The following is a 57,671-nucleotide window of genomic DNA, read 5'->3' as shown; positions in this document are numbered from 1 at the left end:
ATAATAGTATCGCATTTAACGGTGCATCTGAGGATAATAAACTTACTTATTACCTTTCCTATTCAAATACCAAGGACGATGGAATAATGCCAACAGATGCGGATTCTTACAAACGAAATACATTAGCATACCGAAGCACATATCAAGGTACTGATTGGTTAAAAGTATCTTCCAACCTTAATTTTACAACTAATAAAACGAATGTAGTTGGTACGTATCAAGGAACGTCTGTAATAGACGGGCTATTGGAATTACCAAGAGATATTTCGATTATAGATAAAAAAGATTTATCTAGTCCATTTAATACGCCTGAGGCTTACTTTACTCCTTACGGTATAACAAATCCGTATTGGGCACTGGCAAACAATTACAATCAGTTGAATTCAAAGCAATTTAATGGAAAAATTCAAGCGGATATTAATCCTATAAAGGAGTTGACTTTGACATATCGTTTCGGATTTGATCATTTGAATTATGATCAAAAAATTGGCGTGCCAGAGATAAAGTTAGATGATAAATTAATCACTGATAATAAAGGTTATCCGCCATCCGCAATGAATCAAGCAGGGAATGTCTTTTCGCGTTATGGAAGTTCATACGAACTTAACCATGATTTTTTGGCTACATATGATAATAAATTTGATAAGTTATCGCTTACGGCGCTTTTAGGTATGAATATTAATGAAAGATATTCTACTTATATGCAAGGTCAAACAGATGGGTTATCAGTATATACCGGTTTTTGGGATTTAAGTAATGGTTCTGTAAGATCTGAATTGAGTGAAGTGCAAACAAAACGAAGATTGGTTGGTCTTTTTGGAGATGTAACCTTGGGCTATGATGAAACTGTGTTTTTGAATTTAACTGCCCGTAACGATTGGTCTTCGACGTTACCAATTAATAAAAATAATTATTTCTATCCGGGAGCAACATTGAGCTGGTTATTTACGAATAACTTGCCTAAAAATAATATATTATCATTCGGTAAAGCAAGATTAGCTTACGGGCGCACAGGTAATGATGCTGGAGTTTATCAAACGACGGCGCGCTATATTCAGGGATTTGCCAACGGTTACTACGGATCAGATATTGCCAAATTTCCATTAAATGGCACTAACTCATTCCTTTTAAGTACCCAAAAAGGCAGTGATCAATTGTCTCCAGAAATGACAACGGAGTTCGAAGCCGGTCTTGATTTAAAATTCTTAAACAATCGTATTGGTCTAGATGCTGTATTTTATAATAGAAGAACTACAGATCAAATATTTCCTCTATCAGTAGATCCAGCAAGTGGCTTTGCAACAATGGTCACAAATGTTGGAGAGGTAAGAAATAGAGGTATAGAACTCTTGCTTTCAACAACGCCAATCAAAACCGAAAAATTTAGATGGGATTTAAACTTAAATCTTACAATTAATAGGAATAAAGTTATCTCTTTGGATGAGCGCATCGGAGATAAATTTCAGATCTATAATTTTTCAGCAGGAAATGACAATGTGAGCATGTATGCGGAAGTGGGTAAGCCGTTAGGGACTTTCTACACATATTTACCCACGTATGTTGAAGATGCTAGTAGCCCATATTATGGTAAGTTAATTGTAGATGATGAGTATGGCCAACCTGTATTAACAAAAGATATTATGAGCACGGGATTAAATATTCAGCCAAAGTGGACAGGCGGAGCGACAACTTCTTTTAGTGCATACGGCTTTACATTAGGTGCTACTTTGGATATACGTCAAGGGGGGTATATGTTTTCTCGGACAAAAAATTTGATGCAATTCACGGGGAATGGTATTGAAACCATGTACAATGATCGTAATCCTTTTATCATTCCTAATTCTGCACAACGCGTGCTGGACAAAAACGGAAATTTTGTGAGATATCAAGATAACACGACACCTATTTATCTTTCAAATAGTAGTTACCAAAATTACTTTAACAACTACGGTGCGAAAGAAGGGGGACAATATTATTTATTAGATCGATCGTTTAGAAAAATAAGGAATATTTCTTTATCATATGTATTGCCAAAATCTTGGGTAAGTTCAGCAAAATTAAGTGATGTTGCTTTAACAGCATTTGTAAATAACCCATTCGTATGGACACCAAAGAGCAATAAGTTCATCGATCCTGAAGGATCATCAATAGGTAGCGATCTGTCTGGACAGTTTGGAGAATTGTACATTAATCCGGCAACTCGAATTTACGGATTTAACGTAAGTCTTAAATTTTAATGATTAATATGAATATGAAAAGGATAATATTGCCTTTATTGGCATTAAGCATAGGGGTTACTTCATGTAAGAAGTTTTTGGATATTAATGAAAGTCCAAATTCGCCCACGGAAGAGAATGTTTCCAACACACTAATTGTCCCAGGAATTGAGATGAATCTTGCTGCTAGTTATGGGAATTATTTTAGGATCATTGGCGGATATTATGCCGAGCATTACAGCCAAACATTTGGGACAAGTAATTACGTTGATTATTCCCAATTCATCGCGTCTCAAACGAGGTCCGCTGGTACTTACACTCAGTTAAATACACGGGTATTAAAAAATGCTAATACAGTACTTGAAAAGGCTAAAGCAGATGGTGATTGGAATACCTATTTAATTGCAACTACCCTACGCGTGTTTGCAATCCAAGCCTTAGTAGACGCTTATGGAGAAACTCCATATTCGGAAGCACTTAAGGATGATATCCTATCACCTAAATATGATGATGGAAAAGATATATATGCTGGTATTTTAACTGAGCTAGATGAGGCTTTGTCTAAGGTAGAACTTGATAAACCTGTCATCCCGACTTTCTTATATCCGAAAGTTGGGAATCAAGATCCAGATCCAGCTGATTGGGTTAGATTTGCTAATGCGTTGAAGTTAAAGCTTTTGATGCGCATCAGTAAGGTTCAAGATGTTAAAAATGAGCTTACGGCACTTATAACTGAAAATATGTTTCCATTATCAGACGTCTCTTATGCAAATATGTGGGCTGATGAAACTGGTAAAGCAAATCCCTTTTACCAAGAAGAATTTGCGGCTTACTTCGGATCGAATCAACAAAATGTCATATTAAATTTGGCATTGTCAGGTACAATGGAAGATGTTGAAGATGCTCGATTGTCTAAATTTTTTGTGAAAAATGGCAGTGGACTTTATAATGGAGGTGTTTCTGGTACTAATTTTTCGCTTTCCAATGTATATACTGCAAGTTATTTTAGTAGACCAAATATGAGTTATAATTCACCAGTCTATTTAATTACTAAATCCGAAATAGAGTTTTTCTTAGCAGAATATTACGCGAGATATGGCTCCGCTGGACAAGCAAAAACGCATTATGAAAATGCTATAACGCAATCATTCCTATCTGTAGGCCTTAGTGCTGCAGATGCAGCAGATATTTATGAAGGAGATTATGCCTATGATAATGCAAAATTTGAGAAACTCATCGGGATTCAAAAATGGATTGCGCTCAGTGGGACAAATAACTTTGAGGCTTGGTGTGAATTACGCCGACTAAAGTACCCAGCTTTTGGATCCGTTACAGGGGAAAATATATATAATGAAGAAACAGATGTGTTTAAACCTGAATTATATGTTCCTGGCACTTTATATACCCCAATAAAATATAATACTGAATTGGGTGCGGGAAAGGTTTTGCAACGTTTACGTTATGCTCAAAGTTCGACGAATTCAAACGCTAATGCACCTGCTGTGAAATCAGATTCTGAGCCCGTATTTTGGGCGAAATAAGGTTTAGTAATAAATTTTTAAATAAAAAGTAATGAAAAGATTTATATATAATATTATACCTTTTATGTTGGCCTTGTGCTTATTGCAAGCTTGTAAAAAGGAAACAACAGAAGGTTATACCCATGTGACAAGCTTTCCTTTGTTGAGCATTGAGGGGGCAAGTCGTGTAACTTTACCATTAGGAGGCACATTTAGTGAACCTGGGTATATCGCTACAATTGATGGAAATGATGTCTCAGAAAAGGTGGTGGTTAAATCAACAATTAATCCTAGTAAAATTGGGCCTTACGAGGTTAATTACTCCATTGCAAATGCCGAAGGTTATAAGGCAGAAGTAACTAGAGATGTATATGTTTATGATCCAACATCTAGTGTTATGCCCTCAAAAGGATATATTGTTCAAGCCGGTAGCAATAGAAATGGATCTGTTGCATTTAGTGGTTACACGATTGCTGTTTATCAAACCGCGCCTGGGATTTTTACGATAACAGACTTTTTAGGAGGATATTATGATAAAAGAGCTGGATATGGTATAAAGTACGCTGCACTCGGTAAGTTAAAGTTAAATAGTGACAATACACTAACCCTCATAGAAAGCTTTGTTGCAGGATGGGGGGATAGCTTATCAGCATTGGAAAATGCTAAATTTGATCCAGCTACGAAAACCATCAGTTTTACAGCTGTTTATGCTGGATTTAACTTTAACATAATTTTGAAATAATAGTATGAAAAAGATATTTTATATAATAGGATTTTGTTTTCTCACATTTCAATCATGTAAGAAAGATGAAGTTGAAGGTACAGCCACACAGAAGCTTGCTGGTGAATGGTATGTAACTGCTGATGCATTGAAAGCCGATGGTTCTTTATTTGAAAAAGATGTTTACGGTTTAGGGCATTTTATGTTAGCAACTTATAATACTGAAAGTAATGATGTATCCAAAATTTGGATAGAAGATAGAGGCAATTTTTGGGATTTCAAAGGGATAATAAATGGAGATGTAAATGCTTTAACTTTTTCAGGAGAAGATGTCCAAAACGTAAGCTATGATTCCAAATTTACAGTTACAAACGGTAAAATTTTAAAGGCTGCTGCTACAACGCCTAGTGGCATGAAAGCCGATAGTGTAGTTTTTGAGATTAAATTTGATGATGATGATCCTGTTGGCAATGGTTTCGATCGTTATCGAATTACTGGATATCGCTATACTGGATTGGCAAATGATGATTAAAAATCAATTGCATATAAAAAACAATTAACTGATCATCTTATTGAATAGAGTCCAAAATATTGCACAAATTTATTTACAGATCAATAATAATGAGTCCGGAATTTCTTCGGACTCATTCTATTTAGATTCAATTTTAACCGTTCATTATTGTAATAACGAATATTCTCTTTTATATTTTTTGATCAGTCTAAGGACTTAAATTCTGTCAGATAGAAAAGTACAGGCTTTAATACTCCAGAGAAGTTTTCAATTCTGGCAATAACTAGATAACTACTTTTTCTGAACATATTTGGGGTAATTTCGCGTGCTTTTAGAAATTGCTGATACCCGCATTGGGTACTGCCAGTCATGCTCAGAATGTAAAATTAGTTGTGAAGCTCCCTTTCCTTAAGGTAGTGCTTTTTTGTGCATATGTATTGTGAAAACTGGTCTATCAGCGAGTTTAAACTTGATCATTTCCTGATTGAATAGATCAATAGTTGGATAAAGATATAATTTATCTCCTTTAATGGTTTGATTGAGAGTGAAATACCAAAATTAGATGCTTAAAAAGATAAATATAAAAGCTATTGATAATAATTTAGGTGACATTATTTCCGATCTCAGTGTGACCAGACAAAAATACTATTAGCGTAATGAAGATGAAATATATGAAGCTTCTAAAAGAATTGACTTTTTGAGAGCTTTTTTATTTTTATATATTTTAACGCGTTTTTTTGTTTTTGACATTTTTCTTGATTTTTTAGACATAAAAAGGTATCTCGAAAAAACTTGGGAAAGGTACGCTAATTTTTCTGTTAAATTTACTCTTTTACAAGAAAGCTCGGGGTGTTGTGAAATAATTATATTTTGTTACGTTGTAATTTTGAGAATATAGTGTTTATTATCAATACTTTAAGTTTTTTGGGTTATATAAATGTTACTACAAAGTTATCTGCGCATTGCAAAAGTTAAAAAAAGTTATAAATTTGCATTTAACATTTTTTTAACAGCTAGCATAGCTCAATTGAAAATGCATGACTAACTATTAGCTAAAAGGAATTATTGAAAAGTAAATTGGCTAGCCGATATTTTTATTGCCAGGAATTTTAAATAAACATACTTAATTAAACATAAACATATGAAACACAAACTACTCAGTTTTTTATTGGGGGGTGCTATTCTAACTTCGGTAGCATTCGCTCAAGAAAAGAAAATTACAGGTAAGGTAGTTTCTTCCAACGGAGAAAATGTTGCCGATGCAACAGTAGCCGTGCAAGGGTCGAACGTTGCTACTAAAACTGATTCACAAGGGAACTACACAATAACCGTGCCAGTGGGGGGGAAATTGATTTTTCGTTCGATAGGTTATGATGATAAAGTAATTACCATAGGAAATCAAACCAATTATAGTATCACATTAACTTCGTCGAACGCTAATTTGGAAGAGGTTGTTGTTGTTGGATACGGAACTGGAAGGACAATTGGGTCAACAGTTGGCTCTATGACACGGGTCAGTAGTGAAGAAATAAAAGGAAAACCTACAGCAAACGCACTAGAGGCTTTGTCTGGTAAAGTTCCGGGATTACAGGTGTTTACATCTTCGGGTGAACCTTCTGCTACGCAGTCTATTCGGTTGGATGGAGTAGGTTCATTGGGAGCAAGTTCAACCCCGCTCATGGTATTAGATGGTATCCCCGTCGGAGCTGGCTCAATTGTATCTATGAACCCTGAAGATTTTGAAAGTATAACCGTGTTAAAAGATGCAGCTGCTACATCTATTTATGGATCTCGCGCAGCCAACGGTGTAATTTATTTTACATCGAAAAAGGGAAGAATTGGAGAGCGTGCGACCATTACAGCACGGGCTCAATATGGATGGAATGATCTTGCATCTAGAAAAGCAGCCGACAACTTTATGACTACAGATGAGTTATTAAATTTTTGGTTAGAAACAGGATATAGAACACAGGCACAAATTGATAAAATTAGACAGGATTGGCCTAATGATACTCGCTGGGATGAATATTATTATAAAAAGAATGTGCCATTAAAGCAATATGATCTGAATGTTTCTGGGGGATCTGAAAAAACACAATACTATATCTCAACTGGTTATATGGACCAAACAGGTTTAATGTACCGCTCTGGTTTCGATCGTATTACGCTGAGAAGTAATATAACTTCTAAAGTGAATAAATGGACAACAGTAGGATTGAATTTGGCTGGTGGTTATGATAGAAGAGAAACCAACGGATGGGGATCTAACAGTACAAATGGCGGTTTATCTTTACTTGCTCCGCCTTTTTATACACCAATCGACGAAAATGGGAATGAGTATTATGATCAAACAATTCCTGGACTAGGTAGATATTCACCGAGATATTTAGCAGACAAAAACCCTTCCAAAGGAAAAAATCAGCAATTTAACCCTAATGCCTTTATCCAGGTGCAACCTTTTACGGGGTTGACTTTGCGTTCTCAAGCAGGGATGGATTATTATAACTATAATATTTCAACTCAACGCCTGCCGTCATACCTAGGTAATTTGGGTAAGGGTACTACTGCTGAAGAACATCAACAAGGGGTGTCGAGAACAATTACCAATACGATTGAATATAAATGGAATCTCCAAAATCTGCATAATTTTACTGTATTAGGAGGTCAAGAATTTACAGATTTTAACTATGAATCCTTCAATGCTTCTGGTGGCGGGTTAACTGACGATCGTTTAATATTGTTGTCTGCAACTACTATTGATAAAGCAGTTGGTCAAACTAAATACGCTTACGCCTACAACTCGTATTTTGGTAGAGTTTCCTATAATTTTAATAACCAGTATTTCTTTGATGGTACTGTTCGCCAAGATGAATCATCGCGATTTGGTAAAAATAATAAAAAGGCAACATTTTGGTCTTTAGGTGGAAAATGGGATGCAAAAAAAGAAGCTTTTTTAAAAGATATAAATTGGCTTAATACACTGCAAGTACGCGCAAGTACAGGTACTCAAGGTAATTCGGATATAGGAAATTATGAATCTTTATCCATCGTCGGTACAAATATTTATGATGGTGCGACTGGATGGTCAGTTTCTAGTCCGGGGAACCCGAATTTATCTTGGGAAAAACAGACAAAAACCACAGTTGGTGTATCTACTAGATTGTTTGACCGTATTAACTTAGATGTTGAATATTTTCATCGGGTTACTAAAAACATGTTAATGGATGTTCCTTATGCTTACACGAGCGGTTTCAGTGAAATTACTTCAAATGTAGGTGGCCTTGTCAACAATGGTTTTAACGTTGACTTTAGTATTGATGTACTCAGAGGAAGAGACTTCTACTTCACACCATATGCTAAATTTGGCGTGGTAAATCAAAAAGTGACTGAATTATTCCAAAATAAGAATTGGTGGGTGGTTCCTAATACGGGAGTAAGCTATGTGGTTGGGCGTCCAGTAGAGTTTTTCTATCCTATCCAAGCCGGTGTTAATCCTGATAATGGTTTAATGCAGTGGTATGTTCCTGGGGATGATATTTCACAAACAAATAAGGATCCTAATAACGTGACATCTGTATTTAGTGCTACAGCATTGCAGCAAAGTACTGGAATCAAACGTTATCCTCCTTTCAATGGCGGATTTGGTTTTGCGTCTGGGTATAAAGGTTTCTTTTTGAATGTTGACTTTACGTTTTCTAACGGAAAATATTTAATAAATAATGACAGGTATTTCTTTGCCAATTCGTATAATTTTGCGGGATATAATCAACTGAAGGAAGTCACTGATTATTGGAAACAACCAGGAGATGTTACAAAATATCCTAAATATGGACAGGTAAACCAATTTGATTCTGGATTATTAGAAAATGCCTCTTTCCTCAGACTTAAAGGGTTAAGTTTTGGATATAACTTACCTAAGTCATTTTTAGCTGGTCAAAAATTCTTTACTGGTGCTAAGATTTACTACACAGGAAGGAATCTGTTTACAGCAACGAAATATTTGGGCCCTGATCCAGAGGTAGACTCGAATTTAACTTATGGACGTAATCCGAATACGAAACAATCTGTGATCGGATTAGAATTATTATTTTAATCATATTTAAAGAATAACAATGAATAAACTAAAATATATACTAGGAGCTCTTTTTATCGGTACATTGATTCAATCGTGTAATATAGATAAATATCCAGAAGATAGCATTGAACTTTCCCAATCGTTCAAAACAGTTAGCGATGCAAAATATTGGGATAATGGATTTTACTCATATTTTAGGGGCAGAGTATATGGAATCTATACCTATGTCACCGATATCCAGGCAGATCAGCTTAATGCTACCGTAGACTATGGAAATAGACTGGGATCTGAACATCGTTGGACTGACTTTTTATCAGGCAATTATGAATTGAGAGATATCTATAGTGGGTATTATTCAGGCATTAATAACATTAATACAGCGTTAGAAGGATTTGCAACAATCCCACTAAATAGTGATGCTGAAAAAAGTCAAATGAGTCAGTATATTGGTGATGCACATTTTGCTCGAGCATATTATTACTTTAATTTAGCGCTTCGTTTTGGAAAGGCCTATAATTCGACTACAGCTTCTTCTGACCTAGCGGTTCCCTTAGTGTTAACACCAGATCTAGAAGGTAAACCTGCTCGTGCTACAATGGAAGCTGTTTACAAACAAATTTTGGCAGACTTATCTGTTGCTAAGACTAATCTTGCCTCTATTCCTGGGAAAGTTGCTTCTACACGATTTACTATCGATGCGGTAACTGCATTGGAGACACGTGTCAAATTCTATATGGGGGATTGGGCTGGAGCGAGAAGCGGAGCAGAGAGTTTAATTAACGGTGGCTTATATCCATTGGTTAAAACTCAAGACGATCTTAAAAAGCTTTGGTTTGAAGATAGTGGTGCTGAAGTGATCTATCAACCTAAAGTAAGCAGACCTGATGAGTTGCCTAATACAATATCTCCTACTTATGGTTATAGCACTGCTAATAGTGATTATAGACCTGATTTTTTGCCGTCAAAGTGGGTTGTTGATAAGTTCTCAGATAACGATTTTAGAAAATCTATTTATTTTCTCGAAGCTAAAGTGACAATGATGGGCAAGAGTATGAATGGTATTGTTGTGAATAAATTTGCCGGGTCTACTGCAACAGGATTAAACATTAATAAAGGAACAAACTATGTAGCCCCTAAAGTCTTCAGAATTGCAGAGTATTATTTAATTGCTGCTGAATCAGCCTATAAATCAGGGAATGAAGCTTTAGCTCTGAAATATTTGAATCTGCTCCGTGTTTCAAGAGGATTAAGTGCCGTTGCTACGTCGGGAAATGTACTTTTCAATGATATCAAAGACGAACGTTTTAGGGAATTAGCTTTTGAAGGATTTAGATTAGATGACTTAAAACGTTGGGGAGAAGGATTCCAAAGAAGAGATCCTCAATCTTTTGATCTAGTGAGAGACGGAAGTGAGTTTTCAAGCAAAAAAGTTGATGCAAATGATCCTAAATTTATTTGGGGATTGCCGGAAAATGATGTGACAATTAACCCTAATTTAATTCAAAATAATGGTTGGTAAGATCAAATAGCAAGTAAAATTTTTTTTATGGGCCTCAGACTTGAGGCCCTATCGTTTGTCGGAAAGGACTAGTTATATATTATTCAAGAAATAATAATTTTCCTTTTTGGAGAAGTTCCTAGATTATGCTGAACAACTTCCTGATTTTGAGAGATCTTCTATTACAAGAAACTGTTTTAAATGGAAATTATAAAAGGTTTAATATTATTTTTAATTTATTTGTGCAAAAGCTATTTCTCCGTTAAGCTTAAAGTATATTTACTATCATTAAATCGATTACAATTACAATTACAATTATTATGAAAAGCAAGAGTTCTCTACCTCTTTTAATTTCCGTATTGTGTCTTTCAAGTTGCCAGAAAGACAATGTTTTAGTTCAGTCAGATGATATTAAATTATCAAAAAAGGCAACAGTAAATGGTACTGGAAATGTTTATACACCTTTTTTCGACTGGGAGGTGAATACCAATATAACCTTGCCTGGTGGGAGCACTAGAATCTTACCTTGGTATAGTAGTGCCATTACCGCAATACCCAATTATATTTTGAATGACTATAAAAAAGCTGATGGTTGGGAACTTGTTTATAACCTATGTCAAACGCCCGGGCAAGTGGGGCAGAATTATTTTATCCTATATAATAAGTTTACAGGTGTTTTGCGAACATTTTATTTTTTAAATGATAATGTTACGTCGGGCTCAAATGGAATGTGGGGGATATCTTTAACGGGAAATAATGCATTGTTAAATAACGCAGGATATTTTGCTTCCCCAATGGATGCAAAAGTTACTAATCCGACCTTTATTTCGTCTAATATTACTAATGAGAGTATTGCTAAGACTATAAATCGTGGGTGGAATGCTTTCGACACGGAGTTTACTTATGACAGTGGAGTAACCCAACCAGTTTATTTCTATATATCTACATATAATAAAAATATTCAGGATGTAGCGTTAACTGGAGATTTAGATTTAAATTCGAATGGATCTATAGTCACATCCTCCTCAAAAAATTCATGGGCCGATGCACGCAGTTCCGCTGCTAAATCAGCTGGATCTGAAGCTAAAAAGTATGTCAACGATAAGCTTTCAGCATCTACATCTTCGGTAATAAAACTCGCAGCTTCTGCGATAAGTAGCGTTGTTTCTGGAGGAGTTAGCGAGTTGGTAACTGCTGGAATTAACTTATTATTCGGATCTTTCATAGGTAAAAAGTCAGTTGATACTTCAACAACACAAAAACTTGAATTTAAGACCCAAGGAACAGTAACACTAAATGGTACGATTACCGGGAGCGAGGCAACTAATGTTTCTCCGGTAGCAAATTTGTTGTTGCCGGGAACTGATTATACGACAATCAATAATACTCTCTATCCATATTTTAACAAACGTTTTGGAGTTTGGAATTTAAAGAAAACACCAAAAGTTTTAATGCCTAAGACAGCCCAGTTTTTAGAAGGTACAACAGATCAATATATTCGATCAGTTGATATTGATCCATCATCAATCCAGGTCGAGATAAATCCTGATTTATTATCTGAAATAACTAATTATACGGTTTCCACAGATTTATTTTATTATGAAAAATTTAATAATAGTCTACAATGGAATGGGCCGTCATCTATAGGTGTGATTCATAATTATAACCAGAATCTAGCCTATGATGATGGTAAAAATGTCATTCTTAAAAATGCTTATGCTCAGGTTTTTTCAGGTCCGACGCCGCCGGCACAGACTGATCCAACTCAGGATTATGAAACTCCTTTAATGAATACAAACTTTACATCAAATAAGTTTGTCGTGAAAGTAACAGTCACACTATATCCGAAGAATGGTTATAATCAAGATCCTATCGTTATAACAAGATCTTATTTGCCGACTTACGAGCTTTATGATTAGGTAATAATTATCTTTAAATAAGAGCTATATCTATTTTAGATATGGCTCTTTTTGTTCTGGGGAGCTTATATCTACTAACATAGCAAACATCTATGATGTTTAAGTTTCGGTTATGACTAATGGGCCAAAAAATCTTCTAGATATATGGGAAACTATATTAGCTGTAATATAGTTGATAATATTGTGCCGAAGTCGTTATAAATGGGGGAGTTCCTACAAGGCGAATCTTAAACTGGCTAACATTACTTATTGTTTTTGGAAAAGTAAGTGTTTAAAACGACAAATATCGCAGGTATTAATGAAGGGTTTAATTCTTGAAAGGATTAAACATGAAAACTGGATTTTAAGAATTAATCGGCAAAAATAAGAATTCATTCGATTGCAGGTGAATTTGACATCCTAAAATACTATTATATGCGGTTATTTGAACGTGGGAATTATTTCCAGATTGTTTATAGCATCTCTTATGGATAGAAATTTTAAAAGAAATCAATATTAAAGATATATAATATACAGCCATGTTACATATAATTTTTTTTAATGGACTAAATGGAAATAAATGTTATTATCAGAGAGTGGCTTTTTAACATGTTTTTTACATCGCTATGTATTACCAAATCGTTAATTTTATGTATATAAATTAATAGACTAACAATTTATTAATATTAACTTAATATTGAGAATCTATTTTTACGCCGTTGAAAGATGATGGAATAGAAGATGGAAAAATGATTCTACTCGTATCATATCATCACAAGCGAAAAAGATAATTTATTTAAAATTCTCATGAAAAAAGCACTTTTACTCTTAGCCCTGATAGGTCCTGTCGTAGCGCTTGCGCAAAATAATAATGCGCCCTCCAGCTATGATCCACATGATATCAAGATTACGGGGTACCTTCAGACACAGTTTCAGAAAGCGCAATCTCCCGGAATTACTTCCTTTTCGGGTGGTGATTTTTCAAAGAATTCGGATAACAGATTTATGATCCGCAGAGGGCGTCTTAAAATTGACCGCGTGGATACGTACTCCAGTATTGTCTTTCAATTGGACGCTACTCAAGACGGTGTACAACTGATGGACGCTTTTATTCAATTGCGTCACCCAAGCCAAAAAGGCCTAAGTTTAACGGCGGGTCTTTTCAATAGACCTTTTGGATACTCTATTGTCTACTCATCCGGCTATCGTGATTTTCCGGAACGGGCACGTGTATTCCAGACTCTGATGCCGAGGGAGCGTGATCTTGGAGGGATGGTAAGCTATCACCCTGGCGGTAAAGCTAAATTCTTAAACTTAGATTTAGCCTTGGTTAATGGTAGTGGCCATTCGGCTAAAGATTATGATTCCAAAAAAGATCTGATCGGTAATCTTGCTTTTAAATTTGATAGCCTAGCGGATAAAAAACTTCATTTGGGATTTGGTGGCTCATTCTATAAAGGTTCGGTTCGTAATGATACGAAAACTTATTATACGCCCAATAGCAATGGTTATACAGCACATACCAGCGACGAGAATGAAGGCCGGGCGATCGGTCGGAATTATTATGGCGCCAATTTACAGTTGGAATTTGATAGTAGCTTGGGAAAGTCCAGCTTTAAAACAGAATATGTTGCTGGTGATCAGCCAGGGGTAGCGGGTGGTGCCGATATCAAAGGGCCTTACGCAAGCAGAAGTTTTACGACCCAACCGACAACAGACCTTTATCAACGAAAATTTAACGGATATTATCTTTGGTTTACGCAAGAGATTGCTAAGACCGGTATAACTGCGCTGTTAGCGTATGACGTCTATGATCCAAATACTAAAGCAAGTGGCATGACAATCGGCATGCCCGATAATTTTACAGCCGACGGAGATGTTAAGTTTAGTACGCTGGGCTATGGTCTTGCATATCAGATTAACAATAGGATAAAATTGACCGTATATAATGAGCATGTAACAAACGAAACCACAAGTTTACCAAACTTTTCGGCTGATCTGAAAGATAATGTCTTCACTACAAGGCTGCTTTATCGTTGGTAAAACGGCTCAGGCTACAATTTTATCGCAATGATCGAAGTTGATCGAAAGGATTCGTATTCGTGTGACTAATGCATTAGGGGGTGCGATTTGATTTAGATGCTGCGAGGGGACTAGATATTTTTCCGAATCCGGCTCAGGGATGATGCGGTAATCCCTAAATAGGATGCTAACATGGCTAATGGAACACGATTTGCCAAACCAGGGTAAAGCTTCAAGAATAGTAGATAGCGTTCTTTGGCATCGAGATTCATCATGGTATTTGCCGTTTTTAGCTTACTTTCCACTACAAAACCATAAAGTTTGGCCATTAACAATGGCCAAACTTTAATTTCCTTTTCAAGGAGCGTAAAATTGTCAAAATCAAGGCTCCAGATCTCGGTATCTGTGAGGGATTCTATATAGTCATTGGAAGGTGTTCGATCCAAGAAGCTCTGAAGATCCCCAATAAAACGACCTTCATAGATAAAATAACGCGTAAAATCGTCACCTTTACTATTGTAATAGAGCGAACGGAATACCCCCGATTCCACAAAAGCAATGCTATTGTTTACTTTACCGCAAGCGACAAAATAGCTTGACTTTGGAATACTTTTTTTTTCGAATGCCTGTCGAATTAAGTTCTCTTCTCGCAAATCGAGCTGTCCAAATTTTCGGATGTATTCCAGTAATTGCTCCATGTTACCTTTATATTACTTTGCTAAGTTAATCAATTCTTCACGTTGAGGTCCTGTTGAAAGATACTTTATGGGAACTTGTAACTCTTCTTCTAAAAATGAGATAAATGCACCCAAGGTTTCTGGAAGTAAGTTTGCCTGCTTGATATTAGAGAAATCGGTATTCCAACCTTTTAAAGATTTCCAGATCGGTTTAATTTCTTGTTCAGCGGATTGGGGAAATGCTAAGGAAATTTTTTGTTCATCTATTTCATAATGTGTACAGACGGGAATCTCAGCCATTTCGTTTAAGATGTCGGCTTTCGTAAGAACAAGCTGAGTGACTCCATTTAACATGATGGCATATTTTAATGCTGGAAGATCCAGCCAGCCGACACGACGGGGACGCTTGGTATTGGAACCGAATTCAGCTCCTTTTTCCCGTAAATCATTGGCAGCTTGTCCTGTGATCTCGGTTGGGAAAATGCCATTACCCACACGGGTGCAATAGGCTTTTGTAACGCCATAAATTTTGTCCACCAGTTTAGGCGACACGCCCAAGCTTACACAGGCTGCGGAGGCAATCGTATTTGATGAGGTCACATAGGGATAACTTCCATGGTCGATGTCAAGTAGGGTTGCCTGCGCACCTTCCGCCAATACCTTCTTGCCATCTTGGATAGCCTTGTTAAGAAAGATTTCAGTATCTATAATTGATACTTGCTTTAACGAAGTGCATCCTTGAATAAAATCGTGATAGAGCTCTTCGAATGCAGGCATTTCTTGCCCGAGAAGCTGTAGTTCATTGTATTGACGATTTAAAATTTGATATACGTCCGTATTAAAACTATCCGAGTGAATATCACCAACACGAAGGTTCTGTCTTAGTATTTTATTGGAATAGCTTGGCGCAATTCCATTTTTGGTCGTTCCTATCGTGCGATACAATGGAGACTGTTCCATATAGATATCCCAATAGCGATGGGTAGGTAAAACGAGATGCGCTTTTTGGGATATCAAAATCCTATTGAAGAGATCTTGATCTGGCATAATGTGCGCTAGTTCTTCAATTTCCGCTTTGAATGCTAATGGGTCAACCACCACACCGGTGCCAATAATGTTTTTGACATGCGACGAAAAAATTCCCGATGGGAGTAGTTTAAGCGTAATTTTGTTACCTTGATAATAAATACTATGTCCGGCATTCGCACCTCCATTAAATCGAGCGATAATGTCATAGTCGCTTCCGATCAGATCAATGAATTTTCCTTTACCTTCGTCTCCCCATTGGAGCCCAATTAGAATGTCCATATTGCGTTTGTCTTGAATTTATGGTCAAAGCTAGGGCTTGCAAAGCGGAGGACAATTGCCATTTGGCAAAAAGTGCTCCTCATTATCATTTGACAAGCAGTCTTAATGCGTTTAGATTGCGCTTAAGCTTGTTTGTGTCCCAACTGTTGTACTTTTTGTAGCCATTTATTCCGTTTAATAGGATCGGAAGTTTTGATAATTCCGATATAGGTGACTTTAACGGGCGATATTCCACAAAATTGAAGGGTAGATCTTTTTAGTTGATTAACACTTGGTCTGCCGTAAACTAATGCATAATACCAACTTGGTTGATCGAGTGTTGTAATAATCCGGGCAGATTTTCCTTTTAGCAATTTGTCCCAAAAAAGAGAATTTTCGCGGTATTGAAAGGCCCGTCCAGGTAAAAATAATCTATCGATAAAGCCCTTCATCAAGGCAGGAAGACCGCCCCACCAAACGGGATGTATCCAGACCAAATGATCGGCCCATAAGATGTCCTCCCAGGCAAGAAGTAGGTCCTGCTCAAGTTCTGTCCGTTTACGATAACCAAATTCAAGGTTTGGATTGAAGTCCAGGTCAATAATATGGATTGTTCGTACTGTAGCTCCGGACGCTACCGCAGCTTCTTGATAAGCATTTGCAATGCCAAAATTGAAGGATTCCCGATTCGGGTGACCATTGATAATCAGTATTTTTTTCTGCATGATGTCGTATTACATCACAAAAGTAGCGATAGAACCACCGTCTTTATAGGACAAATGTCTAAAAAGAAATTTCGCTGCGAATACGACTTAAATGACGTTGTGTAATGCCCAAATAGGATGCAAGATATTGTAAAGGAAGTTGTTGGATAAACTCAGGATGATCTTTGAGTAAATTGGCATAACGTTGTGATGCGGTTTCTTTTTGCAATTGAAAGACGCGCTTTTCAAGCTCAAGATATTGTTCCTCGGCAATCATTTTAAGGTACTTTGTCCATTTTAGGCTATTTATAGCGAGTGTATCAATGGTGTTTTTTTTGATCGTCCATAGTTCGGCAGGGGTGATGGCCTGCATGGTCTCCGTACTCGGCCCGCCTGTAATAAAGGAGGAGTAGGCCGCTATCCAAGTATTGGGAAAGCGGAAACAATAGGTAATATCTTCCTTGTTTGCACTGCTATAATAAGAACGGAAGATCCCTGATTGTATAAAAGCAACCTCATGACAAGGTTGATTCTCTTTAACAAAAAAGTCGTTTTTGTTCAGCTTTCTGTATTCAAAAAGCTGAACAATTTGATTGATCTCTTCTTCCTCGAACAGATGCAAAGACCGAAAATATGCTGCTATCATGAAGTCCAAACTTAGAAAAATTGCGGTGTTCATGCAAAATAAATTCGATGTGATTCAATCGACGCTATGTTTAGTTTGCCGATTGAGCAATAGGTAGATTTTTAATTCGCGTTTTAATTCGCATCGATTAGAATTGCCAATTGCAGGCACATTTGATCGGAACGATTGCTCCATGCATGATTCGTGCCACGCTGGATGACAATATCGCCGGCCTGTAAAAGCGTTTCTTCTGTGTCTGTAATCAAGTAAATCTCCCCTGAAAGAATAACGATGTAATCTAAACTTGCTGTCTGATGCATGAGGGGATGAGGGATGCCAATCGCTGTTTCTATACCAAGGTCCCGATCAGGTGGGATCTGTACATAGCGGAAGTACGTGCCATTTTTGATGACTTGGGGTATAGCAGTGTTTTCTATGGGATGCTCTTTCTCAAACTTGGCCGGCATTTGACTGGTTTGCCAGATATCGGAAATAACGAGATTGGGATAGTGCTCCGATACATTATCGACCAATGCATCCGCTTCGATAAAGGATTTGCCGGCACGTATGCCTGTCACGATTCGTCTAGGTATAGTTCTCATTGATTTTGTATAATTAATTTATTGCCTTGAGTCTGGTTGTTTTTCAACATTAGATGCCCTTTTTCTATTGTTTCGGGGCTCAGTTTACCAATAAGATAAATAGGGGCGGATTGAATAATTTCTTGCTCAATATTGTGTCTGATCCGATCCAGCCCATTTTTGAAATAGGTATAATTTAGTTTTTGCGCGTGGATAAAGTTGGATATATTGATGATCTGTGCGGCCGAACTAAATAGTTGGCCTCTTGCTGTCGCGGTCGTAAAATGTGTGATGTCGATATAAGTTCCATAGGGTTTTAGTACTGCGGCGGCAACTTCCGAGAGATGCTGACCCACCGCATCGATAGCGACATCAATACCCTGCTGATTACTTCTACGCTTGATTATTTCCGTTAAATTCTCTTTTCGATAATTGATGATGCTGTCTTTTTGCAGTCCTAGTTGGTGTAATTTTTCAATACTGCTTATACTTCCTGCAGTTGCCACGATATTTTTAATGCCGTTAGCCAGGAGTAATTTTAATACAAAAAGACCCACGCCTCCAGACGCGCCGGTTAGGAAAATATGGTCTTGCGGATTAATTGTTGCTCTGTCGAAAACCTGTAATGCGGTGATGCCAGCGGTAGGAAGTGCTGCTGCTTGCTCAAAAGAAATATTTTTTGGCTTAGGGGCAACGAGGCCGGCTGGTAAATGAATGTATGCTGCATAGGTCCCGTTGCTGCCCATGCTACCACAGGCAAAAAACACTTCATCTCCAATTGCATATTCACTTACTTCTGAACCTTTATCTGTAATAATTCCTGCCCCTTCTCTACCAAGTATGGGGGAATATAAATAACGTCGTTCAAATTCATTTTCACGCATTTGGTAGTCTATGGGATTGATTGCGGAAGCTATTATTTTAATTTTCACCTCGTTGGGCTTCAATGGAGGAAGGTCAACGTTGGCATTTATCAAATGATTGTCTTGATCTAATATAACGGCGTTCATAACTCTATCTATTTTAAGGGATGAAAAATCAAATTGAAAATAATTTACACTGCATCCATAGATTTTACATCTTATATAGTTGTTATGACAAATCTACCTTTCCTTTGCTATATATTTGTTGGTAGTTAACAAGTGGTAACTAGTTGTTAGAAATCAATATGGGACAAGTTTTGGACGGAAATCAAATGCGGGAGGCGAGTTGTACAGAAGAATTGCGCGCTATGCGTGACGCGCTGGATATTTTGGGTGGAAAATGGAAATTGATGATATTACGTTATTTGGCTAATCGGGAGTTGCAGGAAATCCATTTCAAAAAAATGGAACGGGAGATTCAGGGAATTTCTGCAAAAGTGTTGACAAAAGAACTTCGAGACCTTGAATTAAACTTGTTAGTCGCCCGCCAGCCAAGTGAAGACCCCGTAAAAGTGTTTTATAAAATTACGGCCTATGGTAAAAGTGTGTTCCCCGTCACCGAATCTTTGGTCAGTTGGGGTTTGGAATACCGAGAGAAAGTGAAACAGGAACTCGCTGTACTAGCGAAATAACAATTTATTCCGATTGACGAATTACCTTTTTGATCAGTGAAATCTGACCAAGGTGATAATAGCTATGTTCGATTACAGCTTCGATATTTCTGAGGTAAGATCCATACTTTTTATCAATAAATGGCTGGTCGAAGAGGTTTTCTTCAAATTGGGCAATGCTGTTGGCAAATGTGGCTGCGTTTTTTAGGAATCGATCTACGAGTGTATCCCAGTCTGCTTTGGATCGGATAGGCGGGATATCAAAGCTATACTTATCGCTGATTTCCAATTTTCCGTGTTTAAATGCCATCAGTAACCCCTCGAGGTAATAATTGATATGATAGGTTAGGGCAGCGATGGAATTCAGATCATTTATTTTGATTATGGCTTGTTTCCAGGTCGTGTTCAATAGTTGTTCCTGATAGTTGGTGTTGGCAATCCAACGTCCATTCAAAAAAACTTCGCGAAGTCTGTCTGCAAGAAATATACGTCTTTCCATTTTGTGTTAAAATTTTCCAATGATTAGTTTTTTCCTGCCTTTTTGCCATTATTTACCCGTTATAGCTATAGGAAGAATTAGTATTGATTTTCTAATTCCAATTTACATACAATTTTCCTATTCTTCATCTTTGGTTAATCTCTTGTTAATAAGACTTTCCTTTTTTTGTATAAAGTCATTGTTACCAAGATATCATGTTTGCACTAACCGGAAAAGATCTAAGAAATATTTGGGACCAATTTGTGGCAGAGGAGTGTGAAGAATCATTTTATACGTTATATAAACATTATTACCACTATCTCTCTTATTTGGGGCTAAAAAAGAAAATGTCGGTACAGCGTGTTCAGGATAGCGTGAATGATGTGTTTCTACATCTATGGGAGAAAAAGTCTAGCAATCGTCAGATACGTAATCATCATAATTATATTATTACGGTTTTCTTTCAAAAACTTTTCCGCAAGGAATCACTGAAGCTGACAGATTTGGATTTTGTGGAAGAAATCCATGATCCGTCAATCCATCACTCTGTTGAAGACCAACATATCCGTGCGGTAACAACAAATACAGTAACACAGTTGGTTGCAGAGCATATGGAGCAATTAGGGACAAAACAACGATTGGTGATTTACCAACGATTTTTTTTGGATCTTTCTTATCAGGAAATCGCTGATGCCAATCAGGTTTCGATCCATACGATCTATAATACCATCTATAAATCACTAGAAAAAATAAAAAATAATCTTTCTAGTGAACAAGAAATCTTTCTTAAAGTTGCCGTAGGGCTACTTTCTTCATTTTTGTTGATTTTTTCTTAAAAACGAGTAGTGAAAAAATGACCCTGCCCACTCTATTGTATAAATTACGATTAGAGTAGTATGAACGAACTTAATTTGCAAGCGTTATTATTGGACGAATCTTTTGTGAACTATTGTAAGGGAACAAATAAAGAGGATATCGAAAAATGGGAAAAATGGTTACAAAAATATCCTGAACATAAAGCGTCCATCGCGGAGTTGCAGGAAACCATTGTGGCAATGGGACATTATGCGGGCGAACTATCCGTTCAAACAAACTATGAGCGTTTGCAGTCTCAAATAAAAAAGCGCGCTAACCAGCACAGCTTCATAGAAATTGGTACGGCTGTCTGGTTAAAAATTGCGGCGCTCCTAGTCGTTGTTGGCGCTATCTCACTGTTTCTATTTAAACAACAGCTTGCTGAAGAACAGCCAAAAAACGTACAGCATATCGGTGCTCCGGGAAAGGATGATGCCTTATTGACATTAAAAGATGGCTCCGTTGTTTCCTTAGCTGATATAAAGAATGGAAGTGTTGTTGCACTTCAGGGCGGGGTAGAAATACAAAAGAACAACGATGGTGAATTGGTGTATAAGGCTGTTGAAAAGGAACGGATTGCCAGTACAGCAATGAATAAAATTGCGACGAATAGGGGAAATCAATATCAAATTATATTGCCAGATGGATCGAAAGCTTTCCTCAATGCAAATTCAACCCTGACATATCCTTTGAAATTTAGTGAAAACGAACGGCATGTCCATATGACCGGAGAGGTTTACTTTGAAATTGCAAAAATTGAGACGGAAATGGGAGGGGGAAAACGAATTCCTTTTTACGTGGAGACAGCAAATCAAAAAATAGAGGTACTTGGTACGCATTTCAATGTCAACGCATATGATGACGAACCTTATACAACAACAACTTTATTGGAGGGAAGTGTACGCGTTAGTTCGAAAAAAAGAAATGAATCGGTGCTCTTAAAACCAGGGCAGCGGGCCTTGTTAAATGAAGCCCTGCGTGTAGAAAATGTGGATATTTCTCAGGAAGTAGCTTGGATAAATGGTGACTTTGTTTTTAAAGGAGAGGAGTTAGTAAGTCTGCTGCGTAAAATTTCAAGGTGGTACAACGTGGATGTAACATGTCCTGAACGACTTGAAAAGTTGAAATTTGATGGTATGGTATCGCGTTCTCAACCGCTATCTACCATTATTGATATGTTGCAAACAACAGGAAAAGTAAAATTAACGCTAAATGGAAGGAGGCTTATTGTGATAGATTGACCTATCTAATTTTTACGATAAGCCGGATAAAAAACAACCAAAGGTGCTGGTAACACCTTTGGTCAATGTGTTAAGCTTATCGATCATGTTGCGATTCAATGATCATCAAATAATATTAACAACAACAAATATATGAGTTTTTATCAATGCATGCGTGTTATGAAAATCACCATGGTATTTTTAACTTGTTTGTTGGTGAAAGTCAGTGCGTTTACTTACGGTCAACGTATTACACTTAACAAACAAAATAGTCATATCCCAGCTATATTAAAAGAAATAAGGCAGCAGAGCGGTTATGACTTTTTTTACGATAATGGGCTCTTTAATCGAGCAAAACCCGTTAATGTCAATCTAAACAATGCAACTGTTGAAGAAGCATTGAATATATGTTTTGCAGGACAACCGTTCGGTTATGTTGTGAAAAATAAACTGGTTGTTGTTACGGCGCTTCAGACTGCGCTGGAAAAGCCCGCCGATGTATTGCAGCAGCGCTTGGCTGGTCGAGTCATTGATCAACAGACAAAAAGGACATTGGCCAGTGTTTCAATCCGTGTTAAAGGGACATCTGGAGGAACGAATTCTGATGCAAATGGAAACTTTTCGCTATCGATTTCTAAAATTCCTACTGTTCTCGTTCTTTCCTATCTGGGCTATCAGACCAAGGAAATTGAAATTAATGATGTGAAGGAAAACCTTGTCATTGGGTTGAACCCTCTTGCTACAGCATTGGAAGAGGTCACCGTTCAGGCAAGGCGTAAAATGAACACTGAAACGGCCGTGCTGGAAGAACGTAAACGCGCTTCTATTGTACAGGATGCTATTTCGGCCGAATTGATTGAGCGTACGGCCAGTATCACGACTACACAGGCATTACAACGCGTTACTGGTGTTACGGTGACTGATGATAAATATGTTGCGATAAGAGGGCTAGGTGATCGATCTGTGATCGGTCAGTTGAACGGCGTAAGATTGGCTTCATCTGATCCTGACCGTAGTGCCATCCCGTTGGATCTCGTTCCGGCTTCTTTATTGGATAATATTACCGTTTATAAAACAGTAACACCAGACAAACCTGCCGATGCTGCTTCGGGTATCGTTGAGCTCAAAACGAAATCTGTGCCTGAGAAAATGACATTTGAGCTTATCGCTCAAACCGGGCTCAATTCGAACATTGGTTTGGGGGGGAATTATAACAGCTTTTGGAACAGTGAGATGGGATTATTGGGAACACGAATCAATAAAAAAGACCTTTCCTCGGATTTTCTAAATCTTGCAACGCAATATCCCAATGGATTAAGTTCTATCCAGGATATGATCGCCAATAGCAACTATAGTCCCTCAGGATATCAGGAGGTAAACCGGGTTAATACAATTATGAAAGGGTTTGATCCCGTTATGACGACTCGATACCGCCGCGCACCCATGAATCAACTTTACTCGGCAACATTCGGTAATAGTTATGATGTTTTTGGAAAACACAAACTGGGGATTGTCGTCGGAGGAAATTATTATAGAAGAACCGCTGATATTTATCAGGGCGAACTGACCCAGTATAGCATCTATCAAGGGGTAGTGACTGGTAACCCTGATATTTTTAGTTTTAGGAATATCCCTAATTATATTACACCGAATAGTCTTTTTATGGGGAAGTATCAAACTTATCGTGAAAATACAGGAACCGAAACACTAAACTATGGTACACTTGTAGGGGTCACCTACCGTTTTAATCCACAGCATGAGGTCAGTATGCAATATTTGGGAAGCTGGGGAGGAGAGTCTATCGCAACAAATTTAAATGGACGCTATGAGTATTCGGGCTTGCCTGGCGAAGTCAGAAGTACTATTCATTCGCTTAAACAGACTTTCCGTAATCTGAATACCTTTAACCTACAGGGCGAACATAAGTTTTTGAAAAATGAGCTCTCGCCTCGTTTGAGTTATAATGTTGCAACGTCAAAGTCCACGCAGAATGACCCGGATTTTAGATTTGCAAGTCTTGTAGACTACAAACCTCGGGGTGGGGGATGGTATCGACGTCCCATTATAGGTGAGCAGGCTCATTTTGATGACTATGTATATTCTGAACATCTCTATGCACTTACATCGGGCTATGTAAACGGATTTGGAAATTACGGTATTATTCAAGCGGAACCTAATGGTCGGAGATGGCGGAATTTGAACGAAGATAATTTTAATGCAAAAGCTGATCTGAGTTTTCCTTTCAGGCTATTGGGTGAAAAGCAGTTGTTTAAAACGGGGTTCAATTATTTATTTAGGGATCGTAAATTTACAGAAAACCAGCTGTTTCTGCCAGGTTCAAATTTTACGGGTAATAAGGCCATTCCTTTGTATGACGTCCAAGGCAATTTAGACCGTTTGGTAAGCAATGAAATTGTAGGTGTTGTATTACCAAAAGCGGGACAGGGTGAAGGTATGATGCCAGTAGGTGGATTTCTATACAATAGCCAAAAATCGCCAAATAACTACAAGGGTTATTTTGAAACCAATGCATTATATGGTATGCTGGATCTCAAGATTGCTGAACGATTCCGCATGGCTGGAGGAGTTCGGTTTGAGATGACAAATATTGGTTCGGCAGTGGATACTACTAATGTATTTTTAGACCCTGCACTGACCGCAACATCTCCAGATGGTACACGTATTCCACTGGATCCGATTAATCCCAATTCTGTCTATAAAACAAAATATAAACCATTCTATTCAGTCAATGCAACCTATACGTTGAATGACAACATGAATTTTCGTGGGGCCTTCAACACGACCCTGGCTAGACCTGAATTGCGTGAGATTACCAATGTATTTGAATTTGATGCCTTTCAAATGGGCTTAGTTGTTGGTAATCCCAATTTGAAAAACCAATATACCCAAAATGCGGATTTTCGTTGGGAATGGTTTCCTGCTAAAGGAGAGGTTATTGCCGTGTCAGCTTTTGGAAAGCGTATAGAAAATCAATTGGTTAAGGTATTTAATCTAAAAACCCAAGGGTTAGCTGCTACTTATCCGGAATTTCCAACCATCCAATTTCAGAATGACGGTAATATTGGTAAGGTATGGGGATTGGAATTTGAAGTTGTCAAGAATTTGGGAACCTTATATGATCCTTTAAAAAACTTGTTTTTGGGTACCAATCTTTTATTGGCACAAAGTGAAATTAAAAAATCTGAGGAGCGTTATGAAGCAAATCGTTCACTGGATAGATATACGCCAAAAAATAGTCCGTTGTTTGAACAGGCTCCTTATTCGATTAATGCTTGGTTAAACTATGATAACGACAAATCAGGAACCGATCTCACAGTGACCTTTAATATGGTTGGGGAACGCTTAGTCCAAATTAATCTGACAGGGGAACCCGATCTGTATACACAGCCCGTGCCTTACCTTGATTTTGTTTTTTCTCAAAAGCTCAATAAACGGATCTTGTTTAAAGGCTATGCCAAAAATATAATGAATCCTGCTATTAAAACTGTTTATGCAAATCCGCAAACCGGAGGAAAGTGGTATGGAAATGAGTATATCAACAGAAGTTATAAGCGCGGGGCAGAAATTATGATCGGTTTTACCTATAACTTATTTTAATCTAATGAAAATCAGTATGTTTAAGCGTGTGGGGCGTCGGTTTTTTGGTGTTACAGCTTTATGTTTTTTATCCTTTGTTTCTTGTAAAAAGGAAAAACTGGATGTGATTAATGACAATCGTCCTGTAACTGAAAACCGGCCAAATTCAAATACTAGAATTGTTAATCTATCTGACTTTAATCAGGTTATTGCTAATGGCGACAGCTTGACAAGTTTTGTTGTGTTGCATCCGTTAAATCCGGGGAATCATAAATATCCTGGAACCTCATATTTCCCAACAGACGGACGTTTGACAAAGACATGGACAGTTCCACAAGATCTTTTTGACCAGAAAGAAGAGGCAGACCTTACGTTTGCAGCTCGCTTTTATCAGGGTTTTGGTTTGAACCATGATTTTAAAGTCAAGGTTGACAATAGTTATGAGCAACCTAAGGATTATTTTTTGCTTCCTTCTTTAATCATGAATGGTCAACCTGAAGTTGTTGCATTAACGCGGGCTATGACTAGTCCCAGTAAGCCGGACCATTTTAAGATTCGGATTGTTAACCTAGCTGGAGCGATCAAAAACCCTTCCAATGGGATGGGCGGTGCACAGGAGAATCTCGTTGGTGCAATATCGTTAGCTTATGCTGATGGTACTTTGGTTGATCAAAAAACGAATGATATTTCTGTCGCACGCCGCAATTCAGACTATATTGAACTGCCCTATGGGACCTATCAGTTTAAAATATTGTTAGCGGATGGCAGACCCCTCCCTTCTTTGGGCTCAGGGCGGTTTGAGTATGGGCTTATTGATTTACCGACTTCCACCATTCCAAAAGATTATGCAAAGTCTACTAATTTTGCTTATGCTCCGATTCAGGATTTTCAACCTGGTGGTGTTTATACGATCGTAGTCACCCCGCAGCGATTTAGTTATTTCTCAAATGAGATGAACGAAACAGCTGAGGCCTATCAAAATTCGTTTCAGATTATCACAGACATTGCAGCGCAGGTTAATCAAAGTTATTTGAGGATACAAGGTGTAAATGCATATAAGGATCAATCGATAGGGTTTAAGGTCGATGGAAAGGTTATTGCCAGTGGTATCGGATTTGGAAAAGGAAGTAATTATAGTGTGTTTACCCAGAAGCAATATGATATAGAGGCTATAGATGCAACTGGAAACGTACTTGCGACGATTAAACAGGAATTGCGGAGCAATCAAAATTATACGTTATGGCTCTATCCTGACCTAAATGGAAAGGCTCAGTTGCTTCTCATTTCCAATGATCTGAGTGGTACGCTCCCTTTACCGGCTGAAGACGATGGGACATACAGCCGGCTAGCTTTTAAATTCTTCAACTTTAATCGCTTTTTAAATCTATCGGCAAGCAATCCTTATATCACCTTTACACTGCCTAACGGACAGCCTTTCGGGAACAGCGGTAATGTAAATCTGCAACCTGGGATCCCTTCGATTAATATGCCTTATACCAATGTAAATATTATGACGAATCCCTATGCAATAATGGCTTATCGTTCTAAACCAGACGTAATACCAGGTGTCTGGGCCGACGATATTGACGTATTGCAATCGACCAAGTTTATAGCAAATAAATCGCTGTATACAACCATTGGAAGGCCTCTGCCAGCATTTGAGCCAGGAATTTATACTGTAGCGTTGATTGGGAAAAGTGGTTCGGGATCGTCCGATAAGGAAAAAGCGCGAATGATCATTATCAAACATAATAAATAATGAAAAAGCAAAATATATCAAATCGTATTTGGCTATTGGCCATTTTTATACTATTGCTTGCTTCCTGTACGAAAATTGAATATACACAGATTGCCGAGCCGGCTTATCTACGTGTTTTTAATAATGTCAATTACGTACAGACTATGGGTAGCAAGGATGATAAAGTACCCTATTTCTGCATGCTTATCAATCCGAAAATAGGATCTGATGGAAAATTTACAGGAGCGGAAATTGTAGGTGATTTCTTGGATAAAAGAGATCCTTATGCTCCCCCATATCCTTCTCACATCGGGAACAGTACAGACCCAAGCAATCCCGAATATCCAGGAAAGGAAAATGTCCTAGTCGGTCCTATTTTAAACGGATTTGACTTAAGTAGCTGGGCTCAGGTACCCTCAGGCGAGGTAAGAGTCGTATTTGCGTATCGTCCAAAAAATACGGTACCCTTCTTTGAATTGGAAGATCGTTTGAAAAATGACATTCTGATTGACACGGTGATCAATCTTCAAAGTAAAGAAGTTTATACACTCCATCTTTTGCAAAGGGATTTTATAAAGAAGGATCATGGAATCTTATTGAGACATGAAAATTTCTATAAGCTCCCATTATCAGATTCATTGGTGTATGTAAACTTTTACAATATGAGTGCAAAAGGGTTCTGGGAAGCTGATGCAAGCTTAAAAGATGATGATTATAGGTTGAAAAGCTTCAAAAATGGTGTCAAAGAAGAAATGAATGTGTTTTTGTCACTTTATGAAAGTCAGGAAGAGCTCAGCCATTATGCTGCGAAAGTAAATGGTTACCAAGGGCGTTTTTTGACAACCGTTAAACGTAATACAAGTTCAAATGAAGTGAATGCATATGCAAGTTTTCCGTTATGGGCGAGTAGTAAATCCAACGGTATCCGCACAGCTATTTGGCAACGATTTGACTTTTTTACACCTGGAATGGACCCCGTCACGAATCCATTTTATGATAGTGAGACAAACACAGGTAGCAACTGGGCTGTACTTAATTGTCTCCTGAACGGAAAAGTAGGGTTGACCAGTAATGAAAACGGAACACTGCTTCCAAATTTGTTGGTCAACGTACATTCGGGAAAGGATAATCCACGCACTTTCGCAACGGTCAATACGATCGAAATTGTCAATGGTCGCGTCTACCTAACTACCATACAACGAAAATATGCTCCACCTATTTACTAAAATTAGCAGAAATGATTCAATATAATAGCAAAATAGAACAGAAGGTATCATTGCTTCATGCTATGGGCTGGTTTTCTACGTGCTTATTTATTTTGTTGCTACAAGGCTGCAAACATGATAATCTCACGGTGCCCCAACCTAATGAAAATATACGACCGGCGGCCGATTTTATTCATAATAATTATGAAATGCGCCTCTTTGACGCGGCGCTGGAGAAAACGGGTCTGAATGTCGAACTAAATGGCAAAGGTCCATTTACAGTTCTCGTACCAAACGATCTCGCTTTTAATGAGATCGGTGTGTTTCGTCCAACCGATTTTGATCGAATGAATAAGGATAGTTTGCGGAGACTGATTTCCTATCATATTCTCCCAAGGCGCCTTTATGTGAGCGATATTCCGAGCAACTCGGTGGATTTTAGGTATGCAACACTCGAAGGTTCCGAATTGTACGCCTCAATCGGTTCTATCTCACCTGGGGCTACTACTCCAACAAATATGCTTTTTTTTAGCGGAGCGAAAGCGATCCGCAAAGACGTGGTTTTATCCAACGGAGTGTTGCATGTGCTGGATAAGGTAATGAAACCACAATTTGAGAAAAATATTCAGGATTGGCTCAGTGACAGGAAAGACTATACTGTTTTTGTGGCTGGACTGAAGAAATTTGGTCTGTGGGAACAGCTGGCTGAAAAAGGCCCATTTACGGTATTTGCACCAACAAATGAGGCCCTAGAAAAGAGAGGGGTTACGATGGAATTTTTGGATAGTGCTGTTCCACAGAATTATGTCGCTGAGGTATTGTTTGGTGCCTACATCATGTACGATAAACATTTTTTTATATCGGATTCGCAAGTTTTTACTGTCATTAATTCGAATGGTAATTACAAATACCACTTGAAAGATAAAGTACATTATATGGAATATTTTGCCAACGAAGTCTATCCGACCTGGAAATTGAGTTATAATATGAGACTCCGGGACAATGATACTTTCTATTCGATTATACTCGCTGATGTAACTTATGATGTCGGCGCTAAAATGGACTATTTGTGTAGTAATGGTCTGGTACATGATTTAGATCGAGGGCTGGTGAGCCCAGATCAAGCGATAAAAAAAGGAAAAGATGAAAAATAAATCAATAAATGCCGTTTGGTATATGCTGTTGTTATGTACTACTGCTTTGTCTGTACTGTTATCTTGCCAAAAAACTGAGTTCATGCCGGAGCTTGTGGGGGAGGAAGTTCCCTATAAAAACGAAGCTTCACAGGATGTTACGCAACTATTGACAAAGCATAACGAAGCAAAAGTTTTTTTAACAGCATGGCAGAAAAGTAACATTGTAGCACTGATCAAGGCTGCTGGAGTCAATACAAAAGTGACCGTATTGGTGCCAGCCGATAATGCGTTGAAGCAAGTTGGAATAACACTAGAGACTGTTCAAAAAATGACTACTGAGGAAGCTGCCGATTTCGTCCAATTTTACAGTTTTTTAGGAGATCTTAACCAAATTAAACTTGGTAAATATAGTCTCATGGTTCGCTCGATGTTAAAAAATCAAAATTACCGCGTACCTTTTTATGATAATACCGAGCCAGTTGGCAGACGTTACGACATCTATGCTTATCGTCATTATCTCGCTGTGAAAGATGGCGATTTGCTAGTCAATGGTAAGTCTAAAGGAAAATTAGCTTATGAACCCGCGACAAATGGCGGTATCTATATGTTGGAAAAAGTGATCGAAAAGCCTACTATGACCATATTGGAGGCGCTAATAGCCGATGGAAGGTTTACTTTTTTTGTGGAATCCCAACGTTTGTCCGAGGAAATGTTTTATGAAAAAATGTTGGATGATATTGAACCTCTATGGGGATATCGTATGAGTAAAGAGGAATTTTTGAGCTATTATCCAGAGGCCAGAGTTCCCTATCAACGAGGCTGGGATATAGATAGGGATCCATTTTACAATGAGATACCTAATATTAACCTGACAGCCACCTTTGCACCAACAGATGATGCCTTTCGAAAAGCAGGGTTTAAAAGCGTGGCCGATATTTTGGCTTTTAATGCTAAAAGGGGAGATGTAAGATACGACGACATGTATTTTGAACCACGTGGAGCATATCCGACAGATACTTTATTCAGTTTTCATCGCAATTGGGGCAGAGTGTTTGCAACTAAGGATCCTGCATATGGCATAGCGCTATCTAATAATACCGTCTTTTATAGTAATGATCTGGATCCTGCCTTGTTAAACGATTACTATGTGAATATAGGGGGGAATAGTCAGGTTCAATACGCTTATAAAATGCCGTTAGCTTTTTCTAAAAATGGAAACCAGATCCAAATGAAAATCAAAGAAGCCGAGCAAGCACCGATCAATATTATTGAGACAGATATCAATACGGTCAATGGACCGATCCACGTTGTTGATAATCTACTGCTTCCAAAAGGATTTAAACTTAAATAAAAGATGAGACGACATAATTTTAGTTATAGCAAGTGTAGCCTATTTTTGCTGACGATCAATCTATTATTTGCTTGTAAAAAGGAAGAAAACACGACGAATTTTGATAATAATAAGGTCAACTTGGTCGTTGCTGATAATTTTAATTTATCGGTATTTAATGCTGCATTACGCGTCAGTAATATGGATAAGGAGTTGCAAAAGGGCGAAGGTCCCTATACTTTGCTTGCTCCATCCGACAATGCCTTTGGAAAGGCGGGGTATCCAACTGTCGTGAGCATGCTGTCTGAACGCGCAGCGATAGTTTCTAATATCGCTAATTATCATATACTGGATGGAAAATATGAGCTCAATAAGCTTCCTTTTCTGTTCAATCAAGAATTGAAAACACGTCGCGGTAAGGTTTATGCCACACATTGGGTAAAAGGAGCTGATACAGTACTGACACTGAATGGAGCGCGTATATTGACACAAAATTTGCCTGCATCTAATGGACTGATTCAAGTGCTCGACCGCGTTATGACTCCCTATGTACATGATAAGATTGTCGATGCTATCAACGCAGATGCGAGTATCAGCATATTTGCTCGTGCTATAAAAAGGACCGGCATTTTATCCGAAAAAACAAATCAGGGAGCCTATACAGTTTTTGCACCAAATAATGCTGCAATGACTCTGCTGGGATTTCAATCCGTGCAGGATGTGGAGCTGGCCAATTTAGACGATCTGAAAAAATTAGTCCGCTATCATATTCTCCATGACCGTCGTTTTGTGTACGACTATATCTTGAGTACGGGTAATACAAATATGTCTAAGCAAACCATGCTAGATGGTAACAGTGTAGAGATTAAGTTGGTTCCAAATACCAGCTCTCCGGGCTCTTTTAGCGGTATAACACTTCGGGGTTTGGGAAATACAAATGATGTCTTATTACAGAAACAGGATATCCTTACCGGAGATGGGGTACTACATATTGTCGATCAGGGGCTCCGGCTAACACAGTAATAAGAAGATTTATCTAACGAATTAATGAAACATAGCAATGAATAGATATCAATATGACAGTATATGCTTAGGAAGATCAACCATGACTTTCTATCCTATAATGTCAATACTAAAGCTAATTTTACTCTTTTTGTTTCTTTTGCAAGCGATCAATTCTTTTGCGCAGGAAACTTCGGGTACAATTAACGGAAAGGTGCAAAGTAGCAGTGGAACTCTTGTGGAGAAGGCGACCGTTACTGTGATACACACACCGACGGGGACCCGTTATGTGCAATCGACCGATAAAGATGGATGTTTTACTTTAAATAATATTCGTATTGGAGGTCCATATACAGTTGATGTAAGTAGCATTGGATTACAAACAGAACGTAAAGAAAATATATTTGTGCGTTTGGGAGAAACCTTGCAGACGGATTTTATTATGCAACAGCGTAATGAAACACTTAGTGAGGTCGTTGTGACTGGTCGGAAAGCTGATACAAGGGCAGGGACAGTAGGGACCGGAAATCATTTCAGTGGCGAGCAAGTCAGGAATATGCCTACAGTCAACCGTTCGATTACCGATGTAACTCGGCTTACACCGCAAGGAAGTCGCGATAATAGTTTTGGTGGTACAAACTTTAGGTATAATAATGTCACGATAGACGGTGCCATCAATAATGATGCAATAGGTTTTAGCCCCTCTCTTGGCGGACAAACGGGGACCTCAGGAATGGCGGGGAGCAGTACAAGAACAAACCCCATATCAATAGACGCCATTCAGGATATGCAAGTATATTTGGCTCCCTACGATGTCAAGATTGGAAATTTTACAGGCGGCTCGGTCAATGCTGTCACTCGAAGTGGTACAAACCAAGTCGAAGGTTCGGTTTACGCCTATGGACGGAATGCCGCATTAACGGGTAAGGACCGTGTGGGAACTTTGGGGAAAATGAATAAAGATTTTTATGATTATCAAACAGGTTTCCGAATAGGGTTTCCTTTAATAAAAGATAAATTATTCTTTTTCAGTAATGAGGAGTTTACCAGGCGCCAAGATCCTACGCAGTTGCGTGTTGGGACTATCGAAACAGCTCAGATTCTGGAGCAGCGCGATGTAGAAGCAATAGCCGAAGCCGCTCGTTCTCGCTATGGTGATATTTTTAATATTGGAACCGCAGGTAATTATACAAATTGGTCCCGGTCAACCAAGTTTTTCAATCGTTTAGACTGGAATATAAATGCCAAACATCAGTTGGCAATCCGTAACAATACAATCTTTAGTAAGGCAACTCATATGGATCGGGATCAACAGGATTTTCGGTTCAGTAGTATGGCCTTTGAACAAGAGAACAACCAAACAAGTACCGTTGCGGAATTGAAAAGTAGATTTAGTAATAATCTTTCTTCCAATATTGTGTTGGGATATACACAGGTAAATGATCGACGTGACCCCTTAAGTGATCCTTCCTTACCTCAGGTACAGATACAAGGACGTACACCGGGCACAACAATTTATCTTGGAACTGATCGTGAAGCTAGTATATTTAACATGCGACAAGGTACCTGGGAGATTACGGCCAATCTAAATTGGACAAAAGGTAGGCATAAATTGTTATTTGGAACACATAATGAGCTTTATCGCATTCGGTATGGGTTTGTTAATAGTTGGAATGGCCGGGTTGATTACAATAGTATTGCAGATTTCGTCGCTAATGTTCCGTATCGTGTAAGAGGAAGTTACAACTATAAGGATAATTCACGTTCTTACATTTTGGATCATCCCGCGGCTAACTTCTCTGTTGATATGTATAGTCTCTACATTCAGGATGAAATCCGTATAAATGATCGTTTCCAAATCATACCTGGACTCCGTGCTGATTTGGCAGCATTGCCAACAATGCCGACACGGAGTGATAAAGTAAATGACATGTGGTCTGACCCTACTTTCGGTACAACCTACACCTATACACCACCGAATCGATTAAGAAATGAGTTTCTAAATAGGATACAGTTGTCTCCGAGAATTGGCTTTCGATGGGAGGCAATGGACAATAAACAATTGACTGTACGGGGGGGCGCCGGTTTGTTTACAGGGCGTATACCGTTTGCTTGGTTGGCTTATGCATACTATAATACGGGTAACAGTTACGGTGCTTTCGATCAAAAAGCAGATCAGAAACCATTTGCACCTGGGTCTGACCCTATAAAGCCAAGTCCGAATGGAATAGGTGAGTTTATAGCGCAGAATGGCGCTATCATAAATGATCCAAGTACCGGAAAAACGCAGGTTGATCTGGTCGATAACAATTTTGTGCTGCCACAGGTGTTGCGGTCCAGCTTGGGCATAGATTACAAGGTTGAAAGCTGGAAATTTACGGTTGAAGGTATTTATACAAAGAATATTAAAGATGTTCTATTTCAGCAGCTGAACAACAAGGATAACCCATTATGGTATGGGTATGACGTCAATAAACAACAACCTGTTTATAGCGGTACTGTGGATAATCGTTTCTCGAATGTATATCTTCTGAGTAATACCAATCAGGGGTACCGCTACAGTATAACAGGGACCATTGGGAAAACGATCAAAGAAAAATTGAATGCTACACTGAGTTACACCTATGGAGAATCAAAGGATTTAAGTAATGGCGTACGTAATTCTATGGAAAGTAACTGGCAACTGAATCAGTCACTTATTCCTAATAATCCAAAGTTAGCTTACAGCAATTTCGATATCCGTCACCGTATCGTTTCGAGTATAAATTACGAACAAACTTGGCGTAATGCAGGACGCACGAATTTTACCTTGTATATCAGTGCGCAATCTGGAAGTCCATTTACCTATGGTATCGTCAATAATGGCATACAAGGCTTGCCACAACAAGTAAGTTTGGTTTATATTCCAAGACAGACGGAAACAATTCATTACTTTAAAGATCTTGCAAATGGTCTTTCTGCGCAGCAGCAAGCAGATGCTTTTAATAGGTTCATTGATGGTAATGATTATCTGAGCTCTCGTAGGGGTGATTTTACAGAGCGTAATATGGGACGTACACCATGGAATGTACAGGCAGATCTTCGAATTGCACATGATCTCTTTCTTCAGAAGTCAAAGAAACAATTTATAACATTTTCGGTCGATGTTATGAACTTGACTAATCTAATCTCCAAGAAATGGGGTATTCAGTATTTTTCACCCAATACATTTAATTCGACGAGTAGTGTGGGCCTTACCCCATCATTATTTCCGCCGAGGCAAAATGCTGATAGCTGGCCCGTATTTACCTTTAGTGATCCTGGGCAACCTTATAGCATCGATTATTTTAACTCAAGAGCACAAATACAATGTGGGGTTCGATATACATTCTAGTTTGGTCATTTGGGAAAAACCTAAAAGGATAGCGGATATATAGTTATAAGAATTTATTCCAATGAAAAATACAATTAATCTAGTCATCATATCTATATGGATGGCTATTGCGACGATCAGTTGCAGTAAAAAGGAAGAATTGGTCGATAAAATTCCGGCTAAAGTGGATAGTTATTACCCTAATTCTGGTAAAGCTGGCACACTAGTTACGATTGAAGGACAGGGCTTCAGCGGGGCAATTACAGAATTTTCTGCAACAGTTGCAGGGAGTTCGGCAGAGGTGATTAGCGCTACTCCAACATCGGTTGTTTTACGTGTGCCAAAAGGTGACAAAAGTGGAGGAATTGTCTTGAAGTATGGAAGTAATAGTTTTGATGTTGGTACTTATACCTATCAAGATCTTTCAGTCTCAAAAATTTTTCCGACAAATGGTACAGGAGGCACCCAGCTACGGATTGATGGGGAGGGGTTTGGTAGTACCGATAAACCTGCAGAAGTCTATGTTAATGGCAAAAAAGCTTTGGTTGTAAGTGTTACAGATAAAGTAATCGTTGCAGAAATTCCCGAAGATGCGGGGTATGGTGCTGTAGAAGTTCGTGTGGATGGTAAAAAGTCGCAAGGACAGAATTTTACTTATCAGGTCGTCCGCAGTATTAAACCATTAACAGGTGGGGCGGGAACCAAAGTTACCCTAATGGGTGAAGGCTTCGAAAAAGCCAGTTCGGGGAATATCGTTGATTTCAATGGAAAGATCGCGGTCGTATTGGAATCTAGTCCTGAAAAAATTGTCGTAGTGGCTCCAGCTGGCGTCAGTACAGGACTTCTATCTGTGAATATCAATGAACAGAAAATTTCGGGTCCGAAATTTACGGTTGTAGGCAAGCCTGAAATCGGCGCAGTCTCTCCTTTGAGTGGCCCAAAAGGGGCTGAAATGACAATAAGTGGGCTATTGTTTAGTAAAGAACTTGACGAAAATCAGGTTTTTATAAATGGAAAGCAAGTTGCTGTTTCTTCAAGTAGTGAAAATCAGCTGAAGTTGATCATTCCTGGTGGAACTGGATCTGGAAAGGTAAGGGTTGTAGTCAACGATCAATCCGTGGAAGGACCACAGTTTAAGGATCAGACGCTTGGTATTCATTCTATAAGTCCAGACAATGGTTTGGCGGGAACAAGTGTAACCCTATTGGGAACCGGATTTAGTACAAATGCTGCCGAAAATAGGGTTTATTTTAATGGTGTTTTGACCCCTGTGACCAGTGCTAGTGAGAATAAGTTGGTTATGGAGGCACCACAGGGTGTTGCAACAGGCGAGGTAAAGGTAATCGTTGGCAGTCAAGATGCTTTAGCACCGCAGCCGTTCCGTCGCGCAGGTGTAATGACATTCGTCGGGGGGCCAGGAAGTACGGTATTCGGCAACAACCTAGCTGGAATGGCGATAGATGCGCAGGGAAATTTATATGTCGCAGATCCAGAGAATAAACAAGTTAAAAAGGTGTCCCCGACTGGAAGTGTATCTATTTTGCAGGTAGATGGTGCCAATGCTGTATTCGACTATCCTACAGGAATAGTTGTTGACCCACAAAACAATATTTATGTCAGCGATCAGCGAACAAATCAGATCTTTAAAATTACACCTGCGGGCAAACGCACTATACATGCAAAAGGATTTTCTCCGGGTTCAATGTGTTTAGATCTGTCAGGGAATTTATATGTCGCAGTAGCTGGTTTTGCGCAGGGTATAAACAAAGTCAACGTGGCTGGAAATTATACTAAGGTACCCGGACCTAGTTGGGTAATGGCTAAGCCCTTTGTGGATAGTCAAGGAGTTTTATATTATTCGGATCAGAACACGAGCAGCAATAACGGGATCGAAATTGTAAGACCGGGTGATGCACGTGGGGAACGTTGGGTTGGCGGTTCGGATGCGGGCTATCAAGATGGGATTGGAACGAACACATATTTCAACGGAATAGGCGGTATCACAGCAGGATTAAATAACAGATTGATTGTTGCCGATAACTACAATTATGCTATTCGGGAGGTCAATATGTCGACACGAGAAGTGACTACTTTGATAAAGGGAACGAATGGATATGTGGATGGGACTTTATCGACAGCACGGTTTGGTCTTATAAAAGATGTGGTAGTAGATAAAGATGGTAATATCTATCTTCTGGATGTTGGTAATAAAGCTATTCGGAAACTGTTTCTGAAATAACAATTGTACATACATCCCCGATGCAATCGTATTGTTTTTTAGGAGATCCTTTCTTTGAAAATAATGCGGAGAATGTGTCGGGGATTTTTATGTTAAAAATGAAACGATACTTTTAACTATTGTGGCAAATTGACAATGATTAAAGTGTATTATTCGCAAGTAAGAAGTCTCCGTAGAAATCGGGGATTTTACTCTCGTAAATTGCATTTGCGACAGCTATTATTGGGTAATCTACTTTAACGATCTCGGCATTAATTTCTTTATCAGATAAGGTTATTATTGCGTAGGTCGCTTTTCTGTCTTTTTCTTTACTACGCCCGACTGAACCACCATTGATAAACAAGACGTCTCCATCCTGTTGAATATAAGAATGGTGTGTATGTCCCATCACCAGAATATCGATTGCTCTTTGCTTTAATTGGGTCGATAGAGCATGCTTTGGAGTTGATTCATGGATGTATTCGTCATTGCTTTGGAGACTGGCATGGACAAGAAGTATTTTCCTGAGACTCGTCCCAAGCTTGAAGGTTAGTTCAATGTTGTAGGGTAATGTTGCTAACCACTTTTTATGAGGGGTCGATATCTCTTTTTTACTTAGGTTGATGGCGATTTCCCGATTTGAAGTCTCTATTACATCATGGTGTGGTAAAGGGATAATGGCTTCGTCAAAAGCAATTCTCTGGTCATGGTTTCCTAGTAGACATGGAATGTTTTTTTCTTGTATTCTGTCAATGACTTCATTCCCCCAGGGAGCGAAATCAACAAGATCACCTAAGCAGTAGATTTGTGTTAATCCTCTATTTTTGATATCTGTTAATACCGCATCCAATGCAATTAAATTGGCATGAATGTCACTTATTATGGCAAGTTGTATCATATTCTTATGCTACAAACATAATCATTCGGGTAATCAGTCAACGTACAATTTATGAGGTAAGGAAGAAAATGATAATAGCATTATAATTTTTAGGCTAAAAGGGGAGAAATTGGTTGAAATTGGTGAAGAAATACTTTAAAATAAGCACATAGCTAATAGCCTCAGCTATGTGCTTATTTAGGTGGTAGGTTACTAAAGATTCATCCCGCCGGATACCTCAATACGTTGTCCGTTGATCCATCTTGCGTCTTCGGTACAAAGGAAGGCAACCACACCGCCGATATCGTCAGGTACACCAGCACGTCCTAAAGCTGTAACAGCTGCAATATGCGCATTTGTTTCTTTGTTATCCCGCACATGTCCGCCGCCAAAGTCTGTCTCGATTGCACCGGGAGCGACCACGTTTGCTGCAATACCACGGGGACCAAGTTCTTTGGCAAGATACCTCGTCAATACCTCGATTGCTCCTTTCATCGAGCCATAGGCAGATGATCCCGGAAATGCAAAACGTGCGAGACCAGAAGAAATATTGATAATACGTCCACCATCGTTCAAATAGGGAAGAACTTTCTGCGTGAGAAAAAATACTCCTTTATAATGGATATTATAAGCTGTATCGAATTGCTCTTCCGTAGTTTCCATGAAAGGGGCGTATAATGCTGTTCCGGCATTATTGATTAGGAAATCGAAGTTTGGTTGTCCTGTTTCTTGTTTTATATGCTGTGTAACTCGTTCGATGAAGAGATCAAAAGACTGCACATTGCCTGCGTCTAATTGGAATGCGGCAGCCTTTTGTCCCAAAGACTGTATATGTGAAACCACATGATCTGCTTCTTCTCGATTACTGTTATAGGTTAAGATGACATCGATTCCTTTTTTCGCGAGATTAATTGCCATGTTTCTACCTAAACCACGGCTTCCGCCTGTTACCAATGCTATTTTATTTGTAGCCATTTTAATTTGTTTTAAAGATCCAACAGCACAAAGATCCTCCGAAAAGTTGAACTTTTCCTTGCGAAATGCAAATGGATATTTGCGAAATTCAAATTATAACGATTGAGAACGAAAAATGTTTGGGGCAGAGCCGGTTTGCTTCTTGAAAAAATTGGAAAAATGAGCGATCTCCTCAAAGCCAAGTGAATAAGCAATCTCAGATACATTCCAATCGGTTTGTCGCAGTAAAATTTTTGCCTCCTGTGTGACTCTGGCTGCAATGACATGGCTGGTTGTTTTTCCCGTATTTTCCTTTAAAATTTTATTCAGGTGGTTGACATGTATGGCAAGTCGTTCCGCAAAATCATTAGCTGTTCGTAGTTGTAGACGTTGCATTGGAGATTCAATGGGAAATTGTCTTTCTAGCAATTCTATAAATAGAGATGTGATTCTATTTGAGGCATTAGATGTTGGATTCGTTATACTCTTTGGCTGGAGTTTTTGCCCATAGTGGATAATTTCCAGTACATAATTTCGCATTAGATCATATTTAAAGACGTAATCTGAAGATAGCTCTTTATTCATTTTTAGAAAAATTTCCTCTATTTCAATACGTTGTTCTTCTGATAATTGAAAAATCGGAAGGCCGCCCGGTTGAAAGATAGGGAGATCATCTATGTTAACACCACTTTTATTTCGGGTTAAAAATTCATCGGTGAAAACGCAGAAATAACCCTTTTGATGCTCATCTTTCGGTATCCAATGGTAAGGAACTTTTGGGGTAGCAAATACAAGTGCCGATTCATCGATTTCGATCACTTTGTCGGCATATTCAGCCGTATTTTTCCCTGTGATTAAGCTTATTTTATAGTAGGTACGCTTATTGTAGGGCATGATCGGTTTATCTTTTAATTTAGCTGCAAGTTCCTCAAAGCTGAATACATTAAAATGACCAATCTCTCTTGCGATCTCCTTTGGGATGCTCGCATTGATCTCCTGATAAAACTGTTCAATGGAAGTTGTTTTCATTTAAACCCGATTTGCAATAATCAAATGTACTGGTTTTAGATTACATTCGATACACGCAGTCATGTTTTTGATATTTTGCTATTCTCATTTAAATGTAAATTGCAATATTATATTTTGCACAATATAATTTCTTGTCCTACATTTGTGCAAACAAAACAAATTGAAATATGAAAACGTTATATAACATCGGCGCGACAGCCAAAGGAGGACGAAACGGTCAAGTAAAAAGTGAAAATGGTGTACTGGATTTAGCTGTTCGCATGCCTAAAGGTCTTGGTGGAGCAAATGACGATTATGCTAATCCAGAGATGCTTTTTGCTGCAGGTTATGCTGCGTGTTTTGATAGTGCCTTGAATTTGGTTATTAGGTCAGAAAAAGTAAAAACTGGAGAGACTTCGGTAACTGCACATGTGAGTATTGGACAATTGGATAATGGCGGTTTTGGGTTGGCTGCAGAATTACATGCAAATATTCCGGGAGTGAGTTTGGAAGTCGCCCAGCAATTGATTGAAAAAGCACATCAAGTTTGTCCCTACTCAAATGCAACAAGGGGTAATATAGATGTTAAATTGACGGTATCAACTAACGAATAATAGATGAATAACTTGGCTAATGTGCTGACAGCGCTCGTACTTTTAGAACATGTATACATTGTATGGATGGAAATGTTTGCCTGGGAAACTGCAGGAAAACGTAGTTTTGGCAGGGCTCTTCCTGCTGATCTTTTCAAACCCACTAAAGGGCTTGCCGCAAATCAAGGCTTATACAATGGTTTTTTAGTTGCGGGTTTAGCTTGGTCCTTTTTTATCGATGATCCGGTCTGGAGTGGAAATGTACGCCTGTTTTTTCTAGGCTGTGTCCTCGTGGCTGGGGTTTTTGGTGGAATCACAGCGAGCAAAAAGATATTTTTTGTACAAGGAGTTCCTGCACTGTTGGCAATATTATCCATGATTTTCTTAAAATAATTAAATAATTATATGTCACTACTAGAAGATTTAAAATGGCGTTATGCTGTGAAAGCATACGATCCTACAAAAAAAGTTAGTCAGGAAAATGTAGATAAAATCGTTGAGGCTGCACGCTTTGCACCTACTTCTTCGGGCTTACAGCCATTTAAGATATTGATTGTTGAAAATCAGGCATTGAAAGAAGAATTGGCAAAGGGAGCACTAAATCCAGACTGTATGCGTGAATGTTCACATGTGCTTGTTTTCGCTGCATGGGATCGTTATACGGAAGAACGTATTGATAAAGTTTATGATTTTACAACGGATGAACGAGAACTACCTCGTGGACGTTTTGGTTCCTATACCGAGAAGTTAAAGTCAATTTATCTGAATGAAGCTGCGGAAAGAAATTTTGCGCACACGGCAAGACAGACTTATATAGCCTTAGGTTTGGCTTTGGCTCAGGCAGCTGAACTTCGTGTCGATTCTACCCCTGCAGAAGGCTTCGATAACCATGTGGTGGATACGGTATTGCAATTGGAGAAACATGGATTAAAAAGTGTCTCGTTAATGTATGTTGGTGTGGCGGACTCTTCGAGAGATTGGATTTCGTCAATGAAGAAGGTTCGAGTTCCTAAGGATGAGTTTGTTGTTGAATTCAAATAAGCCCTAAACAACTTTTCAATCCCTCGAAAACTCAATATATTTGCAATATGGATGATTTATTAAAATTAGACAAACAACTCTGCTTTTCCGTATACGTACTGCATAGGGAAATTATGCAGCGCTATCGCGCGATTCTCGAAGAGATTGATTTGACTTATCCGCAGTATATCACGATGATGGCACTATGGGAAAACGACGGACAAACCGTAAATCAGCTTGGTGGAAAACTATACCTCGACAATGGGACACTCACCCCATTGCTAAAGCGTTTGGAGAGTAAATCGTTGCTTACACGAACACGAAGCAAAGAAGATGAACGTGTGGTTAAAATACAGCTTACAGCACAAGGATTGCAATTAAAGGAAAAGGCGAGCTGTGTTCCCATGCAGATTTTTGAAGCCCTCAAGCTCGACTATGCTGATATGCTTCAGCTTAAAGCTTTGGCAGAAAAAATCGTAAATAATGTTGGAAATAGCTAGTTTTTATACGATATGAAATCAAAAAAGGATTAAATACACCAGCCTGTATTTAGTCCTTTTTTTTGTGATATGGATTGTCTTGAGCGATAAATGTTCGCGTTCCTTTTATTATACATCATATTAGCATATTTCGGATTTTTTGGCAGGACTATAATATGGAGATTCGTGCTATGGAAAATGTCATTCAAAACATAGAAAATCTAAATTGGTCTGCGATTACAGAGGAAATGCATAAACATGGTTATGTGGTCATTCCAAATCTATTAACAGATTTACAATGCGATCTATTAAAAGACGGGTATTACGATTCGAGGCTCTTCCGCAAAACTGTCGTTATGGAGAGATATCGATTCGGAATAGGAGAGTACAAATATTTTGACTACCCACTACCTGAGTTGATTCAAACGATTCGATCTCAACTTTATCCCCATCTGGCCGTCATTGCTAATGCTTGGTTTCGCGCGCTGAAAGTCGATAAGTCGTTTTCGATGAAACATGAAGACCTTTTGACGGATTGCCGCTTGAAAGGACAAGAACAGGCAACAGTATTGATTTTGAAATATAGTCAAGGAGGTTTCAATACCCTACATCAGGACTTATATGGAGAAGTCTATTTTCCGATGCAAGCGGTGTTTATGTTGAACGAGCCACAAATAGATTTTACAGGGGGGGAATTTGTCCTAACGCAACAAATACCTCGAGCGCAGTCAAAGGCTATTGTTTTGAAACCCCAAAAGGGAGATCTCGTCCTATTTGCAACAAATTTTAGGCCTGAGAAAGGACGAATCGGATATTTTAGGGTTAATATGAAACACGGGGTGAGTGAAGTTACGGCAGGTGAACGCCATGCGTTGGGTATTATTTTTCACGACGCCGAGAGATAAAACCCGCACAATGGAATGGCATAAAAATATATCAGATGCTTCATTGCACGCCAAGATTCGAACGGGAGAAATTCGCTTAGGAGGCAATGAAAAACTAAAAATTTATGGATTGCTTTGTTGTATTTCCGGAAAAAGGATGAAGCGGGAGAACAGGGTCTTTTTTGCCACTGAGCAAGAAGCGCTACAGCATCAATATCGTCCTTGTGGGCACTGCTTAAAAGCGAACTATGTTGAATGGAAGGAAAAAAATAGGAGATTTGGTGAAGTGTAGGTCGCATTAAGTTCTCTTATATAGAGAATCTAAGTAAATCGAGTTTGGAAAAAGCATCTTATGTCAATTTCCTTGTGTATTGTTGAATTTTGTGTTTATCTTGAGGCAGGGTTAATTATCGTAGATCAAAAGAAAAATGCGTTTATTTTCGATTGCTGTTTATTTTATTTTTTCGGCTCTGCTGTTAATAAGCTGTGAAGAGCGGAGACAAGATACTAAAGTATTGAGTTATATAGCGCATAGTGAACGTGATAGTGCCCGTTTGGATCTTAATCTTTTTGAGAGCCGTTTTCATGGTCAATTGTTCTTTTATAGACCTGGAGGTGAGGTTGATTCGGGAGATATTCGCGGCAATATCCAAAAAGACACATTGCTTGGGGACTATTATTATACACCATTTGGCTGGGGACAGAAAAAAAGAAGACCCTTTGTTTTATTAAAAAAAGGGTCTCTGTATATTTTAGGTACAGGAACGGAGCAAGTGTATATGGGAATTCCACATTATATACCTTCAACCATCAATTTCCAAGACCCAAAGTTTATCTTTGAGAAAGTTAATCACTAGCCCCAATCATATAAATTGGGCGTCTACAGTATATCTTTTAATCGAATATATTGTAGTAGCATAATGGTTTTACCATCTTTGATTTCACCTGTATCAATCATATGTAGTGCTTCTTCGATATTGATTTCTAGAATCTCAATATGCTCTTCCTCTTCTTCTAAACCACCGCCATCGCCAACTTTCATGTTATTGGTGTATTCTGCTATAAAAAAATGTAGAATTTCAGTTACAGAACCTGGAGACATATAAGCTTCAAAGATCTTTTTTGCCTCCTTGATCTGATAGCCTGTTTCTTCTTCTGTTTCCCTTCGTATACAGTCGTGTGGAGAATCTTGATCAAGTAGACCTGCACAAGCTTCGATAAGCATGCCTGATTCATTTCCGTTGATGTAGGTGGGTATTCGAAATTGTCTTGTTAATATGACTGTTTGAGTACTGGTATTATAGAGTAAAATGACAGCTCCATTGCCACGATCATAAGCTTCTCGGCTTTGTTGCTGTACCGTACCATCGGGTTTGCTGTATTGATAAGTCACTTTTTTTAAAGTGTACCAGTTGTCTGATAGAATTTCAGTTTTTACAATTTTAATATCTTTTATTGCCATTTTTAGCGCGTTAAAGTCAAAAGATAAAAATAAGAATTGCAATCCAAACTAAGCAGGAAAAACTAAGAGAAGCTTTGATGTATGTCGCGATTCTCCATGGTGCTACCCAGCGTAGTCGAAGCGGGATAAAAAGTAGGATAAAACCCATTGATAAACTAACAGGTATAATCCAAAAGAAATCAATTGGTGCAATCCGACTGTGGGGAAGTAGCGTAACAACCAAAGCAGCAACTAGCGTCAAAGACAGGCCCAAATTTGAAATTATTTTTTCTTTCTCAGGACGGTCGTTACTGGAACCTTGGCCAAAGATGAAAAGAGTTGTGTCCATTACAAGGTTAATAAGCTCAGAAATCATTGATAATGGTGTTTTTATGTAAAAATAACAAGTTTTTGTTTCGCAAATGGACTTACTGTTTATTTTTAACGAAGAAGTATTGGAGCAAAATTTAGTTTATGCTAGGTATTGGCGAACCTCAGTCCGTTCTAAATTGCTTTGGATTCAGACCTGTATGTTGTTTGAAAAAATTGGAGAAGTAAGGAGAGTCGACGAAACCAAGTTTGAACGAAATTTCTTTGATAGATAGACCGGTTGCTTTTAACAATCGTTTTGCTTCCAAGATAGTTCGCTGCTGAATGAGCTGGCTTGGAGATACTTCGAGCTTTTGACGACAGATTTTAGTAAGGTGCGGGGTGGATATATTAAGTTCTTTCGCATAAAAAGATACCGACTTCTCATGCCGAAAATGGATATCAATTAACTCCTGTAACTTTAAGAGACGAGGATTGGATTCATTATTTTGTTCATTTTGGACTACCTTTTGTACCTCTTTGCTTAGTATCGATGCGATCACAGCTGTGCGAGAATAGATAATAGCAGGAACACAATTGTGGTCCTCAAGTTCTTTTCTTATCGCATTAAATTCATAATAAAGTAGAGCAAATGTTTCGTTGGAGAGTGAGATAACAGGATTACGTTGATAGTAAGCGAATGAAAAACGGAAATTGGGTGAAAATTTCTCGAAGTATTCTCTATCGACCATCAATTGGAAACCAGTTGTATTGGCTCCTAATTTCCAGCTATGAACTTGCTTCGGAAACAGGATATGGATTTGATGACGATCAATGTGATAATCTTTAAAATCAATCGTATGGACACCTTCTGCTTGGTCAAAAAGTACCAATAAAAAAAAGTGATGTTGATGTGGACGCGCTATATGATGTTCACCACGCAATTCCGAGTATAAATATCCTTGATTACCTGCAAGCTGGTCTTTTCTAAATTCTTGAATATCTATTGTCGGAAATAACTCCATCGAAATGATTTTGAACCTAAATATAGGTGTTTTATTTTAAACCATCTTCCAGTACCTGTTTGTTGGTGGTGAATTCACGATAGCCAAAGGTTCCATCCAGACTTATAACCAATTACAGCACCAAGTTCAATGCTTTTTGAGTAAGAGGTCTTTGGGAATACAGAAGAGCGGTATACATTGGCCGCAGCTAAAGGTTTTTCGAAGACGCGAAAGTGTAGACCATCCTTTGAATAGGCCAGATAATTCATATCTGAGGTTTGATTTCTCAAAATCGATTTTAAAAAATATTTTATATGTCGTAAATAGTTGGTTTTCTGATTTATAAATGTGTTTTTGACTTGTATTTATGAGGTGAAATCAGTCCTTGTACCCCTTGTTTAATCCATCAATTGCGAAAGATTTGAACGTGTAATTTCATTGACTTTAACAACGAATCGTTTTCAGTACGAAAGAACGTTTGCGTAGCGAAGTTATTCATTGTTTCATGATCTAGTGGCTTAGTAGGGGAAATAAGTTCGTTGGTGATAACGTCAAGACCTTATTGTTCAGGTTTTAGACAATAAGTAAACTTAAGATTTAATCGTTAATTTTATGTTGTTATATCAATTAGCATACTCAAAATACGAATGATAAGGACAATTGATGATGGAAGATGGCCTACAATATACAATAGTTAAACCTGATGAAGCGATCGCAAGTTTTGTGGATAGCTTTTGGTGTTTGCGTAATGAATCTGGCGTTATAAAGGAAACCATCGGTTTGCCAGATGGACGTGTTGATTTGTTTCTTTTCAAATCTTCTGTAGATAACTTTAGGATCGTTTTACTTGGTCTAGGAACAATGCCCCATGAAGAAGCGACTATTCCTATTGACGGACAGCTATTTTGTATCAGCTTTAAATTGCTTGGGGCGGAGTATATTTTAAAAGAAAGTATTGCCGGTATCATCAATACGGGTAAGTTTCTTGCGACTGATTTTTGGGGCTTTTGTGAATTGGATTTAGTTGATTTTGAGTTATTTGTTGTCAAATCTGTACAAATTATTAAGTCACTTCTTCCTTCTATGATTGATGAGCGAAAGCGTAAGTTATTTGAACTGATCTATCAGCGTAAGGGAGCGATTTCAGTTGCCGAACTCTCCGAACAGATTTTTTGGAACAGCAGGCAAATCAATCGTTATTTTAATCAGCAATTTGGACTTTCTTTGAAGTCGTACTGTAATATTTTACGTTTTAGGTCCTCATTGGATCACATTGCAAAAGGGAAACTTTTTCCAGAGGAACATTTTTTCGATCAGACCCATTTTATTAAAGAGATTAAGAAATTTTCGGGAGTAGTTCCCAAAGAGCTGTTAAAAAATAAAAACGACCGATTTATACTATTATCATCGCTTACATCTCAATAGTTTTGTTTTATGAATTTTAAAACAAATAAGATGTTAATACAAAATAAAAAAATAGCCATAATTGGCGGTGGAATTGGCGGCCTTACGTTAGCTCGATTATTACAGTTAAAGGGGGCTGATGTATCCGTTTATGAGCGGGATTTAAATCCTGAAGTTCGTGTACAGGGCTCTACTTTGGATCTTCATGAAGGGACGGGACTTGAAGCGATGAAACGCGCAGGATTAATGGAAGAGTTCTATAAATATCATCGACCGACTGCGAGTAAGCTGCGTATCGTTGATCAGGATCTCATCGTAAAATTTGATGACCATGATGAAGAGCAGTCAGTCGCCGAAAATCGACCGGAAATAGACCGAGCCCCTTTGCGAGATATCTTATTGAATGCCTTGGAACCGCATACCGTTGTTTGGGATAGTCAATTTGTTGCAATGGAAAGATATGGTGAAGGTTGGTTGTTGCATTTTAAATATGCAGTGGATGCATATGCCGATCTGGTGATCGCAGCAGATGGAGCAAATTCAAGAGTACGTCCTTACTTAAGTAATCTAACGCCTATATATTCGGGAATTACATTGGTTGAGGGAAATATCTATGATGCTGAAAAGAATGCTCCTCATCTTTTTAAATTGGCGAACGGTGGTAAAGTGATGGCTTTTGGATCGGAACAATTTATTGGATATGGTACAAAAGGTGACGGTTCAATGATGTTTGTTGCAAGTACAAAGATTCTAGAAGAAGATTATAATAAGGCTAGAATTGATTTTAAGGACAATAAGCAAGTATCGCAATGGCTTAAAGATCATTTCCCTGGATGGACCACGGTTTGGGATGAGTTTTTTGTGAATGACAATGTACAGTTTATACCCCGTCCCCAATATTATTTTGCTCTTGATCAACACTGGGAAACACAGACTAACCTTACAATGATCGGAGATGCAGCTCATCGTATGCCACCATTTGCTGGGGAGGGGGCGAATGTAGCAATGCAGGATGCCTTCGAGTTGGCTGAATGCCTGACAAATGGGAAACATGAATCTTTGCTGGAAGCATTATCTTATTTTGAAAAAGACATGATAAGAAGGGGGGCAGAAGCAACGCAGGATACATTGGAAAATAGTGATCGCATGCATTCGGCTACTGCTTTATCTGCTATGTTGGAATTTTTTAGCCATCCATCGGCGGATTAACAACCTTAAATCACCTTAAGCAGTATAGAGTAACAAAGGGAGTTTCCAGAAAAAGAATATTTATTTTTTCTGGAACTTCACAAGCAGTAAGCTACCGAAAATAAAATAAAGTATCAGAACTAATGTGCTGCCAAGTGCAAAACCATTGCTAAAAAGTTTATCTAACCCGTATTTGTGATGAAACAGACCGATTCCGACTATACATTGGCATAGTGCATAACAAATATTTGCTGTTGCCGTATAACCAAAAAGCCCTAAGAAGCGAACTTTTGTTATTCCAAAAATAAAATGGGGCATCGCGTTTGCGAGCAATACAGCTATACTAAAATCGATAAAGTTCATAATTTTATTGTTTTTTCGTGATTTATAAAAAATGAAACCGCCGGTATTTCGAAAGCAAAACACTTTTCATGCTGAACAATATCAGCTAATGTTTCGCTTCTAAAGAAATCAATTTTTAAAGGTCTTATGTCTTTTGGATCGAATTTTAACGCAATATTCGCCTGTCGGAATAGACCATTGTTCAGTGGAGTTAAGGCTTGGTCTTGAATAATTATTTTATTCAGGAGTTGATTGAAATCTTTCGACAGATGGAGAAATTGACTTGGAATATTCCACTGATCACAGGGTTGGCAAACAACCTCCAAGTCTGGTGCATTGCTTCTCCCGGGGATTATTTTGGTGTGAGTTTGAACGCCGATATGGTCATGTTGGAAAGCCAAAGGTTGATGTGTATACATCATGCTACTGAATAAACGACTACCGATGCAATAGATCTGGCTACTCATTACATTTGCGAGAAATAGGACTGTAGGCGCTTTAAATTGCTCTTGGGTTTGACTGATGTAAAGTCTCCAATTACTCTGTAGAGGTGACCCATATAAGGATTTTAAATGATATAGTTTTGCAGGGCCGAAATGGCCATGGCGGTAAGTTAGCACTGAAAATAAAACATGGTTACCGACAGGATCGAGGGTAATTCCTGGGGGGACGAATTGTTGAATTCTGGCGAGAGGCACCATCCAGTTTAAATAAACTACATGGCTAATTTCACTTTTCAATTTTATTGCTGAAAAGGGTTTGGTAAGTATAAACTTTGTTTTCCTCAAGAATAGACTATTCAGAAAGTTTTCAATGCTTAATGTAAATTTGTTTAGTTTGGCAGCGCGAAATTCTTTTTCTATTAATGACATGATAACAAGCTGAAAATCTATGAATTGCTGTATGGTTCAACTTAATATTTTGCTGGGTAGCTTATATCTATTTTTTATGCCTGCGAGGACTTTCTTGTAGTATTTAGTTTTATTGGTTTCGTCAATAATGACAATTTCAACATCGTTTGCTTGAAGTAATTGCATTTTATCTTTGGAGAGTGCATACCATTTTTTAGTTGTATAATAAAAGAGTTGATTTTCAATAAATGCGCTTCGTCTATAATACTTATTTCTGGCGCGATAGGTTAGCAGCCACCAAAGGTCTATTTCTACAAAATCAAGCGATAGACCTAGAATGTGGATATCCTGCGTGAAAAATAAATCAATCCAGGATTGGAGTTTAGTATCCTTTTTTCGGCTTAATCTTTTAATTAGTGCAGCCTTGTAGACCGTTTGCGAATTATAATTTGTCCCATTAACCACATAATCCCTCATTTTTTGCAATTGGCCACAGTAATGTTCATAACCTAGATTAATGGAAGATGGATTTAGGCAGTCACCGTGTATATGCCAATAGCTCGTGTTGCCGATTTGGTGTTTACGAAATACACTGTAGGTCGTTTCACGGATTAAGCCGGTATTTGCTGTGGCGATTTCTCCTTCTAAGCTGAATTCATAGTTAGTGGTGATTATGTTTTCGATCGAAAGATCCCGAATTAATTGGTGTATTTCGTTTTGATTGATTTGAGAGACGCAATCCGATATATAGGTTTTGAGTTCTCTTTCATTAATATGTTTTTCTCGAATTGCGTTAAGGAATATTTCCTCATACAACATAGGAAAAGGTTTTTGTCCATTTTCTAATGAGCTGACTTTATACTTTTCTTTGATGTTGTGTAGCAAATCACTCCAGCTTATTCCCGGTGAAATATTATTAATGTCGTTTCCGACTAATAAAGCAAACTTGTTCATTGTATTATAAATCAAGATTCACGCATGTAAAGTTAAATGACGATGTCGATCAATCGCATTTTTGGATGTAACATATAATCTATTGAATTTAGATTTCTCTCCTACGAATTTAATAAAAAATCGTAGGATTTATGTTAACTAGATTTGTGATGGTACTGTCGATGGTATTGTCTGCAGGGTTTGACTATTCGTAGGAAAATGAATGTGAAAAATGGTACCTTCATTCAATCTACTATCTACGGTGATTTTTGCATGTAGTCTTTCCACGATTCTTTTGACGATGGACAATCCAACTCCCGAACCGTCAAATTGGACCGCATTTGGTAGGCGATGGAAAATTTCGAAAATCCTTTCAGTATCTTCTGAAGAAATTCCAATACCATTGTCCCAGATTTTATAAACAACGATGTGTCCATGATCTTCACTATCAATACCAATCATAGGAGCTTCCTTGTTGCTGCTGTATTTTATGGCATTTCCTAAAAGGTTTAGAAACAATTGATAAATCAATGTTTTCTCACCATCAATAGGTAGTATTTTGCCTTTTTGAAAATGCAATTGATTAATATTATACCTGACTTTGCAGTCGTCGATAATGTTTTGAATAAAGCGCTCGGGATAGACAGGCTCATATTCAAAATTGTAACTTTTTGTACGGGCAAAATCAGCGGTTTTATCGAGCATATTGTTCATGAGCTGAATGGCTTCCATCATGTTTTTACCAGCTTTTCCTAGAAACTCCTGGCTCAGTCCAGGTCGATCACGAATCATTTGGGCTGTCATTTGTAAGGCTGCTAAAGGATTTTTTAGATCGTGACTCAGTGTATAACTAAAGGTTTCAAGGACATTGTTGATCTCTATCAATTTCTCATTGAGTGCTTGAATCTCTGTTATTTTTTTTAAGCAGGCCTCTTGAATAATGATGCTTAAGTTTTTTAAAAAATTGGTTTCTCGTTCTTTCCATTTAGGTGCGGTGCCACTGACAGTCTTTTTCCAGGCCTCGAACGATGTGCGTGGGGAGGGGAAGTTTATGGGCTTGCTAGGGTCGTAAATAAGTTCTTTTTTAGGTTGCCCTGCCCAAATTTCTTCAATTTTCAATTCCTCTCTAAAAAAGTAAATCTTAAAATCCAGCTTGCTCTCCAAGTCTATTTTTGCGATGCCAGGAAAATGAAAAGGCGTTTGGTTACCTTCCTGGGGCCCTGTAAAATCAGATTGCCAGAATAACTCGCTGTAATTATTGTTAATCAGATTGTTATCTACTTGTTGAATTGTATCCTGGTTGGGCGTTTTGCCTACAAGATGCCATTTATAACGGCTTTTGAAGGCAATGCCATCTGCCTTTAAAATGTTCATTAAACTTGAACCTAAACTTCCGATTACATTGTAGAGGTCGTGTTTTGTGAAAAGACGCTGTCTGATCTCAAATTCTATACTTTTTGTTTTTAGCTTAAAGTTGTTATCTGCAATTTGTTTATTTGCCAGAAAGTTGTTTACGGCATATTGGACAATAAATACGGAGAGATGTCTTTGTGCCAAATCAATGGTTTTTGGTGTTCTATTTTGACAGGCGACTAGTCCCCATAATTTGCCGTTAACAATAATCGAGAAACTCCCGCTCGCACGGACATGTGCATTGCGAAGGTATTGCAGGTGAATGGTTGACATGGCACGTATTCCTGTCATTGATAAGTCGAGTTGCTCGGGTTGAACACCAAGGATTGGGATCGGTATAGCATCTGTATCAGGGGTGACACGCGCAAAGATCTTCGTGTAAAGCAAACGTGCTTGTTGCGGAATGTCAAATTCGGGATAACGATAGCCCAATAAAGGGTCTAGTCCTCCAACAACATGTTCGGCTATGATTTTTCCGTCGCCGTTTTTCGAAAATTTATAGATCATGACACGGTCGTATCCTGTTACTGTATAGATATTTTCGGCTAATGCTTTCCAGATATCCCTACTTGCGTTTATATGTTGGGCATAGTGGTAGATATTCTTGAATTGATGCGATTGTGATTGATGCCTTTCTATCTCGATATAGATCTTATCGTCAAAAGGATAAATACTCAGGTAATGTGCCGTACCATTCAAATGGACATCTGAGACATATCTGTGTTTGAAAATTTCTACTTTATCCTGTAAGATCTGATCTAAATCGATCGGATGAGACAAATTAAGATCACTGATAAATTTTGAAAGGAGAAGCCCCTGATATATACTATGTGCAGGAAATCCTGTTTTTTCGTAATTTTCGCTCCAACCAATACAGTGATGGGATTTGTCAAATACAATAAGACAACCATAATTTTGTACATAACCACAGCGATGAATGGGTTCTTGATCGCAATTTAAAAAATGAGGGTCGTCCATACCAGCTAACTTACAAAAAAAAGATGTATTCTCACCATAATCTGCATAGAAGCAATATAGTGTAAATTGAAACCTCTGTAAAAAATGATTATGTCATTACGATGGGCGGATCAGTCAGATATGTTGTTTTTATTCGTCAAAAAAGGCTAGGCGAACCAACTTCCTAGCCTTCACGGTATAACTCATCCTATGCTATAACAAACAAACAACAAAGCAGTACAGGAAATGTTTGATGCCTCGTCAATGATGTGAGATCTGTTGTGATATGACTTGACAATGATATCACGGTCTTGGTAACATGTTCCCTCATAAATTTCAGTAATATTTTGTTGTGTTATTGTTTGCTTTTGAGGGTGATATGAAGAGTTGGTCCTGTTAAAATCACTTTTGGTGAACGCGTACACCGAAGAAAATTTTGTGTAATATTCGGTATCTGTAACCTACCGCTTACATCCAGCTAATAGTCCGTTCTGCGACAGAGGATCACACTTAACTTTGTATAAAAATAGAAGCTAAATGACGATTGATAAAATGTGTTTCCCTTTTTTAATACACAATGGCAATTTTTTTAGCATAGAAAAAGGTTAAGTCATAAAAAAAGTTCGGATATGGAAATTAAAGAAAACAAATTGATCGGTGTTTCTTATAGAGATACACCAAACAAAGGTGGAATTATTAAACCCGTTTATATTATTATGCACTACGATGGTGCATCCAATGCAACGAGTGCAATTGATTGGATGACTGATTCCCGGAGCAAGGTCTCTGCCCATCTTCATATCAGCCGTGTTGGTGTTATAACGCAATTGGCCCATTTTAATATTAAATGTTGGCATGCGGGCCTTAGTACTTGGGCCGGTCAAAGAGATTTGAATAATTGTAGCATTGGAATTGAATTGCAAAATAAGGGTACGGAGAGCTACACCGAAAAACAGATCAATGTTGCGATAGCTGTGTGTAAAACAATTGTCCGTACTTATTCAATTCGGGAGATTTTGGGGCATTCGGATATTGCGCCTGGAAGAAAGGAGGATCCAGGGATACAGTTTCCCTGGGAAAAATTTAAACCGTTAACAAAAGGAAGTTATAATGGAATTACTTGAGATTTTGGAGAAATTGATTATCCCTGTAGTGACAGCTGTAGGGGGGTATTTTGTTGGAAGGCCCAAGCAGCAAGCTGAAGTGGAGGCAACAAATGTTGAGAATGCCGGAAAGGTAATTGAAAAATGGGAAGGATATGCCAATAGATTAGAGAAAGATATTGAGCAATTACGGACGATCATCGAAGATCTTAATGAAGGGTTACGTTTGGCAAATGACGAACGTACGTCTTGCGCTAAGACCTTAGCGGATTTGCAAGTGAAATATGATGATCTCATGAAACTTCATAATAGGTTACAGATTGAATTAAAGCGCGTTAAAAATGAAGAATACACTACAGATAATCGCACTGCTGCTACTGGTTAGCAGCTGCGGTTTGTTTAGAAAGGTTGAGAAAACCAAGGGATCACAAGAGTTTGGTGTCAAAGAGAAAAATACCAATTATGCTACTATAGCACAGAACACGGAACATATACAAATTGTTCGATCAGATAAAGAGGTTTTGGTAACAGATGAATATGTGATGCAAATTGAAGGTGAAGGGATCCAGATTATGCAGGATGGTGCTGTTCAGCTACGTAAGGGAAAAGTCTATACTAAAAAGGAGCATTATTCTGAAAAGCTGCAGCTTGAGAGTGGGTTCGATACCAATTGGAAAGCTCAGAAGGTAGAAAGTCGTCAACAAATTGAAACGAAAATGGAGCTACGCAAAGCACAATCAAAAGAGGTTTCAAAACCAGCGGTGTCAAGCCTTCTTTATTTTTTAATGGGTTGCGGTGTATTGGTCGGTTTTATTATTTGGTGGATAAAGAAACGTAAGTTTGTTGAGTCTTGGTAGTTTCCGATTAAAAAATGTTACTATTATTTTTAATGAAATTCAGATAAGAAGCACAAAATAGTCCTTGAGTATTTAAAATTCAAGGACTATATTTTTGGAACCGGGCAGAATTGCCGAATTAGCAGAGCAGGTGTGATTGTACAAATAATACTAAACCCCATCGAAATGCCTGTCAATAAGGTAATAATTGGCAATCTGTTTAATTTCCTTTTTGAAATCACGATAGAGGTCAAATTGATTACAAGCACAGATGATAGATTTCTGTAATGTGTCATTATTTATTTTTAAATAAGGGCCAAGTTCCTTATATATGCTACTTTTTACTTTTGTTTTCAGATTATCTAATTTTTCCGGCTGAAAAATACGTAGAACAACGGCGATAGCTTTGTAACGATGCTGAATATCCTTATAATTGATATATTCACCCATAATCTGTTGAGAAGGTATACCCACAAATTGACAATAGCAGTCAATTACTTGACTGATTTTGGAAAGGTCAGATTCATATATCTTATCGATGGATTTTAGTATTTCAGGATGATTTTCTTTCAAGAAACTCATGATGAATGAATAATATAGTGAGTTCATACCTTGTGAGCTATTTTTGTCGGTTATTGTACTGCTTTCTTCTTTTTTTAAATTACTGTTGTGTTTTTGTCGTTGATGATAATCTACTGCGTAAACAATGTGCTGTCTAGGATGTTGTGTCATGAGCTGTTCCATTTTCTTTTTATCTTTAAGTATGAACTGATTCTAGTCTCGCTAATTGCAAATCCAGTGAATAGCTAATTTACTTACTACCCTGTCCGTCTATTCTATGAATTTAATATAGTCTATTGATGTTAAACAAAGTTAAACAAATTTGTTAATCAAACAAGTTTATTCGAAGCTTATTTTTACTTTTTATATGGAAATATAAACTTATTTGTTTAACTATAATTTATTGGTAATTAGGTTTTTATTGTTTTATTTTGATTGTCTGTTTGTTTAGGTTTAATAAGTTGTGTAACTTAGTGTCAGATTGTTATATATTTGTGTAACATTTGTTAAATACCCGATCGACTATGGAAACTTATCCAAATAATAACTTTGAAGTTTTACGCTTGGAGATGCGTGTTACTAACCGTGAATTCGCGTCTTTATTGGGGGTACGCGAACAGGTGTACTCGCGTATTAAAAAAGGAGAGTATCCTATTGGACTTACGATGAAAACACGTATTCAAGCGGCTTTTCCTCAGGTTCAGTATGACTGGTTGGTGTATGGAAAAGGTGAAAGAGTGGAGATAACTCCTTTAATGCACCCCGACACGATAGCAATGCTTAGTATTGGTAACGGTAAGTCAATAGGGTATTTTTCGGAGGACGTCAAGTTTATTGACGAAAATAAGAATAATATATTTTTTGAAGTTTCCCCAGGACGATATTTGATGCAGACAAAACTTGTGACAGAGAAAGCTAAAGCGGGGTATTTGTCAGGCTTTTCTGATGCTGAATATATGGACGATTTACCGGCACATTTTATTACGGTCAATGAGTTCCATAAAGGTGCCTATCGTTCTTTTGAAGTTAGTGGTGATAGTATGACCGATGGAACCGATGCAAGTGTATTGGACGGCGATATTGTGACGGGACGTTTAATTAAAAGGGAGTTATGGCAATCAAAATTTCATACCCACAAATATCGTTATTGGGTTGTTGTACATAAATATGAAGGAGTTATTATCAAAGAAATTGCTCATCATGATGTCAATAACGGAATTCTTACCCTTCGTTCGCTAAATACTGATAAAACAAGATACCCGGATTTTGAAGTAAGTTTAGATGATGTTGACCAAATTTTTAATGTTGTAGATATTAGCCGTTCGCTTTAGGAACAGCCTAACTCAGAATATGATCGTTTTGATGGTTCGTCTTTTCATATCAACGTTTATAGGTGGACCTTTTTGTTTAGGCTATAGGTGCGATAAATTAATCCAATCCCCCCGCTATTAAATTGAAAGTTCTCCGTATCAAGTCTTTACGTTTTTGCTAAAAAATATAGAAATAAAAACTAA

General features: G+C 38.0%; 51 protein-coding genes (1 of these 51 only partly in view). 32 read left to right on the top strand and 19 right to left on the bottom strand.

Going from position 1 to position 57,671, the window contains the following annotated elements; genetic code table 11:
• The 4 genes in view from B4N43_RS19140 to B4N43_RS19125 are tightly spaced (at most 31 nt apart) and all read left to right on the top strand, a layout consistent with a single transcriptional unit that may run on beyond the window.
• Nucleotides 1–2,237, top strand: partial view of a SusC/RagA family TonB-linked outer membrane protein gene (locus tag B4N43_RS19140; RefSeq protein ID WP_286735876.1) — the 3' portion only. The gene continues 997 nt to the left of window position 1, outside the view; only the last 2,237 of its 3,234 coding nucleotides appear in the window; its start codon lies off the left edge, out of view; the stop codon is at nucleotides 2,235–2,237.
• Nucleotides 2,238–2,251: 14 nt separating this feature from the next.
• Nucleotides 2,252–3,757, top strand: a complete 1,506-nt coding sequence (locus tag B4N43_RS19135; protein WP_286735875.1) for a SusD/RagB family nutrient-binding outer membrane lipoprotein — start codon at nucleotides 2,252–2,254, stop codon at nucleotides 3,755–3,757.
• 31 nt (nucleotides 3,758–3,788) lie between these two features.
• Nucleotides 3,789–4,478 (top strand): BT_2262 family domain-containing protein, encoded by a 690-nt coding sequence (locus B4N43_RS19130; protein ID WP_286735874.1) that lies wholly within the window; start codon nucleotides 3,789–3,791, stop codon nucleotides 4,476–4,478.
• Nucleotides 4,479–4,482: 4 nt separating this feature from the next.
• Nucleotides 4,483–4,989, top strand: coding sequence for a lipid-binding protein (locus tag B4N43_RS19125; protein ID WP_286735873.1), 507 nt, complete (start codon nucleotides 4,483–4,485; stop codon nucleotides 4,987–4,989).
• A gap of 80 nt (nucleotides 4,990–5,069) precedes the next feature.
• Here B4N43_RS19125 and B4N43_RS25560 read toward each other — a convergent pair whose 3' ends face one another.
• The gene (locus B4N43_RS25560; RefSeq protein ID WP_376749023.1) at nucleotides 5,070–5,162 is read right to left on the bottom strand and encodes an IS3 family transposase; all 93 of its coding nucleotides are present in this window, start codon (nucleotides 5,160–5,162) and stop codon (nucleotides 5,070–5,072) included.
• A gap of 947 nt (nucleotides 5,163–6,109) precedes the next feature.
• Between B4N43_RS25560 and B4N43_RS19120 the strand changes: the two genes are divergently transcribed.
• The 4 genes from B4N43_RS19120 to B4N43_RS19105 all read left to right on the top strand — a co-directional run bounded on the left by B4N43_RS19120 (nucleotide 6,110) and on the right by B4N43_RS19105 (nucleotide 14,482).
• Nucleotides 6,110–9,061, top strand: coding sequence for a SusC/RagA family TonB-linked outer membrane protein (locus tag B4N43_RS19120; RefSeq protein WP_286735872.1), 2,952 nt, complete (start codon nucleotides 6,110–6,112; stop codon nucleotides 9,059–9,061).
• A 19-nt stretch (nucleotides 9,062–9,080) separates the two neighbouring features.
• On the top strand, nucleotides 9,081–10,562 hold the full coding sequence (locus B4N43_RS19115; protein ID WP_286735871.1) for a RagB/SusD family nutrient uptake outer membrane protein: 1,482 nt from the start codon (nucleotides 9,081–9,083) through the stop codon (nucleotides 10,560–10,562).
• A 299-nt stretch (nucleotides 10,563–10,861) separates the two neighbouring features.
• Nucleotides 10,862–12,460: a hypothetical protein gene (locus B4N43_RS19110; protein WP_286735870.1), complete on the top strand. Its 1,599-nt coding sequence runs from the start codon at nucleotides 10,862–10,864 to the stop codon at nucleotides 12,458–12,460.
• A gap of 786 nt (nucleotides 12,461–13,246) precedes the next feature.
• On the top strand, nucleotides 13,247–14,482 hold the full coding sequence (locus B4N43_RS19105; protein WP_075991338.1) for a porin: 1,236 nt from the start codon (nucleotides 13,247–13,249) through the stop codon (nucleotides 14,480–14,482).
• 110 nt (nucleotides 14,483–14,592) lie between these two features.
• Here B4N43_RS19105 and B4N43_RS19100 read toward each other — a convergent pair whose 3' ends face one another.
• The 6 genes from B4N43_RS19100 to B4N43_RS19075 all read right to left on the bottom strand — a co-directional run bounded on the left by B4N43_RS19100 (nucleotide 14,593) and on the right by B4N43_RS19075 (nucleotide 19,345).
• Complete coding sequence (locus B4N43_RS19100) at nucleotides 14,593–15,159, bottom strand: Crp/Fnr family transcriptional regulator (RefSeq protein WP_182982790.1); 567 nt, start codon at nucleotides 15,157–15,159, stop codon at nucleotides 14,593–14,595.
• Nucleotides 15,160–15,171: 12 nt separating this feature from the next.
• Nucleotides 15,172–16,446, bottom strand: coding sequence for an adenylosuccinate synthase (locus B4N43_RS19095; protein ID WP_286735869.1), 1,275 nt, complete (start codon nucleotides 16,444–16,446; stop codon nucleotides 15,172–15,174).
• A 122-nt stretch (nucleotides 16,447–16,568) separates the two neighbouring features.
• Complete coding sequence (locus B4N43_RS19090; protein WP_120335396.1) at nucleotides 16,569–17,150, bottom strand: NAD(P)H-dependent oxidoreductase; 582 nt, start codon at nucleotides 17,148–17,150, stop codon at nucleotides 16,569–16,571.
• 58 nt (nucleotides 17,151–17,208) lie between these two features.
• Nucleotides 17,209–17,808 (bottom strand): Crp/Fnr family transcriptional regulator, encoded by a 600-nt coding sequence (locus tag B4N43_RS19085; RefSeq protein ID WP_286735868.1) that lies wholly within the window; start codon nucleotides 17,806–17,808, stop codon nucleotides 17,209–17,211.
• 80 nt (nucleotides 17,809–17,888) lie between these two features.
• A complete protein-coding gene (locus tag B4N43_RS19080) occupies nucleotides 17,889–18,356 on the bottom strand; it encodes a cupin domain-containing protein (RefSeq protein WP_286735867.1) in 468 nt (155 codons plus the stop codon).
• Entirely contained in the window at nucleotides 18,353–19,345 is a 993-nt protein-coding gene (locus B4N43_RS19075; protein ID WP_286735866.1) for a quinone oxidoreductase family protein, read from the bottom strand. The genes B4N43_RS19080 and B4N43_RS19075 overlap by 4 nt, the downstream gene beginning before the upstream one ends.
• A 158-nt stretch (nucleotides 19,346–19,503) precedes the next feature.
• On the opposite strand from B4N43_RS19075, the gene B4N43_RS19070 reads away from it, so the two are divergent.
• The gene (locus B4N43_RS19070; protein ID WP_286735865.1) at nucleotides 19,504–19,890 is read left to right on the top strand and encodes a winged helix-turn-helix transcriptional regulator; all 387 of its coding nucleotides are present in this window, start codon (nucleotides 19,504–19,506) and stop codon (nucleotides 19,888–19,890) included.
• Between the two features lie 4 nt (nucleotides 19,891–19,894).
• Here the strand turns inward: B4N43_RS19070 and B4N43_RS19065 are convergent, their stop codons facing one another.
• Entirely contained in the window at nucleotides 19,895–20,368 is a 474-nt protein-coding gene (locus B4N43_RS19065; protein WP_075991343.1) for a DinB family protein, read from the bottom strand.
• A gap of 194 nt (nucleotides 20,369–20,562) precedes the next feature.
• On the opposite strand from B4N43_RS19065, the gene B4N43_RS19060 reads away from it, so the two are divergent.
• From B4N43_RS19060 to B4N43_RS19015, 10 genes are all read left to right on the top strand, one after another.
• The gene (locus B4N43_RS19060; protein ID WP_075991344.1) at nucleotides 20,563–21,183 is read left to right on the top strand and encodes an RNA polymerase sigma factor; all 621 of its coding nucleotides are present in this window, start codon (nucleotides 20,563–20,565) and stop codon (nucleotides 21,181–21,183) included.
• Nucleotides 21,184–21,243: 60 nt separating this feature from the next.
• Entirely contained in the window at nucleotides 21,244–22,443 is a 1,200-nt protein-coding gene (locus B4N43_RS19055) for a FecR domain-containing protein (RefSeq protein WP_088160479.1), read from the top strand.
• A 132-nt stretch (nucleotides 22,444–22,575) separates the two neighbouring features.
• Entirely contained in the window at nucleotides 22,576–26,040 is a 3,465-nt protein-coding gene (locus tag B4N43_RS19050) for a carboxypeptidase-like regulatory domain-containing protein (protein ID WP_286735864.1), read from the top strand.
• A gap of 4 nt (nucleotides 26,041–26,044) precedes the next feature.
• Nucleotides 26,045–27,778, top strand: a complete 1,734-nt coding sequence (locus B4N43_RS19045; RefSeq protein ID WP_286735863.1) for a DUF4397 domain-containing protein — start codon at nucleotides 26,045–26,047, stop codon at nucleotides 27,776–27,778.
• Nucleotides 27,778–28,983 carry a hypothetical protein gene (locus B4N43_RS19040; RefSeq protein WP_286735862.1) on the top strand — a complete coding sequence of 402 codons (1,206 nt, stop codon included), beginning with the start codon at nucleotides 27,778–27,780 and terminating at the stop codon, nucleotides 28,981–28,983. Before B4N43_RS19045 ends, B4N43_RS19040 begins: the two co-directional genes overlap by 1 nt.
• Nucleotides 28,984–28,994: 11 nt before the next feature.
• The gene (locus B4N43_RS19035; protein WP_286735861.1) at nucleotides 28,995–30,116 is read left to right on the top strand and encodes a fasciclin domain-containing protein; all 1,122 of its coding nucleotides are present in this window, start codon (nucleotides 28,995–28,997) and stop codon (nucleotides 30,114–30,116) included.
• Nucleotides 30,106–31,449, top strand: a complete 1,344-nt coding sequence (locus B4N43_RS19030) for a fasciclin domain-containing protein (RefSeq protein WP_286735860.1) — start codon at nucleotides 30,106–30,108, stop codon at nucleotides 31,447–31,449. Before B4N43_RS19035 ends, B4N43_RS19030 begins: the two co-directional genes overlap by 11 nt.
• Before the next feature lie 3 nt (nucleotides 31,450–31,452).
• Complete coding sequence (locus tag B4N43_RS19025) at nucleotides 31,453–32,451, top strand: fasciclin domain-containing protein (RefSeq protein WP_088160484.1); 999 nt, start codon at nucleotides 31,453–31,455, stop codon at nucleotides 32,449–32,451.
• A gap of 100 nt (nucleotides 32,452–32,551) precedes the next feature.
• The gene (locus tag B4N43_RS19020; protein ID WP_088160485.1) at nucleotides 32,552–35,803 is read left to right on the top strand and encodes a TonB-dependent receptor; all 3,252 of its coding nucleotides are present in this window, start codon (nucleotides 32,552–32,554) and stop codon (nucleotides 35,801–35,803) included.
• 61 nt (nucleotides 35,804–35,864) lie between these two features.
• The gene (locus B4N43_RS19015) at nucleotides 35,865–38,021 is read left to right on the top strand and encodes an IPT/TIG domain-containing protein (protein WP_088160486.1); all 2,157 of its coding nucleotides are present in this window, start codon (nucleotides 35,865–35,867) and stop codon (nucleotides 38,019–38,021) included.
• Nucleotides 38,022–38,160: 139 nt separating this feature from the next.
• On the opposite strand, the gene B4N43_RS19010 is transcribed toward B4N43_RS19015, so the two are convergent.
• The 3 genes from B4N43_RS19010 to B4N43_RS19000 form a co-directional block, all read right to left on the bottom strand.
• Nucleotides 38,161–38,898: a metallophosphoesterase family protein gene (locus tag B4N43_RS19010; RefSeq protein WP_088160487.1), complete on the bottom strand. Its 738-nt coding sequence runs from the start codon at nucleotides 38,896–38,898 to the stop codon at nucleotides 38,161–38,163.
• Between the two features lie 192 nt (nucleotides 38,899–39,090).
• Nucleotides 39,091–39,852, bottom strand: a complete 762-nt coding sequence (locus tag B4N43_RS19005; protein WP_286735859.1) for an SDR family NAD(P)-dependent oxidoreductase — start codon at nucleotides 39,850–39,852, stop codon at nucleotides 39,091–39,093.
• A 93-nt stretch (nucleotides 39,853–39,945) separates the two neighbouring features.
• Nucleotides 39,946–40,860, bottom strand: coding sequence for a helix-turn-helix domain-containing protein (locus B4N43_RS19000; RefSeq protein WP_286735858.1), 915 nt, complete (start codon nucleotides 40,858–40,860; stop codon nucleotides 39,946–39,948).
• A gap of 167 nt (nucleotides 40,861–41,027) precedes the next feature.
• Between B4N43_RS19000 and B4N43_RS18995 the strand changes: the two genes are divergently transcribed.
• From B4N43_RS18995 to B4N43_RS18965, 7 genes are all read left to right on the top strand, one after another.
• Complete coding sequence (locus B4N43_RS18995; protein ID WP_075991356.1) at nucleotides 41,028–41,453, top strand: organic hydroperoxide resistance protein; 426 nt, start codon at nucleotides 41,028–41,030, stop codon at nucleotides 41,451–41,453.
• A gap of 3 nt (nucleotides 41,454–41,456) precedes the next feature.
• A complete protein-coding gene (locus B4N43_RS18990) occupies nucleotides 41,457–41,825 on the top strand; it encodes a DUF1304 domain-containing protein (RefSeq protein ID WP_286735857.1) in 369 nt (122 codons plus the stop codon).
• A gap of 12 nt (nucleotides 41,826–41,837) precedes the next feature.
• Nucleotides 41,838–42,473: a nitroreductase family protein gene (locus B4N43_RS18985; RefSeq protein WP_286735856.1), complete on the top strand. Its 636-nt coding sequence runs from the start codon at nucleotides 41,838–41,840 to the stop codon at nucleotides 42,471–42,473.
• A 47-nt stretch (nucleotides 42,474–42,520) separates the two neighbouring features.
• Nucleotides 42,521–42,952: a MarR family winged helix-turn-helix transcriptional regulator gene (locus B4N43_RS18980; RefSeq protein ID WP_075991359.1), complete on the top strand. Its 432-nt coding sequence runs from the start codon at nucleotides 42,521–42,523 to the stop codon at nucleotides 42,950–42,952.
• Between the two features lie 155 nt (nucleotides 42,953–43,107).
• Nucleotides 43,108–43,836 (top strand): 2OG-Fe(II) oxygenase, encoded by a 729-nt coding sequence (locus B4N43_RS18975; protein WP_232475689.1) that lies wholly within the window; start codon nucleotides 43,108–43,110, stop codon nucleotides 43,834–43,836.
• 10 nt (nucleotides 43,837–43,846) lie between these two features.
• On the top strand, nucleotides 43,847–44,107 hold the full coding sequence (locus B4N43_RS18970; RefSeq protein WP_075991360.1) for an Ada metal-binding domain-containing protein: 261 nt from the start codon (nucleotides 43,847–43,849) through the stop codon (nucleotides 44,105–44,107).
• A gap of 136 nt (nucleotides 44,108–44,243) precedes the next feature.
• Nucleotides 44,244–44,672: a hypothetical protein gene (locus tag B4N43_RS18965; protein WP_075991361.1), complete on the top strand. Its 429-nt coding sequence runs from the start codon at nucleotides 44,244–44,246 to the stop codon at nucleotides 44,670–44,672.
• A gap of 23 nt (nucleotides 44,673–44,695) precedes the next feature.
• Here B4N43_RS18965 and nudK read toward each other — a convergent pair whose 3' ends face one another.
• The 4 genes from nudK to B4N43_RS18945 form a co-directional block, all read right to left on the bottom strand.
• Nucleotides 44,696–45,277, bottom strand: coding sequence for a GDP-mannose pyrophosphatase NudK (gene nudK, locus B4N43_RS18960; RefSeq protein WP_088160490.1), 582 nt, complete (start codon nucleotides 45,275–45,277; stop codon nucleotides 44,696–44,698).
• 16 nt (nucleotides 45,278–45,293) lie between these two features.
• Nucleotides 45,294–45,632: a hypothetical protein gene (locus B4N43_RS18955; protein WP_075991363.1), complete on the bottom strand. Its 339-nt coding sequence runs from the start codon at nucleotides 45,630–45,632 to the stop codon at nucleotides 45,294–45,296.
• A gap of 118 nt (nucleotides 45,633–45,750) precedes the next feature.
• Nucleotides 45,751–46,590, bottom strand: a complete 840-nt coding sequence (locus B4N43_RS18950; protein WP_083663504.1) for a helix-turn-helix domain-containing protein — start codon at nucleotides 46,588–46,590, stop codon at nucleotides 45,751–45,753.
• A gap of 74 nt (nucleotides 46,591–46,664) precedes the next feature.
• Nucleotides 46,665–46,859, bottom strand: coding sequence for a hypothetical protein (locus B4N43_RS18945; protein WP_145327701.1), 195 nt, complete (start codon nucleotides 46,857–46,859; stop codon nucleotides 46,665–46,667).
• Between the two features lie 373 nt (nucleotides 46,860–47,232).
• Between B4N43_RS18945 and B4N43_RS18940 the strand changes: the two genes are divergently transcribed.
• Together B4N43_RS18940 and B4N43_RS18935 are read left to right on the top strand one after the other, a co-directional pair.
• Nucleotides 47,233–47,994 (top strand): helix-turn-helix domain-containing protein, encoded by a 762-nt coding sequence (locus B4N43_RS18940; protein ID WP_286735855.1) that lies wholly within the window; start codon nucleotides 47,233–47,235, stop codon nucleotides 47,992–47,994.
• Nucleotides 47,995–48,024: 30 nt separating this feature from the next.
• Entirely contained in the window at nucleotides 48,025–49,182 is a 1,158-nt protein-coding gene (locus tag B4N43_RS18935) for an FAD-dependent oxidoreductase (RefSeq protein ID WP_075994662.1), read from the top strand.
• 338 nt (nucleotides 49,183–49,520) lie between these two features.
• On the opposite strand, the gene B4N43_RS18930 is transcribed toward B4N43_RS18935, so the two are convergent.
• The 3 genes from B4N43_RS18930 to B4N43_RS18920 form a co-directional block, all read right to left on the bottom strand.
• Entirely contained in the window at nucleotides 49,521–50,375 is an 855-nt protein-coding gene (locus tag B4N43_RS18930) for a DUF2071 domain-containing protein (RefSeq protein ID WP_088160492.1), read from the bottom strand.
• Nucleotides 50,376–50,411: 36 nt separating this feature from the next.
• On the bottom strand, nucleotides 50,412–51,308 hold the full coding sequence (locus B4N43_RS18925) for an SIR2 family protein (RefSeq protein WP_088160493.1): 897 nt from the start codon (nucleotides 51,306–51,308) through the stop codon (nucleotides 50,412–50,414).
• A 138-nt stretch (nucleotides 51,309–51,446) separates the two neighbouring features.
• Nucleotides 51,447–53,678 carry an ATP-binding protein gene (locus B4N43_RS18920; RefSeq protein WP_286735854.1) on the bottom strand — a complete coding sequence of 744 codons (2,232 nt, stop codon included), beginning with the start codon at nucleotides 53,676–53,678 and terminating at the stop codon, nucleotides 51,447–51,449.
• Nucleotides 53,679–54,286: 608 nt separating this feature from the next.
• Here B4N43_RS18920 and B4N43_RS18915 point away from each other — a divergent pair.
• Genes B4N43_RS18915 through B4N43_RS18905 form a run of 3 tightly spaced genes read left to right on the top strand, consistent with a single transcriptional unit; the run spans nucleotide 54,287 to nucleotide 55,617 of the window.
• Nucleotides 54,287–54,781 (top strand): N-acetylmuramoyl-L-alanine amidase, encoded by a 495-nt coding sequence (locus B4N43_RS18915; RefSeq protein WP_248933133.1) that lies wholly within the window; start codon nucleotides 54,287–54,289, stop codon nucleotides 54,779–54,781.
• Entirely contained in the window at nucleotides 54,768–55,145 is a 378-nt protein-coding gene (locus B4N43_RS18910) for a hypothetical protein (protein WP_286735853.1), read from the top strand. The genes B4N43_RS18915 and B4N43_RS18910 overlap by 14 nt, the downstream gene beginning before the upstream one ends.
• Nucleotides 55,102–55,617: a hypothetical protein gene (locus B4N43_RS18905; RefSeq protein ID WP_286735852.1), complete on the top strand. Its 516-nt coding sequence runs from the start codon at nucleotides 55,102–55,104 to the stop codon at nucleotides 55,615–55,617. Before B4N43_RS18910 ends, B4N43_RS18905 begins: the two co-directional genes overlap by 44 nt.
• A 150-nt stretch (nucleotides 55,618–55,767) precedes the next feature.
• Here the strand turns inward: B4N43_RS18905 and B4N43_RS18900 are convergent, their stop codons facing one another.
• Nucleotides 55,768–56,340: a hypothetical protein gene (locus B4N43_RS18900; RefSeq protein WP_075991371.1), complete on the bottom strand. Its 573-nt coding sequence runs from the start codon at nucleotides 56,338–56,340 to the stop codon at nucleotides 55,768–55,770.
• Between the two features lie 341 nt (nucleotides 56,341–56,681).
• Here B4N43_RS18900 and B4N43_RS18895 point away from each other — a divergent pair, with 341 nt between their 5' ends.
• A complete protein-coding gene (locus B4N43_RS18895; protein ID WP_075991372.1) occupies nucleotides 56,682–57,488 on the top strand; it encodes a LexA family transcriptional regulator in 807 nt (268 codons plus the stop codon).
• The last annotated feature ends 183 nt before the right edge of the window (nucleotides 57,489–57,671 follow it).

Source organism: Sphingobacterium sp. UBA1897 (assembly GCF_002337775.1).
GTDB lineage: Bacteria > Bacteroidota > Bacteroidia > Sphingobacteriales > Sphingobacteriaceae > Sphingobacterium > Sphingobacterium siyangense.
The sequence above is the reverse complement of the archived record's forward strand: the minus strand, read 5'-3'. Positions and strand labels throughout refer to the sequence as shown.

Coding starts and splice junctions, on each gene's coding strand:
- B4N43_RS19135 (WP_286735875.1), top strand. CDS start 2,252: ATGAAAAGGATAATATTGCCTTTATTGGCATTAAGCATAGGGGTTACT.
- B4N43_RS19130 (WP_286735874.1), top strand. CDS start 3,789: ATGAAAAGATTTATATATAATATTATACCTTTTATGTTGGCCTTGTGC.
- B4N43_RS19125 (WP_286735873.1), top strand. CDS start 4,483: ATGAAAAAGATATTTTATATAATAGGATTTTGTTTTCTCACATTTCAA.
- B4N43_RS19120 (WP_286735872.1), top strand. CDS start 6,110: ATGAAACACAAACTACTCAGTTTTTTATTGGGGGGTGCTATTCTAACT.
- B4N43_RS19115 (WP_286735871.1), top strand. CDS start 9,081: ATGAATAAACTAAAATATATACTAGGAGCTCTTTTTATCGGTACATTG.
- B4N43_RS19110 (WP_286735870.1), top strand. CDS start 10,862: ATGAAAAGCAAGAGTTCTCTACCTCTTTTAATTTCCGTATTGTGTCTT.
- B4N43_RS19105 (WP_075991338.1), top strand. CDS start 13,247: ATGAAAAAAGCACTTTTACTCTTAGCCCTGATAGGTCCTGTCGTAGCG.
- B4N43_RS19100 (WP_182982790.1), bottom strand. CDS start 15,159: ATGGAGCAATTACTGGAATACATCCGAAAATTTGGACAGCTCGATTTG.
- B4N43_RS19095 (WP_286735869.1), bottom strand. CDS start 16,446: ATGGACATTCTAATTGGGCTCCAATGGGGAGACGAAGGTAAAGGAAAA.
- B4N43_RS19090 (WP_120335396.1), bottom strand. CDS start 17,150: ATGCAGAAAAAAATACTGATTATCAATGGTCACCCGAATCGGGAATCC.
- B4N43_RS19085 (WP_286735868.1), bottom strand. CDS start 17,808: ATGAACACCGCAATTTTTCTAAGTTTGGACTTCATGATAGCAGCATAT.
- B4N43_RS19080 (WP_286735867.1), bottom strand. CDS start 18,356: ATGAGAACTATACCTAGACGAATCGTGACAGGCATACGTGCCGGCAAA.
- B4N43_RS19075 (WP_286735866.1), bottom strand. CDS start 19,345: ATGAACGCCGTTATATTAGATCAAGACAATCATTTGATAAATGCCAAC.
- B4N43_RS19070 (WP_286735865.1), top strand. CDS start 19,504: ATGGGACAAGTTTTGGACGGAAATCAAATGCGGGAGGCGAGTTGTACA.
- B4N43_RS19065 (WP_075991343.1), bottom strand. CDS start 20,368: ATGGAAAGACGTATATTTCTTGCAGACAGACTTCGCGAAGTTTTTTTG.
- B4N43_RS19060 (WP_075991344.1), top strand. CDS start 20,563: ATGTTTGCACTAACCGGAAAAGATCTAAGAAATATTTGGGACCAATTT.
- B4N43_RS19055 (WP_088160479.1), top strand. CDS start 21,244: ATGAACGAACTTAATTTGCAAGCGTTATTATTGGACGAATCTTTTGTG.
- B4N43_RS19050 (WP_286735864.1), top strand. CDS start 22,576: ATGAGTTTTTATCAATGCATGCGTGTTATGAAAATCACCATGGTATTT.
- B4N43_RS19045 (WP_286735863.1), top strand. CDS start 26,045: ATGAAAATCAGTATGTTTAAGCGTGTGGGGCGTCGGTTTTTTGGTGTT.
- B4N43_RS19040 (WP_286735862.1), top strand. CDS start 27,778: ATGAAAAAGCAAAATATATCAAATCGTATTTGGCTATTGGCCATTTTT.
- B4N43_RS19035 (WP_286735861.1), top strand. CDS start 28,995: ATGATTCAATATAATAGCAAAATAGAACAGAAGGTATCATTGCTTCAT.
- B4N43_RS19030 (WP_286735860.1), top strand. CDS start 30,106: ATGAAAAATAAATCAATAAATGCCGTTTGGTATATGCTGTTGTTATGT.
- B4N43_RS19025 (WP_088160484.1), top strand. CDS start 31,453: ATGAGACGACATAATTTTAGTTATAGCAAGTGTAGCCTATTTTTGCTG.
- B4N43_RS19020 (WP_088160485.1), top strand. CDS start 32,552: ATGTCAATACTAAAGCTAATTTTACTCTTTTTGTTTCTTTTGCAAGCG.
- B4N43_RS19015 (WP_088160486.1), top strand. CDS start 35,865: ATGAAAAATACAATTAATCTAGTCATCATATCTATATGGATGGCTATT.
- B4N43_RS19010 (WP_088160487.1), bottom strand. CDS start 38,898: ATGATACAACTTGCCATAATAAGTGACATTCATGCCAATTTAATTGCA.
- B4N43_RS19005 (WP_286735859.1), bottom strand. CDS start 39,852: ATGGCTACAAATAAAATAGCATTGGTAACAGGCGGAAGCCGTGGTTTA.
- B4N43_RS19000 (WP_286735858.1), bottom strand. CDS start 40,860: ATGAAAACAACTTCCATTGAACAGTTTTATCAGGAGATCAATGCGAGC.
- B4N43_RS18995 (WP_075991356.1), top strand. CDS start 41,028: ATGAAAACGTTATATAACATCGGCGCGACAGCCAAAGGAGGACGAAAC.
- B4N43_RS18990 (WP_286735857.1), top strand. CDS start 41,457: ATGAATAACTTGGCTAATGTGCTGACAGCGCTCGTACTTTTAGAACAT.
- B4N43_RS18985 (WP_286735856.1), top strand. CDS start 41,838: ATGTCACTACTAGAAGATTTAAAATGGCGTTATGCTGTGAAAGCATAC.
- B4N43_RS18980 (WP_075991359.1), top strand. CDS start 42,521: ATGGATGATTTATTAAAATTAGACAAACAACTCTGCTTTTCCGTATAC.
- B4N43_RS18975 (WP_232475689.1), top strand. CDS start 43,108: ATGGAGATTCGTGCTATGGAAAATGTCATTCAAAACATAGAAAATCTA.
- B4N43_RS18970 (WP_075991360.1), top strand. CDS start 43,847: ATGGAATGGCATAAAAATATATCAGATGCTTCATTGCACGCCAAGATT.
- B4N43_RS18965 (WP_075991361.1), top strand. CDS start 44,244: ATGCGTTTATTTTCGATTGCTGTTTATTTTATTTTTTCGGCTCTGCTG.
- nudK (WP_088160490.1), bottom strand. CDS start 45,277: ATGGCAATAAAAGATATTAAAATTGTAAAAACTGAAATTCTATCAGAC.
- B4N43_RS18955 (WP_075991363.1), bottom strand. CDS start 45,632: ATGATTTCTGAGCTTATTAACCTTGTAATGGACACAACTCTTTTCATC.
- B4N43_RS18950 (WP_083663504.1), bottom strand. CDS start 46,590: ATGGAGTTATTTCCGACAATAGATATTCAAGAATTTAGAAAAGACCAG.
- B4N43_RS18940 (WP_286735855.1), top strand. CDS start 47,233: ATGATGGAAGATGGCCTACAATATACAATAGTTAAACCTGATGAAGCG.
- B4N43_RS18935 (WP_075994662.1), top strand. CDS start 48,025: ATGTTAATACAAAATAAAAAAATAGCCATAATTGGCGGTGGAATTGGC.
- B4N43_RS18930 (WP_088160492.1), bottom strand. CDS start 50,375: ATGTCATTAATAGAAAAAGAATTTCGCGCTGCCAAACTAAACAAATTT.
- B4N43_RS18925 (WP_088160493.1), bottom strand. CDS start 51,308: ATGAACAAGTTTGCTTTATTAGTCGGAAACGACATTAATAATATTTCA.
- B4N43_RS18920 (WP_286735854.1), bottom strand. CDS start 53,678: ATGGACGACCCTCATTTTTTAAATTGCGATCAAGAACCCATTCATCGC.
- B4N43_RS18915 (WP_248933133.1), top strand. CDS start 54,287: ATGGAAATTAAAGAAAACAAATTGATCGGTGTTTCTTATAGAGATACA.
- B4N43_RS18910 (WP_286735853.1), top strand. CDS start 54,768: ATGGAATTACTTGAGATTTTGGAGAAATTGATTATCCCTGTAGTGACA.
- B4N43_RS18905 (WP_286735852.1), top strand. CDS start 55,102: ATGAAGAATACACTACAGATAATCGCACTGCTGCTACTGGTTAGCAGC.
- B4N43_RS18900 (WP_075991371.1), bottom strand. CDS start 56,340: ATGGAACAGCTCATGACACAACATCCTAGACAGCACATTGTTTACGCA.
- B4N43_RS18895 (WP_075991372.1), top strand. CDS start 56,682: ATGGAAACTTATCCAAATAATAACTTTGAAGTTTTACGCTTGGAGATG.